Genomic DNA, 57,671 nt, shown 5'->3' on the forward strand with positions numbered 1-57,671 from the left:
TTCACCCTAAGCTTGGTGGATATTTACAGCCTGATGCTTTAGATATTTTAGCAGGTGGAAATGTACACCCTTATGCCTATGCGAGCAATAACCCAGTTAATGTGATTGATCCAACTGGACTGTATGATTTAATAGCAGATGGGATTAAAGGATGTGCTAAATATTCCAACTTAGATAAATGGGTTAATTGTTTTTACTCATATGTCTGCCTATTCGCTATATGGGGATGCGCTAAGGATCTTACACCATTTGTTTTCAAAGCGTTTCATAATAGTCGACCGTTACATAGCCTTCAACTACAAACAGGGCTAGATTTATCGGATTATATTAAACGTTTAGCCACCCATTTTGCCAATGGTTTTATGGATGATACGACATTTGGCTTAACAGGGTTTGGATATGAAAACGGGCGGACAAATGCGGCTGCTTACTATACGGGTACCGCGGCATCTTTAGGATTAGGATTGTTATATGGTGGTACCTATGTAAAAGGCGGAATGCTACTGGCAAAAGTCGTGGCACCCAAGCTTATTGCGGAGAGTGTTAAGGCAAGTGTTGCAACTGGGAAAATAACTCAAGCTAGCCATGAAGCAGGTAAAATACGTGAGTTTGTGACTACTGTTGCAGAGGGTGCAGTTGCAAAGGGCACACCAGACATTACGAAAGCCTATAAACGTCCGCCTGGTGCAACTACTGTCGAGCAACGGGCATCCATCCAAGGAAAACCTTGCGTTGATTGCGGAGCTGTCACTCCCAAGCAGGTCGCCGATCACAAAAATCCATTGGTTAAGGAGTATTACGAAACCGGAACTATAGATACGACGTGGATGCGCAGTGTTGATGCTGTGCAACCACAGTGCCCAACATGCTCGGCGAGGCAAGGCGCGGATATGAGCCGCTATTCTCAACAGATGAAGAAGGAGTTGGGTCTTGACTGATGCAATCGAAAGCTCGCAGAAAGAGGTTTGCGAAAAGTTCGGTACCACCTATTACCCTTCGCCATTGGATATGAAGGTGGGGATTGCTCTCAATGTCCTGGAAGGGGTAACGCCAATAAATGGGTTGCGCCATCCGCCCGAGGGCGATACCACAGGCTGGTATATCTGGGCAGGAGAAGAACTATCTGCTGATCCCGATTTCTTTAAACCGCTACATGTGGAGCATTTGTCGGATTGGTGCCCACAGGCGCAGAAATATCTAGGTCTGCCGCCTGGGTGGCGATTTTTGATCGCAGGCGATTATGAAGATGTCTGGTATGACGAGACATTGCTGGAAGTTTGAACAATGGCCGCAATGATGCGAACGATTTTGTTCCTTGTGTTGGCCATTGTTGCTGGTCAGCTTTGGCTGCCGACAACTGCAGAAGCTGCATACCGGTATGCCAACGAAGACTGCGTTTCTGAATGTAGTGGCACCGACAGTCTCGTTCGATATTTGTGGCATGGCTATGCCAACCAGCAGGCAACGGTTCAAGCTACCACGGCAGGGAGCCAGTTTTTTGTTGACTTTATTGACGGTTTCTTTGTTCCAAAGAAGGCAGCGCCAAATGCAGAACAGGCGGCGAATCTCAAGCGTTTCCAGAAAAAAATACCATCTAACTCAAAAGACAGCGTTGAACTTCGCGAACTGCCCAATGGTGGTGTAGCGGCTCAGGCTACTTCGCCTGGAAAAGTCCCAGGCTCAAAAGCTGTTTACGAAAAGCAAATAGATGTCAACGGTCAAACGATTCAGGTTACCAAAACCACATATGACCCACAAGGAAATATTGTTCACGTTAAGGACAAGCTTAACGGCAGGACATATCCGTAGGAGGTTGTGGCATGGATCGATTCGATGTACTAAAAGATTTAATTACACTCAATAAGCCTGTAAGTATTCTAGCTGAAAGCTTGTCAAAGTTTGATTGGGACTATGAGGGTCAACCTCTGATTGTTATGGTCTCCCAAATTCGGGAGGTATTGAAGCGTTTCCTTGCTGGGGATTACTCGGCTCAAGAACTCGAAGACTGGGCAAATTTAATTGAATGTCGTCAAGACTTGGAGTTTGAAGAGAAGAAGCATAATGAAATTGCAAATGTAATTTATTGCCTTGCAAATCCAGTATTGGAGGGAGAGATTACCGCTGATTCTTGTAAAGTCCTTATAGCTACTCTGGATTGCGCAGATGATTAAAGCCATTTTCAGGGCTTTGTTTTTTAAGTCGGTAGTGTTTTCTTTTGTCATAAATAAATATATGTAAGATATTCAATCAAAAATGGCAAAAGAAAACACTACCGTTCTAAGTGTATAATAGAGTGTATATTAAAAGTAAATATAAATCACATATTGCCTTTAATAAAGAAATTTTGTCGATATAAGTCGAATCCTGCACGACCCACCATGATTTAATTTTTTTATTTTTAACCTTTTCATGGGTTTCTTTTTTTATAAAGATAGTGTATGTCAGAGGCAAACAAAATGGCTAAAAATAACGTGATAGTTAATATAAGCTGTTCCAGTGGATTGCCTGGTAAATATCCCATTATAATGACAAAGAGCATAGCAGAGCCCATGTTTATAAAACTCATCATAGAAGATGCCGAGGCTTTATCTTCAATTGCAGCAGATGCATAAAGAGTTGCTGCCGGAAATAATAGTCCACAAAAAAAGTACAATAAAGCAAAGGTAGTAAAAAACATTGTGTATAGAGAAAAAAATAATTATGGCTATCACATTAATGGGCAATCCGTTATAATTTGCGGTCGTATTTTAAACGAATCATCATACTATAAGGTTTTATCGATGTCTTTAAAAATAAAAGAGCGCAGACGTGCGCGTTTTCATGCTATTCAAGCTCTTTATCAACAATCGCTTGCTGATACTTTAATTAACGAGTTGAAGCTACAGTTTTATACAGACAATGTCGATCGTCATGCTGTGGAGTGGGATTTTTTCTACCGTTTGCTAGATGGCGTGGATAAAAATAAACAAGTAATTGATAGTAAGATCAATGAGTATGCTGTAAACAATTTATCATCTATTAACCCAATTGATTTAGCGGTGTTACGTTTGGGAGTATATGAGCTTTTAGATTGCTTAGATGTACCATATCAAGTGGTATTAAACGAATATGTTGATCAAGCAAAAGAATTAGGAACAGAAGAAGGACATCGCTTTGTCAATGGATTGTTAGATAAACTTGCCAGAAAGCTAAGGAAAGAGGCTGTCAAGTAACTAAAAATTATAAAATGCATAAAGAATTAAGTTGCTGTTAAGCTTGCAATCCCGTCATAAGTAATTAGAATCCCAGCAGTAAAGCTTAAGCAAGAATTTGGAGTAAACATGCTGATGGATATCTCACAGGTGTTTGTTGACTTATCACGTAGTCAATTTGCTTTTACAGCAATCTTTCACTTTGTATTTGTACCATTGACGTTAGGTTTATCATGGATTTTGTTTATTATGGAAGCTGCTTATGTCAAAACTGGAAGACCTGTCTATCGTGATATGGTTAAGTTTTGGGGTAAGCTTTTTGCCATCAATTTTGCGATGGGTGTGGTGACAGGCATCACCATGGAGTTTGAGTTTGGTTTAAACTGGGCATATTTTTCGCGCTTTATCGGTGAGAGCTTTGGTACGGTTTTAGCAATTGAAGGTTTAACGGCCTTTATGACTGAAGCAACCTTATTTGGCTTATTCTTTTTTACTTGGGATAAAGTGAGTAATAAGACACATTTGCTTATTACCTTTTTCTTAGCTTTGGGAACCAACTTATCTATTGTCAATATTTTGGTTGCAAATAGCTGGATGCAACACCCAGTGGCAACTTTTTTAAATCCAACAACCATGCAAATGCAACTAACAAGCTTTGGTGAGTTATATATGCAAGAGTTGGCACAAATTCGAATTGGACATGTTGCCTTTGCAGGATATTTGATTTCAGCTGCCTTTGTTGTGGGTATCAGTGCGTGGTATTTATTGCGTAAAAGAAACACTGGTTTTGCAATGCGCTCACTTGCAGTTGGATTGGGCTTTGGCTTATGTTCATCTGTTTTTATTTTCTTTTTGGGTGATGCTAATGGTTTAGCTGTGGATAAGTATGAGCCAGCTAAAATGGCAGCGATTGAGGGGCAATGGGAAACTCAAAAAGCGCCTGCCGCGTGGTCAGTGATTGCCTTTCCTTCACAAGAGAATGAGATTAATTATTTTGATATCAAAATACCGTGGATGCTGAGTCTGATTACAGGCCATAATTTAAAAGCCACAGTGGATGGTTTAAAACCTATTATGCAGCAAAATGAAAAACGTATTTATGATGGTTTAGTGGCATTGAAAGCATTAGAGAGGGTTAGAAATGGTAATGCAACTGCGAAAGATTTTGAAGTATTTGATCCTAAAAACGAGGTAACCAAAAAATATCGTGATAATATTGGCTACGCCTTTATTTTGCAAGCACATGCAAAAGATCCATACAATTCAAGCTCAGCAGAATTAAATAAAGCAGTAAAAGACACTATTCCTCAAGTGTGGCCTGTTTTTTATGCTTTCCGGATTATGCTTGCTTGCTGGTGTGTGGTCTTCTTTGTGATGACTTTTGGAGCAGTACACGTACTAAGGCGCTCTTTGTTGCGTTACCGATGGTTTTTGTGGCTATCATTATTCTCTATTCCATTGCCTTATATTGCTTCAGAAGCTGGTTGGATTGTCGCGGAAATGGGGCGTCAACCCTGGGTAATAAATGGTATATTACCAACGAGTTTGGGTGTTTCTACGTTAGTGTCGTGGAACATTGTCGTGAGTCTTGCTTTTTTTGCCTTGCTATACTTTGGGTTATTTATCATTGAGTTAATTATTATGTTTAAGGTTGCAAGAAAAGGACCTAAATCTTTGGGAAACGGTCGCTATGATAGTACAAAGGGGGTATCTGATGTTGTTTGATTATACTACTTTGCAACTGATTTGGTGGGCGATTATCGTCTTTATTTTGATTTTATATGCAACGACAGCGGGTTGTGATTTTGGTGTCACCATTATGATGCCTTTTATGACTAGGCATAAAAATTTTAAAGATAATGATATTGAGCGTAGATTGGCACTTAACACGATTGCTCCTACATGGGATGGTAATCAAACGTGGATTATTATTGCAGGAGGAGCGCTTTTTGGAATTTGGCCTGCTGTTTATGGTACGGTTTTTTCAGGGCTATACCCAGCTTTACTGCTTGTGCTATTTACTTTATTTTTGCGCCCGCCAGGATTTGATTACCGTAGTAAATTAGAGGGTGATGGTTGGCGTAAATTTTGGGATTGGGGATTGTTCATTAGTAGTTTCATTCCTTTGATTATTTTTGGATTGGTGTTGGGTTCGCTTTTTTATGGCTTGCCGTTTTATCATGATGATTTTATGATGCGTTCAGTCTATATCGGCAACGCCTTTGCTAGTGTATTGTCGCCCTTTGCTGTATTAGTTGCATTGTTAGTCCTAAGCATGTCGCTGACACATGGTTGTTTGCATCTGAATCGCCGTCTGGATGGTGAGTTGGGGTGTTATTTTCGTCGACTTGCAAATATCTTTATCTTATCTAGTTTGATATTGATGACACTTGGTTTTTTCATGTTGCTATGGGTGCTACCTGGCATGATTGTTATTCAGATGCCACAAACACTTACCTATAATACCCAAGTCAGTCTTATAACAGGTGGTTGGATGAATAATTACACATTACACACATGGATGTGGCTTGTTCCTGTTATTTGTTATGTGATGTTGATACTGGCATGGTTATTGAAAGGTAAAAATGCTGCATTGGCGTATTGGTGTTCAGCATTGTCTATTGCTGCGGTGATGTATGCAGGTGCATTTGCACTTTTCCCTTTTGTTGTGCCGTCTAGTTGGGTTGGAAATGCTGGATTGGGTAGTCAAAGCCTAACGATTTGGAATGTTTCATCATCACCATATAGTTTGATGGGTATGTTCTATATTACTGTGGTAAGTATGATTTTGATCATTAGCTATAAATTTTGGGGCTTTCGTGTGGCATGGCGTAATAAAGCTAAGTTAGATAAAGATACTCTTAAGAATAATGAGCATACATTCTATTAATTAATTTAGAGGAAAATAAAATGTGGTATATCATAATTATTATTATGCTGGCAATTTCTATGTATGTTGGTTATCGTTTTACTTTATATGTAGATGAAAAGATAATTCGTAATAAATATTTAGAAATCAGTGACGATCCCGATCACCCCGCTAATGCAGGCGATCGCTTGTTTGATGAAAAGCATAACAAAGAAGGTCGATGAACACCTGATTTTTAGAATAGATTATGCTTTGATAATCCCTTGAGTTTTTTCTTGGTGTTCTTGAATTTCTTTTGCTTGTACTGACAAAGTAGCAGTGGGTCTTGCTAATAATCTCTGTAAACCTATGGGTTCACCTGTTAGCTCACAATAGCCATAATCACCGTTTTCTATGTGACGAAGTGATTCATTAACTTTACGTAGGAGTTTACTTTGGCGGTCTACTGTGCGTAAGTAAAGCTGCTGTATTTCTTGAGACGTTGCAACGTCATTTAAATCGGTATTGCGTTCAGACTCCGCCAGGCTTTTTTTAGCATCGTCTATTGCTGCAGTTAACTCTTGTTTTTGCTGAAGTAATAATTCCTTAAAAAAAGCTAGCTGTTCTTCGTTCATATACGCATCTTCAGGCATGTTTAGTAGTTCTTTTTCTGTCATCATCGTTAGCCTCCATTAACGAGTTAATTATTTTGTTAGGGCGTTTTTATATCATAAAAGAAAGCTATTAACTAATAAATTTGCTGCATATCATAAAAAAAGTAAAAGTTTATCATTTGGTCAATGTAAAATATCTATAATTTATGGTACAATTTTACGCAGGAAATGGCGTACTTCCTAAGCTATTTTGAGAAAAAAGCTTAAACTATCCTTTAAGATTGATGACGCCTAATTTATTAGGTAAGAATTAAACTTAAAAGGAGAAAATATGTTAACTTTATTATTTGTTGGTATCGGTGGTGGCTTAGGCTCAGTATGTCGTTTTGGTGTATCAGAACTAGGGGCTAAGCTTTTGGGAAAGTCTTTTCCTTTTGGCATTTTTATCGTTAATGTGGTTGGTTGTTTTGCTATTGGAATAGTTGCTGCATTTTTATTAGAAGAGCGCTTTTGGGTAAACGTTTCAACACATCATGCGCGTGCACTTCTTATTACCGGATTTATAGGCGGGTTTACCACTTTTTCTAGTTTTAGTTTAGATGCACTGATGTTGTTTCAAAAAGGTGAATGGACAAAGGCGATGACTTATATTGTATTGAGCGTTATTATCTCAATGGTTGCGGTTACTATTGGTTTTTATTTAGTTAAACGTTGTTTGACTGTCTGATTTCTATAAATTCTTATGTCTCTAACTCTATAAAATGATGAGCATTTGCAATGCAAATTAATATTTCATTTTCTTTAGTAAAGGCCAAAGGCATTTTTAGATAGTGAATATGACCTTTTATTAATTTGCAGCGACATGTCCCACAGATGCCATTGCGACATTGAAAGTTGGGTGAAATTTGATTTTGTTCAAGTATTTCTAAAATACTTTTATCCTTGCTTGTTGTTTCAATGACATGCTTATTATATTTAATCACAGTCATCGTTTATAACTCAAAATCACTAAAAGCATTTTCAGCGACATTGCTGTCGATTTGACCAACTAGATATGAACTAATTTCAGTTTCTTGAGGTGCTACTTGGACATTATCAGAGTTAAGATAGGTATTAATCCAAGGAATAGGGTTGCTTTTGGGTGTTTGGATGTCACTTGTGTTTAAGCCTACGGCTTGCATACGCTCTTTAGCTAAATAGTCTATATACTGGCAAAGAATTTGTTCATTTAAACCTAAAATTGAGCCTTTAGAGAATAGGTATTTTGCCCATGCTTTTTCTTGTTCGACAGCTTTTTTAAAAATGTTTTGTGCTTCTAGTTGTGAATTATGGGCAATTTGAGTGAACTCAGGATCACCGTCTTTGCCTTCTAGAATAATATTAATCATATGCTGAGTGCTTGTTAAATGAAGTGCTTCATCGCGTGCAATAAGCTTCATAATCTTACCGCAGCCTTCTAATTTCTTTTGTTCTGAAAATGCAAAGGTACAAGCAAAACTAACATAAAAGCGAATAGCCTCAAGGGCATTAACTGCATGGAGGGCTAAATACAGTGCCTTTTTGACTGAGCGGGAAGTAACCTCTATGATGTTTCCTTCTACTTCATAAGTACCTTCCCCTCTAGATTGCAATAATTGTGTTTTAAGGATTAGATCATCATAATAACAAGTAATGTCTCCTGCACGTTCTCTGATTTCCTTAGTTCCAATAATTTCATTAAATATTGGACTTGGATTATCTAAAAGTGAACGTACTATATGAGTATAGGATCGGCTATGTATAGTTTCCGAAAAACTCCATGTTTCCACCCAGGTTTCAAGTTCAGGTAAGGATACTAACGGTAAAAAGGCAAGGTTTGGACTTCTGCCTTGTACGGAATCCAATAGGGTTTGATACTGTAAATTAGATAGAAAAATATGACATTCATTGTCATTGAATTTTTGGAAATCGATTCGATCACGGCTTAAATCAATTTCTTCTGGACGCCAAAAGAAAGACAACTGCTTTTCGATGAGGCGTTCAAAAATAGGGTGTTTCTGTTGATCAAAACGAGATACATTGACCGCTTTGCCGAAAAAGATCGGTTCATTTAATGGGTTATTAGATTGTGTTTGAAATGTAGAGTATATATATGGATTAATCATTGTCAATTACCTTAAATTTTACATGCCCCGGATTCACATTCATCAATTGTCTGTACTGTTTTTTGTTCAGCATGATCACGAGTGTTATGATAATAAAGTGTTTTCAAGCCATATCTATAGGCCGTTAAAAGGTCGCCAAGTAAAGTTTGCATGGGGACCTTTTGATCAGGGTAGTGCATAGGGTCATAGTTGGTGTTTGCAGAAATTGATTGATCAATAAATTTCTGAATAATAGCGCAAATTTTTAAATAGCCTGAATTGTTTGGAATTTGCCATAAAAGTTCATAATTGTATCTATATCGCTTAATGTCAGGAACGACTTGTTTCAATACACCATCTTTACTTTGTTTAATTGAAACTAGTCCGCGCGGTGGCTCAATACCATTGGTAGCGTTTGAAATTTGAGAAGAAGTTTCAGATGGCATGATAGCACTTAAAGTTGAGTTGCGAAGACCGTATTTTTTAATATTCTTTCTCAATGTTTCCCAGTCTAGTTGTAAAGGATAAGAAGAAAACTGGTCAATGGTTTTTTTGTAATGATCAATAGGTAAGAGTCCTTGAGCATAAGTTGTCTCATGGAACCATTCGCAAGGTGATTTTTCTTTAGCGAGGTTATTCGATGCTTTAAGTAAATAATACTGAATCGCTTCAAAAGCCTTATGTGCAATCTCATTAGCGCTGCCATCACTATAACGCACGTTATTTTTTGCTAAGAAATAAGCAAAGTTAATGACCCCCACGCCTAAACTACGTCTAGCCTTAGCGGGAATTTCAGCACTAGTCAGAGGATAGTTTTGGTAATCCAACAAATTATCAAGTGCTTTTACAATAAGCTCCGCTAAATACTCAAGCTCATCTAAAGATGTTAAAGCCCCAAGGTTAAAGGCAGAAAGTGTACAAAGGGCAATTTCACCCTTATCATCAGAAATATTGACCAAGGGTTTAGTAGGCAGTGTGATTTCCATACACAAATTAGATTGCTTAATAGGTGCAAGTTTACTATTAAATGCGGAATGTGTATTGCTATGGTCAACATTCTGAATATAAATGCGACCAGTTTGCGCACGTTCTTGCATTAAGATGGAAAAAAGCTCAGTAGCTTTAATTGTCTTTTTGCGAATGCTTGGATCATCTTCATAAGCGCCATATAATCTTTCAAACTCATCTTGATCAGCAAAAAAAGCTTCGTATAAGCCAGGCACATCTGCGGGACTAAACAGCGTGATATTTTGCTGATTGATTAAGCGTTGATACATCAGTCTATTGATCTGTACACCATAATCTAGATGGCGAATACGATTATCTTCAACACCACGATTATTTTTAAGCACAAGTAAAGATTCTGCTTCTAAGTGCCAAATAGGATAAAAAAGCGTTGCAGCACCTCCCCTTACACCACCTTGCGAACAAGATTTAACGGCTGTTTGAAAATATTTATAAAAAGGAATACAACCCGTGTGGAGGGCTTCCCCTTTTCGGATTTCACTTCCCAAAGCTCGAATCTTTCCAGCATTAATACCAATACCCGCACGTTGAGAAACGTATTTTACAGTCGCCGAAGCAGAAGCATTGATCGAATCTAGGCTGTCATCCGTGTCAATTAATACACATGAGCTAAATTGTCTAGTTGGTGTCCTAACGCCCGCCATGATTGGTGTTGGTAGTGAAAGTTTAAATTGGCTAATTGCATCATAAAAATCAAGCACGTAACGCATGCGAGTGGTTTTGTCATGCTTTGAGAATAAACAGGCACTTACGAGAATGTAAAGCATTTGGGGTGTTTCGTAGATTTCACCACTAACTCGATTTTGTACCAAGTATTTGCCTTGCATTTGATTCACCGCAGCATAGGTGAAATTCATATCACGCCAGTGGTCAATATGCTTATTCATTTGATCAAATTCAGCTTTACTATAATCCTCAAGCAAATGAGAATCATATTTTTTTGCCTTAACTAATTTTTTAACATGATCATAAATATGAGGTGGCTCAAATTCGCCATAAGCAAGTTTGCGTAAATGAAAAATAGCAAGACGTGCTGCCATATATTGGTAATCAGGAGTATTTTCAGAAATTAAATCAGCAGCACTTTTAACAATGATTGCTTGAATATCCGATGTTTTCATCCCTTCATAAAGTTGAATATGGGAATTAATTTCAACTTGAGAAACCGACACATCTTCCAAGCCTTCGGCAGCCCAAGTTAATACACGATGAATCTTATCTAGATCAACCGCTTCAAGTTTACCATTTCTTTTAGTAACGTTAACGTTCATTGCTTTGTTTCCTTATCATGGTAGTGTGTTTAATGTAATACATAACATCAAATTATCAATCTGGGTAAAAACAAAAGACCACATAGAAGGAATATAAAACGCAGACTCAACTTTAGAAGTTGAATCATTGTAACTAAATAAATATTAACCTCTGTGTCTGCTTCATCCCACGAAAGCTGTTTTACACAATTGATACCCGTAACAAGAAAATCACATTGGGTATCTATCAACTAATGGCAGGTATTCGGGCTTTATGGACACGTTGTTGTATTGACAACACCTACTCAACACAGCTTCCCAGTTTACACCAGTGCTTTTTTATTTATGCAAATCTAAATAAACGTGTTTTTCGTTTCCAATTACCGCTGCGGGTCAGCTCTGGATTTTCACCAGATTCCCTCTTGGTAACGATATAAAAATAAGTTGACTCAATCTCTTTGCCTCTTCTTTTGTAGTAAAGATCTCACCGTTTTTCAGTGAGCGTGAAGGGAAGTAAAGGAGCAATTTATTTTTTTGTTACTTGAGTTGAAATGCAAAAGCATCACAAACCAATTAGCATAAGTGAGAATTATTTTAACTGAAAATAAGAAAAAATACGATCTATTTTTCCACTTGATAGGTCAAGCAGTAAGTAAGATTTTGTGGGGACGGTTAATTTTAGAACTGTGCTTAATGAGTTCATTTAAACTTGCGAGCTTTTTATTTTCCTTGTGCTTTGTTGATTGCATCTTGGATGGTTGCTTGAGGTGCAAAGCCTGGAATAACCGTTGTATTATTAGTTGTTGCTCCTGTTAATGGGATCACGATAATAGCAGGTGTGCCTTGAATGCCAAGTTTATCAAAACCAAGCTTCATGTCTGCTGCGATGTTATCGGTAACTTTTTTCTCTTTAATTAGACTTTCGGCTTTGGCGACATCAATGCCTAATTTTTGGGCAACATCATTAATATCTTTAATGCTTAGCTTGCCTTCATCAATCCCTTTTGCAAATACAGCATTGTGATATTTTAGGTACCCTTCAGAGCCATTTAAGATATAGGCAGCAATACCCATTTCAGCTGCATATTGGGAAGCTTCCCAACGCTGACCGAAAATTGGGAATTCTTTGAAAATGTATTTCACATTTGGATTGGCATCCATGACTTTTTCCATTATTGGCGCTATTTTGTGACAATATACACATTGATAGTCAAAGAATTGAATGACTGCCACTTTGGCATCTTTGGGACCAACTGTTGGTGTTTGTTCATTAGAGAGGAGGGCTTTGGCGTTTTCAATGACAGATTTAACTTGTTTTGCTTCTTGTGTTAGCATTAAACTTTTTTGGAAAGTCTGCATAATGTCTTGCATTTGCTCTGGGTTAAATTTACCAGCTTGACCTGATATACCTGCTTTGAATCCTGTTAATATTGCAGTATTGTCAAGGCTTGCGCCTTGCGCTTTTAATTGAGCTGTGACATTTTCAGCAACGCTATAGCCAAGTGTATAGCTTACGTTTTGGAGAAGTTCTTGCTTATTATTGGTGCTGATAGATGGTTTAGCGATTGCTTCTTTAGGTTCGGCTACAACTTGTGTTTCTACACTTTTAGTCACTTCTTTAGAAGCTTTGTTGTTACCATTTGATTCTGATTTGGAACAGCCAGCTAATGCAGTTGCAAGTAAGGCTGAGCCAAAAGCTCCAATTAAAATTTTTTTAGATATATTCATTTTTGATGAAACTCCATATTTTATTTGTTTAACTGTATCGGCAAAGACTATAACAGAGTCATTGCTAAAATGAAAAAGATTCATGCTGATTATTTGGCGTTACACATATTGCTCTATGGATCAGTTTTTGTCATATATATCTTGAAATCAAGGTGACATAATTATCTAGTGGAGAAGTTGATTATCTCAAATTTAATTTTAAGGTTTAAATAAAAAATTTAAATAAACTTAGCTAACACCCATCTATAAATAAAGTATCAAAGGAAAAATAAAACCATTATTCTTAATTGTTATTGTTTGTTGTATCAGCTGCTTCTTTTGTGCTATCAACAGAAGGTTGGACACTTGTTGCTGCGTGTTCAGCATTGTTAGTAGTTGCTTTAAAGTTAGCTTCAGATTCTGTCTTGGTTTTAGCAGCTTCTGCTTCAGCTGCTTCTTCATCTGCCTTCATTTTAGCTTCCATTTCTTTTTGGAAAGCCTGCATAGATTGCTCCATTTGCTCTTGAGTGAGTTTCGGCTTATTACCTTTAATACCCGCAGTGAAACCTTGTTCTAAGTTGTCAATATCAAGTGTTACATTTTGTTGGTGTAATTGCTCAGTCATGTTTTTACCAATTGAATAGCCAATAGTATAACTTGCATCGGCCACATTATCCTGACTTACTGTGTTTGTAACAACAGTAGGTTTAGCAACAGCTGTTTCTTTTATCACATCAGCATCAGCAAATGCGCTAGATATAAGTACACTACTTACTAATAATGATAAGGTGATTTTGGCTAATTTTTTCATAATAACTCCAGTTGATTGATTACCTAATTTAAACAAAACCACTTTAGCTTAAACATGGGTTAGCAAAAGAACAAGCCTTTTACAGTGAAAAGAAGTAAAAACGTCAAAAAACAATGACATTTTATATCCAATCGTTAAACTAAGCGATACCTTAAAAATTTCCTTAATATTTAATAAATGATCAAAAATAATAAAAAAAGTGTCCCTGAGGGGGTGTTCCGTACAGTTATCAGTAGTATGTCGCACGAAGGGCGTGGCATTGCTAAAATCAATGGAAAAACCACTTTTATCCCCTTCGTATTAACAGGAGAGGAGATCGAATTTGAATATAGCAAGTGCAAGTTAAGCTATGATGAAGGCAAACTTGTGCGTGTGCTTAATGCCAGTAGTGAACGCGTAACTCCACCTTGCCAATATTTTGAAATATGTGGTGGATGTACCTTTCAACATATTTCTCCTGATGCGCAAATTCGCTTTAAAGAACAAACGTTGTTAAGTCACTTTAAGCATTTTGGTGCTGGCTTAGTCCCTAAAGAAATATTATTGCCGTTAAGATCGGCTTCATCAGAGGCTTACCGTACAAAAGCAAGACTAGGTGTGCGTTATGTACATAAAAAAAACAAAGTGTTAGTTGGTTTTCGAGAGCGTGATGGACGTTTTTTAGCAGACATTGATTCATGTCAAGTACTTCATCAAGACATTGGGCATAATTTAACAATACTGCAAAATTTCATCCAAGACTTGTCAATTTATCGCGAAATCCCACAGATTGAAGTGGCGGTAGATGAAAAAGTAACAGCACTTATTATTCGACATTTAGCACCCTTTAGTGATGAGGATCTAACTAAAATAACTGTATTTGCTCAAGTACATCATTTCTGGATTTATTTACAGGCTAAGGGACCAGATACGGTCACTCGATTCTATCCCATGGTAGATCAAGAGCCCATTGAAATGTCATATCGGCTTAATGACTATGATTTGAATATTTATTTTGCTCCAAATGATTTTACTCAGGTGAATCAGGATATTAATAATAAAATGCTAAAACAGGCATTAGAGTTACTTGATGTAAATAAGGATGATGTAGTGCTGGATCTATTTTGCGGCTTAGGAAATTTTAGTTTGCCATTGGCAACAAAAGCCAAATATGTGGTTGGTATTGAAGGCGATTTAGAAATGACGCAGCGTGCTAAAATCAATGCCAATAAAAATGGTTTAGAAAATATAGCATTTTATCCTGGCAATTTATTTGAAGATATTTCTAAACATCCATGGATTTTGGAGAACCGCTTTAACAAACTGTCATTAGATCCACCACGAGCAGGTGCTGAAATGGTTTGCAGGCAAATTGATAAAATTAATCCTAAGCGAATCGTATATGTGTCATGTGATCCGGCAACACTGGCACGTGATGCAGGTATTTTAGTAAATGAGAAACGTTATAAGCTATTATCTGCCGGTGTCATGGATATGTTTCCACATACAACTCATGTGGAATCAATAGCAGTGTTTGGAAAATAATATAATTTTAAGAGAAGGGAATTACCGTGAACGTCAGTGAGTTAGTCAAGACACTTGTGAATGACGACACAAGTGAAGACCAGCAATATGAAATCATTAAACAGATTGATAAAGAAGTTTATCAAGAACAAACCTTGTTCTCATTAGTACAAGCGTTTTTAGAGTATAGTATTGCGATTGAGAATCCTTTTTTAGATACACTTGATATTGTTGGTACCGGAGGGGATGGTTGCAGGACGTTAAATTATTCGACTTTAAGTGCATTTGTTGTGCATAAGCTTGGCGCTAAACTGGCTAAACATGGTAATCGTTCAACTACTTCAAAATGTGGAAGTTTTGATTTATTACATAAATTAAATATAAAATTACCACAAACAGCGGATGAAGCATTTAGACTTTTACAACAAACAGGCATAGTATTTTTATTTGCTCCATTTTTTCACCCAATTTTTGCTAAGGTCTCTAACGTACGTAAACGTTTTGCAGAGCAAGGAAAGCGCACCTTTTTTAATGTGCTTGGACCATTATTAAATCCAATGCGTGTTAAACGCATTGTTGTTGGTGTTTATGACGAACGCTTGTTGAAACCGTATTTGTATGCTTTAAAGAATCAGGGTGTCACTCATGCTTATATTGTATATGGTGACGGGATGGATGAGTTCTCCGTTTGTGGGGTGAATAAAGTCATTCAAATCCATAATGATACTATTACAGAGTTTAGCCTTCATCCAGAGCAAGTGGGCTTTATGCGTAGTAAGCTGGAATATCTAGAGGTAGGAAATTTGTATCAAAACTTGGAAGAGTCCAAAGCACTATTTAATAATGAAATTTTAGGTGTGAAGCAAGATACTTTAGTTATAAATGCAGCTGCAGCTAGGCATGTGGCTTGTGGCTTTGAAGGCATGCTTATTGATCATGTGAAAGTGATCAAAGATGCTTTGCAAAAAGGGGTTTTTGCAAAGCTAATTTAGAGGGTGCTATTTATCTATAAACTATAATACATTTGAAATTCAACTGGATGTGGTGTCATATTGAGTTTTTGCACTTCTTCCATTTTAAGATCGATGTAAGCATCAATCATGTCATTTGAAAAGACGCCACCTGCAGTTAAAAATTCGCGATCATGATCTAAAGCGTGAAGCGCTTCCTCAAGAGAGTTTGCTACAGTAGGGATATCAACAAGTTCTTCTGGTGGTAGATCATAAAGATTTTTATCCATAGCATCACCTGGATGAATTTTATTCTTAATACCATCTATGCCAGCCATAACCATTGCAGAGAAAGCAAGATATGGGTTGGCGGTTGGATCGCTAAAGCGCACTTCAATACGTCTGGCTTTTTCGCTGCTGACAAACGGAATTCTGATAGATGCTGAGCGATTTCGTGCTGAGTAGGCAAGTAATACAGGTGCTTCAAACCCAGGAACTAGGCGCTTATAGCTATTAGTAGCAGGGTTGCAAAACGCATTAAGTGCTTTGGCATGTTTAATAATGCCACCGATGTAATAAAGTGCCTCTTCTGATAGACCTGCATAACAGTTACCAGCAAAAAGGTTTTTGCCATTTTTAGATAAAGATTGGTGGACGTGCATGCCAGAGCCGTTATCACCTGGAATAGGTTTTGGCATGAACGTTGCACTCTTACCATAAGCATTTGCAACGTTGTGAACAACGTATTTAAAGGTTTGAATCTGGTCAGCTTTGTCAGTTAGAGTTGAGAATTTTGTGCCGATTTCACACTGACCAGCTGTTGCGACTTCATGGTGATGTACCTCTACTTCTTGCCCTAGCTCTTCCAAAATAAGGCACATTTCAGAGCGAATATCCTGTAATGAGTCAACTGGTGGTACGGGGAAATAGCCACCTTTGACACCTGGTGTGTGACCATTATTGTGACCATTCTTGGGCTGATTTGTATTCCAGGCTGCTTCGCTACTAATGATTTTGTATTCAGCACCTTCCATATCTGCTTTATAAGTGACATTATCAAAAATAAAAAATTCAGGCTCAGGTCCTAATAAAACGATGTCCGCAAGACCAGTTGATTTAAGATAGGTTTCACATTTTTTGGCAATTGAGCGGGGATCGCGATCATAAGCTTGCATGGTTGCGGGGTCTAGAATATCACATCGAATGATGAGAGTTGGCGCTTCAAAAAATGGATCCACTAACATTTTAGCCGCATCGGGCATTAAAATCATGTCTGATTCATTAATCCCTTTCCAACCTTCAATAGATGAACCATCAAACATCTTGCCATCGTTGAAAAAATCTTCATCAATGGCGCGAACAGGTATCGTTACATGCTGTTCTTTCCCTTTAGTATCAGTAAAACGTAAATCAACAAATTCGATTTCATTTTCATCGACTATTGATTTAAAAGTTGCAAAGTCGGACATGCTTTTGACTCCTTGAGAATTAGGGTTAGAGGTTATTCATCGAAAACGAATTCTATCAGATTTTTTATAAAATTTAGCAAGATTTTCAAGGAAAAGTTGCAATCTTTACGGTATGCTAAAGCTCAAGGTAATACTAGATTTGGAAATGATCGTGATAGATCAAGAGGGTTTCAGAGCAAATGTGGCGGTCATCATTGTTAATGATCAAAACAAGGTATTCTGGGGTCGCAGAGTAAATCAAAGTTCGTGGCAATTTCCGCAAGGCGGTTTAAATTCAGGGGAAACACCAATTGAAGGAATGTATCGTGAGTTAAAAGAAGAGGTGGGTTTAATGCCGTATGATGTCGAGGTGATTGCAGCAACACAGACATGGTTGCGCTATCGATTGCCAAGATTTTTAATAAGAAGAAACTGCCCTTTATGTATCGGGCAAAAACAAAAATGGTTTTTGCTTAGATTAAAGTCACCAGATAGTGCGGTTAATCTCAACGCAAACAATAAACCAGAATTTGATGATTGGCGGTGGGTGAATTACTGGTATCCTGTGGATAAAGTTGTCGCTTTTAAGCGTAAAGTGTACCAAAAAGCATTGGAGCACTTTTCCCCTCTCGTTGAAAATCAATCTAGTGAGTAATGTATATGTTCTGGCAACCTTTGGTCAAAATCATAGAGCTTAAACATGAACTTGATGTTGTGTTGTCAATCTTTGTTAAAGAAGCATCTAAGCTTTTAGCAGTTGATGCGTGTAGTGTCTTTGTACTGGAAGACAGTGATCACGTCTATACGCTTTGTGCTTCAACACTTGTGCCAACGATAAGGTCAGGTATGATATATATCAATGTTAAGGATGACTTGATTGGTAGGGTCGCCTTGCGTGAAGAAGCACTTGTCGTGACAGATATGTCAAAAGAAAAAAGATATAGCGTTTTGCAAACTTTATCTCGTAATAAATACCATTCATTGTTGGCTGCACCAGTCATTTATAAGGGTGAAGTGATTGCTATTATTGTTTTTCAAATACGCGATAAAAATAAAATTACGGAATCGTTGCAAACAGATGTGGCAACGCTTTGTGCAAATTTATCATTGCCGCTCAATCGTGCCATTCATGTTGAGGATGTATCTGATCAAATTGAAGAACAACCCCTAAGTCCACTCTTTTTTGATGGTATTAGTGCAAATGAAGGAGTGCAAAAAGGAGTCGCTTTTGCACGTTATAACATTACTGATATCGAAGAGATTCCGGATAAAGAAACACAATCGGAGGATGAAGAAGCTCTGTTTATTTCAGCTGTAAAAGAGGTAAAGGAGCATCTACAAGAAATGTTGCAAAGAATTACATTGTTAGCAGGAAATGACGAGGCTGTACTCTTTGAAGCTTATTTGCAAATGATCGATAGCAGTCGCTTTTATGACGGTATTCTAACTTATATTCGCCAAGGAGTCTGGCTGCAAAGTGCAATAAAAAAAGTCGTTTTAGAGCAAGCAACTCTTTTTGAGCAAATGGATGAGCCTTATTTTGCTGAGCGAGCAAGTGACATACGTGACTTGGGTAAACGTATTTTGCTGGCACTAGAAGATAGAACACTAAAAAAAAGTCATTATCCCGTTGACACTGTGTTGATAGCGAGTGAGATTACAGCATCAATGATTGCTGAAGTGCCAAAAGGTAGATTAAAGGCAATCGTTGCCGAGCATGGTTCTTCCTATTCTCATGCTGCTATTTTGGCAAAAGCATTATCTATTCCTTTTGTTACAGGGATTAAAGCCTTACCGATAAACTTTATCGATGGCAAAGATGTCATCGTAGATGCTTATGTTGGGCGTGTATATGTACAGCCAGCTCGAGGCTTAAAAGCTGCATATGAGCGATTAATTAAACATGAATCGCAAAAGGCAGTAGAGCTACAAGCACTTAAGGACTTACCCAGTACAACACTTGATGGGTATGTGGTCGAGTTAAAGGCTAACGTTGGCTTGATTGCGGACTTAGATCGTGCACTTAGCCAAGGTGCGGCAACGATTGGACTATATCGCTCTGAAATTCCATTTATGATTAGAGAGCGCTTCCCAGGGGAAGATGAGCAGCGGATTATTTACCAGCAAATCCTATCGACGTTCCCAGATAAACCTGTGGTGCTACGCTTATTAGATGTGGGAGCAGATAAAACCTTGCCATATTTTTATGAACAAGAGCAAAATCCAGCATTGGGTTGGCGTGGTATCCGAATGATGTTGGATCAATCTAACTTATTTTTAATGCAAGTCAAAGCGATGCTTAAAGCAAGCAGCAAATATAATAACTTGCAGATATTACTACCAATGATTACGACTATTGAGGAAGTAAAAGAATCTAAAAAACTTATTCGTCAAGCTTACAAAGAAGTTATCGAAGAAGGTTTTGATATTAAGTTGCCAGAGATTGGAATGATGATTGAAGTGCCTGCTACCATTATGGAAATTGAGCGCTTGTTGCCATTGGTTGATTTTGTTTCAGTTGGTTCTAATGATTTAACTCAATATATTCTTGCAATTGATCGAACCAATGAAAAGGTATCTACGCTTTATGATCAGCTACATCCAGCGATGATAAAAGTGCTTTATTATCTCGTTAGAATGGCCAAAAAGCACAATAAACAAATTTCATTATGTGGTGAGTTAGGAGGTAATCCATTAGCAACGGCGCTCTTAATCGGGATGGGGTTTGATAACTTAAGTATGAATGCAGCCGTGATATTAAAAGTGAAACATGTATTGCGAAACGTTGCCAAAAAACAATGTAAAAATGTACTCAAGCAAGTATTAAAACTCGCTACTACGGAAGAGGTCCACACTTACTTAGAAAATTTTCTAGTTGAAAATGATTTAGGTGGATTAATCCGTGCCGGAATTAATCATTAATATCTTTTTAAAACAAATTCTTGTGTTATATCTGAATATCATTTAGCTTTGTTGAGCATATATCGTATTGGTTTCATGAAGATGAAAAAACATATAGTTTTTGGTTTAATAACGTTGAGTTTAGCAATTAGTGTTATTTATTTTTTATTTTTAGGGTCAGGGAAGAAAACGGGAAGTTTTAATGTGGGACCAACGGTCATTGAAGTTGCAACAGTAACTAAGCAAAATATTCCTTTAACTGTTAAAGCAACAGGACAGCTGATTGCACCAAATACTGTCACACTAAAGGCACAAATTGCGGGGGTGGTTGAAAAAATCTACTTTACTAGTGGTCAATATGTTAAAGCTGGAGAGTTGTTGATGACACTAGATGATACCCAGCAAATGGCAGATGTAAATTCAACTTTAGCTGATTATACAAAAGCAGAAGCACAATACAACCGAACATCCACTTTATTTAAAGACAACAACGCTGTATCACAAAGCGAGCTGGATAGTGCTAAAGCTGATTATATGCAAACAAAGGCTAAATACGATGCAGCACTCTATCGACTATCAAATACTAAGATTGTCGCACCTTTTACGGGGTTTTTAACTTTGACTACTTTAGCTAAGGGAAGTTATGTTTCAGCAGGAGACACTTTGGTTACCTTAGTTGATAAGGAAAATCTTGAGTTGCAATATGCTTTACCAGAGTCCTATGCTAAAAGCATTGCATTGGGACAAGTAGTTGCTTTTAGAGTGGATGCTTTTCCAGGTCAAATATTCCATGCTAAGGCTGATTACATTTCACCGAATGTATCAGATGACAATTTGACTTTTACCATGCGTGCAGCTTTTGATAATAGTAATAATGTACTAACCCCTGGTATGAGTGTATATGTATCACAAGTTTTAAAAGCTGATAATTTAGTTTTGGCTGTACCAGAAAGTGCATTAAGTGCACAAAGTGGGGGATTTATTGTTTATGTGGTGGAGGATGGAAAAGCAAAGGCGTTACCTGTAGAAATAGGACAAATCAATAAAGGGTACGTTGGGGTTTTGTCAGGACTAAAGCAGGGGCAGCAGGTGATTGTTTCAGCAGAGGGAAGCATCTCTGATGGTATCGCAGTAAAGGTGGAATAATAAGATGAAACTACCTGAAATTTGTATCAAGCGCCCAGTTTTATCTTTTGTATTAAATGCAATTTTAGTGCTGTGTGGCTTACTAAGTTTTGGTTATGTTAAGCTGCAGTTTGAGCCTACGATATTTAAACCTGCGCTTATGATTGTAACTAATTATTCAGGAGCCAGCGCTGATGTGGTACAAAAAGATGTGACACAACAACTGGTTGCAGCAATCTCAGGGACTGAAAACCTAAGCTATATCGAGGCCATTTCTAGACAAGGGCAAAGCCAAATTAAACTTAACTTTGGTAATATTGATCAAGAGAAGTTTATTACTGCACAATCTGAAGTGATGCGCGATATTGCGGGGGTAAATTTACCACAAAATGTGAAAACACCACAAATTAAGCAGCGTGGTAGTGGCAGTCAAGTAATGTTGATTGGCTTTCAAGATGCTGACCGCTCGACGGAAAGTTTAACTTCATATATTAATGACTCAATAATTAAGCAGTTATCACAGATCCAGGGTGTGGGTGATGTCCAAGTTTATTCTGACAGTTCGGCATTGAGAATTGAGCTTGACCCTAAGGCTATGGCACTTCTTAAAGTATCTGCAATTGACGTTGTTAATAAGCTTGAACAATTAAATCGCAACATCTCAGCAGGACAGCTGATTACCGCCAACAATACTTATACGATTAATGTTGATAGTGCCTTTAATAGTATTGATAAATTTGAGAATTTAATTATTGCTAAACGTAATGGGAAACTTATTTATTTAAAGCAAATTGCAAAGGTTTATCTGGGCAGTTTATCGTTGGCAAACGCTTCTATTAGCATTATTGATGGTAAACCTGGGGTGGTGGTGAATGTTTCTCAAACCAGCGATGCCAATCCAATTGAAGTCGCAAATGCAGTAACGAAAGCTGTACAACAAATACAAGGTTCGTTACCACCTGGGATGAAAGCAGAAATATTATTCAATATTGCGACTTCACTTAAGGCTTCTCTGTATGAGGTGATTAAAACTATTGTTGAAGCCATTATTTTAGTGTCTTTTATTTCTTTGTTATTTTTAGGGCGTTTTCGTGCAGCTTTAGTTCCGATTGTGACGTTACCTGTATGCTTAATTGGTGTGTTTGTTATCATCTGGCCGCTTGGTTTTAGCATTAATATGATGACGTTGTTAGCGTTGGTATTGGCTGTTGGGCTTGTGGTTGATGATGCTATTGTAGTCTTAGAAAACTGCTATCGTTACATGCAAAAAGGATATGACGCTTTTAATGCAGCAATTTTAGGTAGTAAAGAAATTGGTTTTGCTATTATTGGTATGACAATTACATTAGTTGCAGTTTATATTCCGATTGCATTCATGAATGATAAATCAGCGGTTTTCTTTCGTGAATTTGCCTTTACGCTTGCAGCTAGTGTTTTAATTTCAGGTTTTGTGGCATTGACTTTGTCACCAACGATGTGTGCGTATACTTTAGGAAAAGCCAAGGAAAGTCGCTATGAACAAAAAGTAGCTCGTTTGTTTGCTTATACAGAAAAAATGTATAAAAAGTCACTAGAATTGATATTGCAAGTGCGATTATGGCTGATAGTTATTTTTATTATCCTTATTATTGCAGGGGTTGGGTTGTTTCGATCAATACCAACGGCATTACAGCCACAGGACACGGTTGGTGTGGTGGGAGTCAACATTACTGGGCAAAGTAATGCAAGTTCTGACTTTATCATGCAGAAGTTAGATGAAATTCAGGATAGGTTGTCAAACAAAGTATTTAAGCATTCGTTTGGCTTTGTTGACACTGAAAGTGGTCAAACTTCTGGGTTTTCTATGAACATTTTAAATCAAGACCAAGTAACAAATGCCTATAAAATTGCTAAAGAATTAAACTCAATTATCAAAGAAACAAAAGGTGTTCAAGGCAGTAGTTGGGTGTTTCCATTATCAGGGAAAAGCCAATTTGGTGCAGGGGATATCCAAATGTATTTACTGAGCATGGATGATTATCAAACACTATACAAAAAGGCAGAAAGCTTAGTGTCAGTGTTGAAAAAACTCCCAAGCATTTCTTACGTTAGTATCGCCAGTTCTGCAGACAGTGGTCAGTTTACTATGGATATCAATTACACAAATGCTATGCTTTTAGACGTTGATCCAGCAAATATTCAGACGATATTGAACATTATGTTTGGGGGTTGGCAGTTATCAAGAGATTATGAAACTGGAGGTGAGAGTTTTCCAATTTTTGTCCAGTTGGCTAAAAAAGACTTAAAAAGTTTTAGTGTATTAAATCACTTGTATATTAAAACTGATACTGACGCATGGGTACAACTAGGACGTTTAGTGAATATTAAACCAGTCGTTAAAATCCCTTATTTAACAACCTATAATCAACTTCACGCAATGGAGGTAGATGTCGATTTAGCACCCAATGCTTCAATGGGGCAAGTAATTGAGGAAATTAGATCTATAACTCAACAACTTCTACCTGGCACAAGCTTAGCTTTTAAAGGGGATGCTAAAGATATGTTAGAGGGTAATAACAGCATGATTATTATTTTCATAGCTGGGTTGTTGTTTGTTTATCTCGTGTTGGCAGCACTTTTTGAGAGTTTTATTGATCCATTTATTATTCTATTAACTGTACCATTGTGTGTGATTGGCGCACTTGTTGGTCTGAAATTAATAGGAGGAACACTCAATATTTATACCGATATTGGACTAATTACCTTGATTGGACTTGTGTCAAAACATGGGGTGTTAATCGTTCAGTTTTCTAATGAATTGCTAACAAAGGGAGTAAGTTTACAAGAAGCAGTAATAAGAGGAGCAGCAACGCGTTTGCGGCCAATATTGATGACTTCGGCAACCATGATTTTGGGTGCTATTCCACTTTTACTTAGTACAGGTGTTGGTGAGTATGCGCGTCAGCAAATCGGAATGGTAATTGTAGCTGGTTTGTTGCTTGGTTCTATTTTTTCATTGTTTATTGTGCCAGTTGCTTATCAACTATTAAAGTCTTTCAGGTATGGTAATAAGAAGTCGATAATAACTTAATTTTCGCAAGTAGTTGAATATTTCTAAAAAATAAGGCATGATTCACACGCTTATTTAATTTGAGTTAATTTATAGACTCGAAGCTTTTAAAAAAACAAAGAGAAAAAATCAAATAATGGCAAAAGAAGATTGTATTGAATTAGAAGGCACGGTTGTTGAAATGCTGCCAAACACAATGTTTCGTGTTGAGCTTGAGAACGGTCACATTGTTACAGCTCACATTTCGGGTAAGATGCGCAAAAATTACATTCGTATTTTAACAGGTGACAAAGTTACCGTTGAAATGACACCTTATGATTTAACCAAAGGTCGTATTAAGTTTCGTAATAAATAAGTCTTTCTGTATATTCTGCATATTCTGCAAATTATCTGAAAAATTAAGTAAAATTGTGTTATCTGAATAAATCTAATTTCTGTATGATGTCTTAAGGTTTTAAGAAAATAAAGACTCTATGTTATGTCATATCAAATCAATCCATCGATATTATCTGCAAATTTGGCACACTTGGGCGATGATGTAAGAGCTGTGTTAAAAGCAGGAGCAAACAATATCCACTTTGATGTGATGGATAACCATTATGTGCCAAATTTAACTTTTGGAGCAATGATTTTGAAGGCATTGCGGGAGGATGGCATTAGTGTCGGTATGGATGTCCATTTAATGGTGGAGCCAGTTGATGATTTAATTGAAAGCTTTGCCCAAGCAGGCGCAACAAGTATTGTATTCCATCCAGAGGCCTCAAGACATGTTGATAGAAGTCTCAGTTTAATTCAATCTTTTGGCATTGAGGCTGGTTTAGCATTAAATCCGGCAACATCAATTACAATTTGTGATTACCTTATTGATAAGCTTGATCGACTACTTATTATGACAGTCAACCCTGGGTTTGGTGGTCAAATCTTTATTCCTGCTATGTATCATAAGATCAAACAGGTTTCACAGTGGATTAAAACAAACAACGATAATATTTTACTTGAAGTGGATGGAGGTGTTAGGATCGATAATATTGCTGAAATTGCTGCTTGTGGAGCAGATGCCTTTGTTGCTGGGTCGGCAATTTTTGACACAAAAAACTACAAACAAGTTATTGATCAAATGCGTAAAATGCTCTTGGAAGTTAAAAAATAATAATAAAATCATTTGCTATAAAGTGAAAAATGTTGTTAAAATCTCGCTGTAATTAAGACCACTCTAAACTTAATTACGAGGTTTTCTATGTTACGTATTACTGAAGAAGCCATTACTTTCGATGATGTGCTACTTTCCCCAGGTTATTCCAACGTTTTACCGCATCAAGTGTCACTTGAAACCAATTTAACGCGCACAATAAAGCTTAAAATGCCTTTGGTGTCAGCTGCAATGGATACGGTTACTGAATCACGCTTAGCAATTGCAATTGCACAAGAAGGTGGCGTGGGAATTATTCACAAAAATATGTCAATCAAGGCTCAAGCAGCAGAAGTGCGTAAGGTGAAAAAATTTGAAAATGGAATGGTGATAGATCCAATTACTGCAACACCTGATACTTCTATTCAAGATTTATTGCATATTACTGAGCAATATCATTTTTCTGGGGTGCCGGTTGTTGAAGGTAAAAATTTGGTAGGACTTGTGACTTCGCGCGATATTCGCTTTGCTAAGGACTTAAATCAACCAATTTCAAGTATCATGACACCAAAATCACGTTTAGTCACAGTCAAAGAAGGTGCTCAAGAAGAAGAAATTCAAGGTTTATTACACCAATATCGTATTGAAAAGATTTTAGTGGTGAATGATAACTACGAGCTTGTTGGCTTAATTACTGTAAAAGATATCCAAAAATCTATTGATAAACCAAATGCTTGTAAAGATGCTTTGGGGCGCTTAGTTGTTGGTGCGGCGGTAGGAACTTCAGGGGATACCGAAGCACGTGTTAAAGCATTGGTAGAAGCAGGTGTGGATGTGATTGTTGTTGACACGGCGCATGGTCATTCTCAAGGTGTGTTAGATCGAGTTAAATGGGTGAAAAGACATTTTCCAAATGTACAGGTTGTCGGGGGGAATATTGCAACAGCCCAGGCTGCGCAAGCTTTAGTTAAAGCTGGTGCTGATGCAGTAAAAGTAGGTATTGGACCAGGTTCCATTTGTACAACTCGTGTTGTGGCTGGAGTTGGAATTCCACAGTTGAGCGCCATTTCAAACGTAGCTGAAGTTATGACGCCATTAGGCGTACCCGTTATTGCTGATGGTGGTATCCGTTACTCAGGAGATATTTGTAAAGCGATTGTTGCTGGTGCTTCCGTTGTAATGGTTGGAGGGTTGTTTGCAGGGACGGAGGAATCTCCAGGTGAAGTTGAGTTATTTCAAGGTCGTTCATATAAATCTTATCGTGGTATGGGGTCATTAGGTGCAATGGCAAAAGGTTCATCCGATCGATATTTTCAAGATAGTATTGATGCCAAAAAGTTAGTACCTGAAGGAATTGAGGGGCGTGTTCCATATAAAGGAACTTTAGCTGCTGTCATACATCAGCTAATTGGAGGTCTGCGTGCTGGAATGGGTTATACAGGCTGCTCGAATATACAAGAAATGAGAACAAAGCCAACTTTTGTCAAGATAACGGGTGCAGGCTTTAACGAAAGTCATGTTCATAATGTGATGATTACTAAGGAACCACCTAACTATCAATTGAAGTAATCTAGCTTTTCTTTAAGTTTATACCCATCATAAAAATGAAAATAAATACCAAAATTAAGATTTAAGCGATTGTCTCAACCGTGAAATTACTCTATTGTATGCTGGTATTTTTGAAGTCTAATATGCGGAGTAAGTCAATGAGTGATAGATTGCAAATTAATGTTGGTTTAGCTGAAATGCTAAAAGGTGGCGTTATTATGGATGTGGTCACTGCAGAGCAAGCTAAAATTGCAGAAGATGCAGGTGCAGTAGCGGTTATGGCATTAGAACGTGTGCCAGCAGATATTCGTAAGGATGGTGGCGTGGCTCGTATGTCAGATCCTAAGCTTATCAAAGAAATCATGGCAGCAGTGACAATTCCTGTGATGGCAAAAGTGCGCATTGGTCACTTTGTTGAGGCGCAAATTTTGCAAGCATTAGGAGTTGACTTTATTGATGAAAGTGAAGTGTTAACGCCAGCAGACGATGAAAATCACATTAATAAACACGATTTTAAAGTACCGTTTGTATGTGGCTGCAGTAACTTAGCTGAAGCATTACGTCGTATAGGTGAAGGTGCTGCTTTAATTCGTACTAAAGGCGAAGCAGGGACTGGAGATGTCATTCAAGCTGTCAAGCAGATGCGTGCAATTAATAGACAAATTCGTGAAGTACAAATGGCAGATAGCACTGAGCTTATGGCAATTGCTAAAAAATTGGCTGCACCTTATGAACTTGTTCAATATGTGCATAAGAATGGTAAACTGCCTGTACCAAACTTCTCAGCTGGTGGTATCGCAACACCAGCTGATGCAGCAATCATGATGCAGCTTGGTGCAGAAACTGTATTTGTTGGCTCAGGAATTTTTAAATCAAGTAACCCTAAAAAACGTGCTGAGGCGATTGTCAGCGCAGTCACACACTTTAATGACCCAGATGTTTTAGCAGCAGTTTCAGAAGATTTGGGTGGCGCAATGACAGGAATTAATTGTGATCACTTACTACCTCATGAAATGTTCTCATCAAGAGGATGATTTAATATGAACGTTGGTGTTTTAGCACTTCAAGGTGCTTATCATGCTCATCAAAAGAGAATACAAGAGTTAGGTATTCATTGTATTCTGGTGAAAACAGAAGCCGCTTTATCGCGAGTTGATGCACTTATTTTACCAGGTGGTGAAAGTACCACTATGACCTATTTATTGCAAAAGCATGATCTTTGGGCTCCATTGGCAAAGAGAGTACGTGAGATTCCTGTTTTTGCTACATGTGCTGGCGTAATTTTATTGCAAAGGTTTGGTGCCTTAAATATTGATATAATACGCAATGGCTATGGTCGTCAACTTGAAAGTGGGATTTTTCCATTACATGTTGCATTTAATGGTCAAAGAGAGAAAATAGATGGTTTTTTTATTCGTGCACCTGTTATTAGCGCAGTGCATGATAAAGATATTGAGGTGTTGTCCTATTACCAAGAAAAGCCAGCTTTGATTAAAAAGCATAAGATTCTCGCTGCGACTTTTCACCCTGAATTATGTCAAAGCTCTCCTATTCATAAATATTTTATTCGGCTAGCCAGAACTTAAGTGCATATTATTTAAAGTTTATAAGCTTATTCATCTCAATAAAACGAATAAAACACTTTTATTATTTTTTCTTAAAACTATGAGTCTATGTTAAAATCCAGTCACATTACCATATATTGTAATAGCTGAGATATAAAAGTGATTACTGAAGTCGAGTTTCACTCACGTGTTACCAAGGTTTGGCCAAAACTTAAAGCAATGCAGATTGAAAGTGAAGAGCAAAAAGCATTTTATCGCGATAAAATTAAGCGTTTACTTAAAGAGAAAAATATTTGTTTAATAGCACACTACTATGTGGACTCTGATATTCAAGCACTAGCGGAAGAAACAGGTGGAATGCTTGGCGATTCACTTGCTATGGCGCGCTTTGGTAAAGATCATCCATCACAAACGCTTGTTGTGGCAGGTGTGCGTTTTATGGGGGAAAGCGCCAAGATTCTTTCTCCTCACAAAAAGGTTATTATGCCGACACTAGAGGCTGAATGTTCTTTAGATGTAAGCTGTCAAGAGAATGAGTTTAAGGAATTTATTGCTTTGCATCCAGACCGTACCGTTGTCGTATATGTCAATACCTCTGCGCGTATCAAAGCATTGGCAGATTGGACGGTTACCTCATCTAATGCACTTCAAATTTGTGAGTACTTAGATCAGCAAGGTGAAAAGATACTTTGGGCACCAGATAAGTACTTAGGACGCTGGATTGAGGAACAAACTGGAGCAGATATGGTACATTATAATGGTGCTTGTATCGTGCATGAGGAATTTAAAGCGCGTGCACTATTGGACTTAAAAGCGCAATATCCAGAAGCAGCAATTTTGGTTCATCCTGAGTCACCTAAAGAAATTGTAGCACTAGCTAATGTGGTAGGGTCAACTTCTCAATTGCTGGAAGCCTCTAAAAAATTACCCAATCCTGTTTTTATCGTGGCAACAGAAGCAGGCATTTTCTATAAAATGAAACAATCTTCACCCAATAAAATTTTTATTGAAGCACCAACAATCGGTAAGGGTGCGACATGTAAGGCTTGTGCACATTGCCCTTGGATGGGAATGAATAGTTTGAAAAACTTGGCAGAAGTCCTAGAACGTGAAGATAATGAGATTATCTTGCCGAAAGATATTTGTGAATGTGCTATGGTTCCGTTAACGAGAATGGTTGAGTTCAATAATAAGTAAGCTACTGCTATGAATAATAACATACTAAACGTACAGGTAAGTGATTATCCTGCCTTGTTTGAAATTTGGAGTTGTGCAGTAAAAGCGACACATGATTTTTTGGAAGATAAAGATTTTAATTTTTTTAGCTCAAAGATCATTTCAGACTACTTTCCACAAGTAAAAATGTATAAGTATATATTAGATAAAAATATAGTTGGTTTCATGGGCGTTAGTGATAATCAACTTGAGATGTTATTTATTGATCCAAAATATTTTGGACAAGGGATTGGTAGAACATTAATTGAATTTTGCATAAATGAGCTAGCCATTTACAAAGTAGATGTGAATGAAAAAAATAATGGGGCTGTTGAGTTCTATTTAAAGATGGGGTTTAGAGTTGTATCACGTCAAGAAGTGGACGGTTTGGGTAAACCATATCCAATATTGAATATGAAACTAAAGGAAACTTAAAATGAGTAATTTTTTACACCTAAAAACCGAACAAATTACGGCAGTGCCACAAATATTAGTCACTAAGATGGTAACGCAAGCTTTAGCAGAAGATATTGATCAAGGTGATATTAATGCTCTATTGATTGATGAAAAGGAAATCTCTAAAGCCCGTGTTATTACACGTGAACCGATGATAATGTGTGGTTATGATTGGGTAAATGAAGTCTTTAAGCAAATTGATCCAAAGCTTCAATTACATTGGTATTACCATGATGGTGATAAAATTTTAGCAAATAAAACCCTATTTGAAGTTGAGGGTTTGGCACGTGGCATTTTATCAGCTGAACGAAATGCACTTAATTTTTTGCAAATGCTGTCAGCTGTTGCTACGAAAACGAGGGAATATATTAAAGCAATAGAAGGAACAAATTGCAAAATTTTAGATACACGTAAAACCATTCCTGGATTTCGTTTAGCTCAGAAATATGCAGTGACTTGTGGTGGTGGAGTAAACCACCGAATTGGGCTGTTTGATGCTTTTTTAATTAAAGAAAATCACATTGCTGCTTGTAATCATTCAATTATCAAAGCTGTTGAAAAGGCACATGAAATTGCGCCTCATAAATTAGTTGAAGTGGAAGTTGAAAATTTCGATGAATTAAATGAAGCATTAAGTGCTAAAGCAGATGTTATTATGTTGGATAACTTTAGTATTGAAGATATGAAAAAAGCGGTAAGTATTGCTAAAGGGCAAGCACAGCTAGAAGCTTCAGGTAACATATCACTTGATACGATTTATGCAGTAGCACAAACAGGAGTGGATTTTATCTCAATAGGAGCATTAACTAAACATATTCAAGCGATTGATTTATCGATGCGTTTTTTCTAATCTACATATCCAGCAATATTTTTGACTGTAAGACTTTTAGAAACTTGACTTTTATCTTTGAATGTTCCTAAAAACTTATCACCAAGGTAGCTTGTAATCCCCCAGCAATAGTTTTCGTTATGAAAATGGTGACGCATATGCGCACGTTTTAGCCTTTGTCCAACTTTTGTTTTAGGCTGGTAAGCTGGGGTGTGATGCGCTAGGTGCATCCATTCATAAAATAGATAATATAAAATACCAAAGGTGAACGGCACAAGTGCAACACTAAAGTTCCATGAAAGCAAAGCAAATAACACATAGGTTTGGACAAGGTGGAGGATAATAGCAGGCCACGGTGCAAATAACAGCTCAATGTTTTGAGGATATTTGTGATGCGCATGATGTAGGCGAATTTGAAAATTACGAAACCAGCCTGGCTTTTTACTGAGTTGTGCATGTAGCAGGTACTTATGTGCATACCATTCGTAGAAAGGTGCAATGATTATTGGTAAAAATAGCCACCAAAAATGTATGCTAAGAATATCTGTCTCGATAATAATTGCTAAAAAAGTCAAAAAGAAGAACCATAGGATCTGTATCGTACGGTGGGAGAAATAGACTTTTAAAATTGATTTCATAGTTTAAATCGATTGTTTTTATTTGGTAAGCGATTTTAACAGTTGAATCGTTTGAGTGCTATATGTGTAACAAAAGCTTACAAGATAGAGAATCAGTTTTTATTGATTTCTATTGAACCGCTTTGATAGACTAATCGTCATAAACATTACTTATATTTCACGGGTAATATAAAAATGTTCACATTAGTAGATACGCTTTTTATAATCTTTTCAGCGCTAGTAAATCCGTTGATTTTGATCTTTTTATTACTATTAATATCGTTGCTTTTAAGACGAAAGATATATTCCAAATTGCTGGTGATAATTTCATTAATTACGTTTTATATATCATCTAATGGAGTCATGTCGTCTTATATTTTATCAGGACTTGAAAAGTATAAAGCTGTCGATGCTCATGAAGTTGCTTCTTATAGAGCACTTATTTTACTTGGTGGTGGCTTAGAGCGACAATCATCTATAGTAACGCCAACGATTTTAGGGTATAGCAGAATATTGGAAGCGGCACGTATATATCAAATTGCAAAAAATCAAGGTATAAATTACAAAGTAATTATCACTGGGGGAGATGTACGTAAATATGGTATTTCAGAAGCTCAATTGTATGGTCAGATATTAGAAACATTGGGCGTCAATAAAGATGATTTAATCTTCGAAAAAGAGAGTCTAAATACATACCAAAATGCCAAGTATACAAAAGAAATTGTAGACAAACTTCCTTATAAAGAATATTTACTGGTAACAAGTGCAATACATATGAAGCGTGCTACTATTTATTTTAAAAACTTTGATATACCAATTATTCCTGCTATTTCAGACAATCCGCAAGCTATCGTGTCCTTTATTCCTAATACTTATAATCTAACGCTACTTAATTTGGCAATACATGAAAACATGAGCATAATCAGATTGAAGCTATATAATTTTTTAGGGATAAACTCAAAAGAGAATGTATTTTCTAGAGCAGGGCAATAATATATATAGTTGTCCTAATCCATCAAATGGATATAATAATATAAGTCAACCTCCAGCAGGAAGCCCACCTGTAATGCTTAGTGCACTTTGAAGAAGCGTGGGGTGTTAATCTTTAGTGCGAGATGCACGTTTGCGATCGGATTCTGTAAGGAATTTTTTACGTAGTCGAATTGATTTAGGTGTGATTTCAACTAACTCATCATCTTCAATAAATTCCAGTGCATATTCTAATGTAAGTTTAATTGGCGGTGTTAAGATGATACTTTCATCTTTGCCTGCTGCACGAATGTTAGTCAGTTGCTTGCCTTTACAGGGGTTAACCGTTAAATCATTATCACGTGAATGAATGCCAATGATCATGCCTTCATAAACTTCAATAGCATGTCCTATAAAAAGCTTGCCCCGTTCTTGTAAATTGAATAATGCAAAGGCAAGTGCTTTACCTCCACAGTTAGATATAAGTGTACCATTTTGGCGCGATTCAATTATCCCTTTTTTCATGGGACCATAGTGATCAAATATTTTATTGATAATACCAGTACCAGAAGTGATGGTTAAAAACTCAGTGTAAAAACCAATTAGACCTCGTGAAGGAATAATAAACTCAAGCTTAACACGTCCTTTGCCATCAGGTTCCATGTTTCTAAGCTCACCCTGACGTAACCCCATTTTTTCCATGACGGCACCTTGATATTGTTCATCAACATCGATAATGGCATATTCATAAGGTTCACACATTTCACCATCGATTGCTTTGAAAATTACATGAGGACGTGAAACAGCGATTTCAAAGCCTTCACGACGCATATTCTCAAGTAAAATAGATAGGTGTAATTCTCCACGACCAGAGACTTTGAATTTATCAGGATCATCTAATTGCTCAACCCGTAATGCAACATTATGCAATAATTCCTTATCCAAGCGATCTTTAATTTGGCGTGAAGTCACAAATTTTCCTTCTCTCCCAGCAAACGGAGAATTGTTTACTTGGAAAGTCATCGAAATAGTTGGTTCATCAACAGACAAAGGGGGTAAAGCTTCTATTTTTTCTGGCAAACAGATTGTATCAGAAATGTTAAGCCCTTCAATTCCAGTAACACAAACAATATCCCCCGCAGATGCCTCAGGTACCTCTATACGCTCAAGCCCCATATGCCCTAAGATTTGCAGAATACGCCCTTGTCTAGTTTTCCCTTCTTTATCAATAATCGTAACCGTAGTGTTGGTTTTAATTTTACCGCGCTTAATACGCCCAATACCAATTGTGCCCACAAAGCTTGAATAATCAAGCGATGAGATTTGCATCTGGAAAGGACCATCAGTATCTATTTGAGGAGGGCTGACATGATCAACGATGGCTTGAAATAAAGCCTCCATGTTTTCAGTAATGACGTTTTGATCTAAAGTCGCAAAGCCATGTAAAGCTGAGGTGTAAATAACAGGGAAATCAAGCTGTTCATCTGTTGCCCCCAAACGATCAAATAGATCAAATACTTGATCCATGACCCAATCAGCGCGTGCACCAGGGCGATCAATTTTGTTGATCACAACAATTGGTTTTAAGCCACGCGAAAAGGCTTTTTCGGTAACAAAGCGTGTTTGGGGCATAGGACCATCAACTGCATCAACTAAAAGCAGTACTGAGTCAACCATTGACATGACGCGCTCAACTTCTCCACCAAAGTCAGCGTGTCCAGGTGTATCGACTATGTTGATACGATAATCTTTCCACTTAATTGCCGTATTTTTAGATAAAATGGTGATGCCTCGTTCTTTTTCTAAGTCATTAGAATCCATGATGCGCTCAACTTCCTGATTGCGCACTTGTAGTGTTCCTGATTGTTGCAATAGTTTATCAACAAGTGTGGTTTTACCATGGTCAACGTGAGCGATAATGGCAATATTACGTAATTTTTCGATCATTATAAGATATCAATTTATGATTGGCTTAAATTGACTAGTGATTGTACGATGCGCCCCAAAATACGCAATCTTTTTTTGTTAAAATTGCAAATCTTAAAGCGAAATTATGCTATGATGTTTTCGCATTTTCATCAGGTAATTGAGAAACTACAAATATGACATTTCGTAATTATTCATTTTTGGATCAATGCTTAAGTGAGTTACAGCATTTTATAAAGTCAGTGGTATTACCTGCCAAAAACCCATCAATTGAAACGCCTGCCCAGAACATTAGTGAACATGATTTGAATGAAAATGAAAAACAACATGTGGCAGGACTTATGCGTGTGGATCACACGGGTGAAATTTGTGCTCAGGCCTTATATCGCGGTCAGGCCTTTGTTGCTAGAAACCTTGATACAAAGGCACATTTACATCATGCGGCAGAAGAAGAATACAACCATTTATCGTGGTGTGAAACACGTTTAGAGGAACTAGAGGCAAGAAAAAGTCTGTTAAACCCATTTTGGTATATAGGCTCGTTTACAATTGGTGCGACCGCGGGATTTGTGAGCGACAAGGTCAGCTATGGTTTTGTGATTGAAACAGAAAAACAGGTAATGTCCCACTTGGAAAAGCATTTATTGGAGTTACCGATGCAAGATAAAAAATCCAAAGCAATCCTAATAAAAATGTACGAAGATGAAAAAGAACATGCAGATCAAGCAAAACTCGCTGGAGGTCTTGAGTTACCCATGTGGGCAAAGCTTATTATGAAAGTGCAGTCGAGGGTGATGACGACTTTGGCTTATCGAATTTAGGTCTCGTTTTGTCGTAGTTTTTACCCTGTTATTACATAATTTTGGACGCTTTCGATGGGAATCTCTATTTTACAATGCGCACAATTCAATTTAGCCTGGTAAATTCATGTTGATCCAGTTAGACTGGCTACCATCTGTAATTCGTTTTTTATCCAATTAGTAAGTATGTTAAAACAAAAGCTACAAGCATTTGAACATTCGCTATTAGACCTACCTGCATGTGTTTTTTTAGAAGAGATGCAAATATTTAAGGAAGATGGTGTAAATAAACTTGTATTAAAGGTAGGATTTCCGCTAACGCATACTCAAGCAGGTCAGGTCATTGCTCAATTAAGCGACTACTTATATAACAATAACGTTATAGAGTCATTTGAGTTTGAAATTAGACCAAATATCATTACTCATAAGGTACAGCAGGGATTAAAGCCAATCAAAGGTATTAAAAATATTATCGCGATTGCCTCAGGCAAAGGTGGCGTTGGGAAGTCAACCACAACGGCTAACTTGGCGATTTCACTCATGAACATGGGGGCTAGCGTTGGGATTCTGGATGCGGATATTTATGGACCTAGTCAGCCGCTTATTATGGGAAATTACAGCAACCCCATAACGAATGATAAAAAGAAAATTGAGCCGCTTGTATGCCATGGGGTCAAAATGATTTCGGTGGGTAATTTAATCGATCAAGACTCCGCCATTATTTGGCGCGGTCCCATGGTTTCTGGTGCGCTTATGCAATTGCTCAATGACACCAACTGGGGTGAGTTAGATTATCTTTTTATCGATTTACCGCCTGGCACGGGTGATATTCAGTTAACGATGAGCAAAAAAATCCCATTGACTGCGGTAGTTATTGTCACAACCCCACAGGATTTATCACTTATTGATGCCAAAAGAGCAGTGGCAATGTTTAATAAACTTGATATCCACGTTGCGGGAATTGTTGAAAATATGAGTATTCATATTTGCCAGAATTGTGGGACTCAGTCGCCTATCTTTGGGCAGCTTGCCGCAGATAAACTCGCTCAGCAATTTAATATTTCAGTATTGGGTGAGCTACCTTTAGATATTGGCATAAGAGAAGATGTCGATAGTGGTAAGCCTAGCGCAATCAATAGAGATTCAAGGATTGCTAAAGCGTATAGTGACATCGCATTAAAATTGGCAGTTGATATTGCCCAATTGCCAAAGGCAATGATGATCAATATGCCTGGGGTCAAAGTTGAATTTAGCGATGGAAAAGCAGAGTGACTAAAAAATATATTTACGATCTTCTTTCAGCGTTGGGTTTTACTGCTGGTTTTGATAAGAAAACCTGTTATGTAAAAACCTATCAGAGATCGAATTATCAAATCACTGTTGATCTTGAAAACGGGCAAATAGATTACGGTGAGGCGATTAGAAGAGGAGATGATACAACCTCAAACTTAACTATGTCCGAAAACTTAGTCGTGCTAGAGTGTGTTGACCGACTGCTTGAAAAGGGATATCAACCAAAGGATTTGATTTTAGAAAAACGCTGGAAGCTTGGGCGAACGGCAAGAAGTGGTAAGGCGGATATTACAGTAGAAGACAAAAATGGCAAAACACTGTTGATTATCGAGTGTAAAACCTGGGGTAATGAATACAATAAAGAATGTAAGCATATGCAAACGCATGGTGGACAGTTATTTTCCTATTTTCAACAGGATAAAAACGCGCGTTTCCTTTGTCTTTATACATCGTGTTTAGACGCTGGAGCAATTGCATATCAAAGTGCACTTTTAAATGTTGAGGATGCTACCAGTGAGAAAATAGCACAACAAACAAAAGCTGAAGTGATTACCTATGGTGAGGCTAAAAACGTTCATGAAATGTTGAGTGTCTGGAAATACAAGAGCAAAGATAAAATGACTTTTCTATACTCTGGTTTGTTCGAGGATGGCATTGAGTCTTACAACCCAGGTTACAGACCGATTAAGATTGCAGATTTAAAAGATTTTAGGCAAGAAGATAAAGGCAAGGTATTTAATCAATTTGAAGAAATCTTAAGGCATAACAATATTTCCGATCGATCTAATGCTTTTAATCGCATGATTTCACTGATACTTGCTAAAATTGTCGATGAAGCAAAAACGGATGATGCTATTGCTGATTTTCAGGTAAAAGAAGGTATTGATGATGCCGAAGCCCTTTTAGAGCGCTTGCAATCACTCTATGCCAAGGCCATGAAAAATTACCTTAATGAAGAAGTGATCGACTATAAGTTAGAGGACATTAAGGTGCAGATTGCTCATTTTCCAAGACAAACGGCGAAGGATACGCTTTATCGCATCTATAAGGAGCTGAAATTTTATCAGAACAATGAATTTGCCTTTAAGGAAGTTTATAACAAAAAGCTGTTTGAAGAAAACGTAAAGGTCTTAGAGGAAGTCGTAAAGCTCCTGCAAAAGTATCGATTTAAATATGATCAAAAAGCACAATTTTTAGGGGATTTTTTTGAATTGATGCTTGAAAGTGGTTACAAACAATCCGAAGGACAGTTTTTTACGCCAACCCCTATTGCGAAATTTATTGTTTCTTCCATTCCGCTTAAAGTAATAGTGCATGAAAAGCTGCAAAATGGGGAGAAACTCTTCTTACCCAAGGTCATTGATTTTGCCTGTGGTAGTGGTCATTTTTTAACAGAAGCTATTGAAGAAATTGCAACACTCATTCAAAGTGTTGACGAAGATGACATTAAGCTATTGCATGAAAATGATAAAATCGCATTTGCGCTAAAGGAGCTTCAGCATTATAAGCAAGATATGCGCTGGGCAGGTGAATATATTTTTGGTATTGAAAAAGATTACCGTTTGGCAAGAACCGCACAGGTTGCTTGTTTTATGCACGGAGATGGAGATGCCAATATCATTTTTGGTGACGGGCTTGAGCAGCATTTAGGTAGGCTTAATAAGCAAAATCGCAGTGGCGATAACACGTTTGATGTATTAATTGCCAATCCACCTTATACCATTAAGGATTTTAAAAAACACTTAAAGCTAAATGCGCATGATTTTGAGCTGTGGGAGCATGTAAGCCTTGATTCAGATGACATAGAAGTGTTCTTTATTGAGCGTATGAAACAGCTGCTTCGCCCTGGTGGAATGGCAGGTATTATTTTACCTAGCTCTATTTTAAGTAACACTGGCGCTTATATCAAAGCGCGAGAACTCCTTCTGCAACACTTTGAAATAAAGGCAATCGTTGAATTTGGCGGCAAGACATTTGGTGCCACCAGCACAAATACCGTAACGTTGTTTTTGAAAAAGCGCAGTGAAGATTTTATGAAAAACTGCCGCTATATTGCCGAGGATTTTATTTTAGAAAACAGAAAGCGCGAGGGTGACTTCATTAATTCGGCAGCACTTTTTGAAAGCTATGTAGCTCACTTGAACTTAAAGATGCTGGACTATCAAAGTTTCATCACTCGCTCACCCAATGAGAGTGTCAGCAGGAGCGAATTTTACAAAAATTACCAGACCTGGTTTAATGAGCTGACTGAAGTTAAAAACCTAAAAAAGAAGTCAACCTTTTTAAATTTATCCGGAGAAAAACAAGCACAACGACTTCATACTCTGTTTTTTGATTTTGTCTTAGAAATAGAAAGCGAAAAATTTTTCTATTTTTTACTTACTCATCGGCAGCTGGTATTAAATGATGATGACTCCCCTTACGAAGTTGAGGAAATCAAAACGATAGATACCGAAGGTAATGAGCTGATCAAAAGGGTAAAACACTATAAGAAGAAAGCGATACCTCAGAAAACGCTGCTTATAAAAACGGGGACTAGCAGCAAAGAACAGGAGCAATTTCTAGGTTACAAGTTCAGTGAGCGCAGAGGCTATAAAGGTATTTCTTTTATGGGTGACACCTTACTGTTTGATGCTATCAATCAGTTAAATCCGAAAAAAGTAAACAGCTACATCTATAAAAATTTTCTAGATGAAAGTCTATCAATAGATAAGAGTCTTACTGAGACGATTTCTTTGGTTAGGCTTCGCGATTGTATTAATTTTGAGAAAGTGGAGTTTGATAAACGAATTTCTTCTTTTAATGCAAATCCCATTATTCTTCAGATAAAATATCCGCAAATACCCTTACATTCACTTTTAACTAAATTAGAAAGCGGAAATAGACCTGTGGGTGGGGTAGATAGATTCTCAGAGGGTATTCCAAGTTTTGGGGGTGAGCATATTGGAACTGACGGAAAATTAAAACTAGACGAGGTAAAATTTGTACCTCAAGAATTTTATGAAAATTCAAATAAAGGTAAGATAACAAATAATGATATTTTAATTTGTAAAGATGGGGCGCTTACAGGAAAAGTTGCTTTAGTACCTAATGATTTTAACTATCAACATGCAATGGTTAATGAACACGTGTTTGTATTACAAAGTGATGAGAATAAGTTACTGCAAAATTACTTATTTCATTTCCTATATAGTAGCAATGGTCAGAACTTATTAAAATCAAACATTACAGGTCAAGCTCAAGGAGGATTAAACAAAAAAAATGTATTGTCGATTAAAATCCCAGTCCCTCCACTGACCATTCAGCAAAAAATTATTGCTGAGATAGAAGTGATTGATGCTAGAGTAGAAAATACATACAAGCTCATTGAGAAGAACAATGAGCTAATAGCTATACTGATTGACAAAGATACTGAAATGCGGAAAATTTCTGAGCTTACCCACTTATGCACTGACAAAGTTGATCCGATAAATAAGCCTAATAAAATTTTCAATTATTTAGGCTTGGAGCACCTTGAAAGTAACACAGGAAGAATTACGAATTGGGAACCAAGCGTAGGCAGCTCAATTAAAAGCACAAAAAACGCTTTTAAAGCAGGTCAAGTGCTTTATGGCAAGCTTAGACCATATCTAAATAAAGTAGTCATCCCACATTTTGATGGTGTGTGCTCCACCGATATTATAGTCCTTGATTGTGAGTACCCTATATTACTTCAACGAGTTTTATTGTCAGCCGAGTTCGTGCGTGAGGTTTCAAAGAAGATGAGCGGGGTCAATTTGCCCAGAGTAAAGGTAAAAGATTTTCTTGATATAAAAGTTAGTTATCCGAGAAATCCTGATAATATTAGCAGAGAGCTTGAAAAGCTGGAAATAGAAATCAAGGAACAACAAGAGTCCATTGCAAACGCTGAACAAGAAAAAAAATCAGTTTTAACAAAATACCTTGAAGCATAAGCGAGGAGAAAAAATGAGTATAAAATCCGATAAATGGATACGCACAATGGCAAAAGAACATGAGATGATTTCACCATTTGAGTCCGGACAAGTACGCCATAATGAGCAGGGGAGAATAGTCTCTTTTGGAACTTCAAGTTATGGCTATGATGTGCGATGCGCCAATGAGTTTAAGATTTTCACCAATATCAACTCCACGATTGTTGACCCTAAGGATTTTGATCACAATAACTTTGTCGATTTTGTGGGTGATGTCTGCATCATCCCGCCTAATTCGTTTGCTCTGGCGCGCACGGTGGAATATTTTAAGATTCCACGCGATACTTTAGTCGTGTGTTTAGGCAAATCAACCTATGCACGTTGTGGCATTATTGTGAATGTGACTCCGCTTGAGCCTGAGTGGGAAGGGCATGTAACCCTTGAGTTTTCAAATACCACGCCCTTACCTGCTAAAATTTACGCTAATGAGGGTGTAGCACAAATGTTGTTTTATCAGTCAGATGAAGTTTGTGAAACCTCATACAAGGATCGAGGAGGAAAATATCAAGGACAAACAGGGGTGACGTTGCCAAAAACATAGTAATACTCCTATGGCAGAGAACACTCTACGTGTAGTCATTTCAAGTGAAAGTAAAGTTGCTCTAAACTCATTATTAATGGATTGGTTTAGAACATATTGTATGATAGGGGCTTCCAGAAAACTGGTTAAATAAAGTAATATAAAGATGCTGATAGCAAGAATATAAGAGTGTTGCGTGTAACCTAATACTAGAAAAGAAAGTAAAAACAATATACGCAGCCAAAAGATAACCTGCCAGTTTGTATGTTTGTTTTGACTGACTTTTGTGAAATATAATACGATAATTAATGTTTTCTGAGTGGTTAAAGTGAGGCAAAAAAACATGTGGAATTTGTTTGCATGAGAAAGATAATAAATCGCATATAAATGTTATGTCTTCAAAAGTATGAATATATTCATTCGAAGAGTATGTTAATTCTTCTGTTGAAGTTGTAGAAATAAGAGAAATATGCACTCAGAAATCCCTACTTTATTGATAGCGTAGTCATGCATTGCTTGACTACTATCAATGCAAGCGATGGCTTTAGGATCATTTTTAATTGTATACAGAGCCAGACTATGCCTTGCAGGTCCTGCACAAAGCTCTAACATATGAATTTTATCTATTTGTAAGTAGTTTTTTAGATTCAGGATTTAACCACGAAAGTCCCAATCTTGGGGAATAGTATCGTATATTTCCGGCATGCTTTCATAAAAGTTATTAATACTATTCATTTCTCACCCATAATAATGTTAACGTTGATACAAAAGACAATACCCCGATAAAAATCAGCGTATTGCCAACACCAAAATATTTATAAATTAACGTGATATTAAACCCACCAAAACTAGCTAATACTCTTTCACCAGCTGCTAAAGATAATAAACCAAAAATACGATTACTATCTTTGAATAGGGTATTGTTTAGCTCACCTAACGGTCCATATTCAAGATCACCAAAAACGAACATACTCAATGTCATAATAGCAAATACAACTATATTAGACACAAAAAAACCCATCATAATAAAGCTAATTGAAAATAACCATCGCAATACAACCACTTGCCACATCAGGTTATTTGATATTAGCTCAATGTAGCGATACAACCAAATAACGCACAATCCGCTTAGCAAGTAGATCAAGCCATAAATGCTGGAATTAACAAGCAATGAGTAATGCATTGTGTCACCAAGTATATTCTGAAATACAGGCATCCAAATAACCGCATAACCGTTATAGATAAAACCTAATATTGCAAAAAAAATCAAAACCATTAAAAACTTTCTATCACGAAAAAAATATATATGCCTAAAAAATGAAAAATTAGCATCATGGGACTTTAATGATTTACCATCAATGACCAAAAATATAGTGACGGTGTAAAATAATAAAAGCACAAATATTAATTTGAACGTATAAGCGTATCGATAAAGTTGAGTCATGAATGCACTAAAAACAATCCCTAAAAATGTTGCAAAATTTGACAGAGATTGTGTTTTGCTAAAAACCTTAGTTTTGCTGATAGAATATTGTAATTTATGAATACTATTAACATACCATCCTTGCAGCACACCTGAAAACGTTGCCATCCCTAGACCCCAAAAAACAAATGCCACATACATCAATGATAGAGTGTCACTTAATGCAAACAACAATGCAGAGAAAGCTTCTATTATTAAGCCAAAGACAAATATTAGTTTACGGTTAGACATATCAGCTAGTATGCTCAATGGAAGTATGCCTAATATGGTTGTTATTGACATAATGGAATAACCAACACCAATACTTACAATAGAAAAACCAATATCTAATAAAAACAGGGTTAAAATCGGAAACTTCATCGTGATGATAAATCTATAAAATGAAAAGAACAGGTAATAACTTACCGTTAATTGAGACTCACTTAAGAGAATTTTCACTCAGTTACATCCATGTTTATATTATTTACATAGGCATGGTATTCACTTAATGGTGGAATAACCTCATCGAATCCATGGTCTCCAATATAGACTTTATTGCCATCATGCGTCAATATTGTTTCATTTTTTGTACATGTTTCACTAAGCCGTTTAGGCAAGAATCTTTGATTAAAGAGATCTATCATCTCAAATAATAATATTTGATTTTTCTTAATGCTTTCCTTGGACATTTTTAATGAGCCTTTCTCAAATTCGCCAACATAATAATTTGCTAAATACAAACTAAACTTATCAAGGTTAGCAAACCAGGCTTCAATTCCTTTTTGAATAGGCTTAATTTCATGCAAATAGGCAAAATTTAATTCCGTACTTTTCTTTTCATTCTCATATGATAATGATCGTAAGACTTCAATTAATGGCTCAAATTCAGTGTTGAATACATATTTATTGGTGTTTTGGGAACGAAAATACATTGTCCATTTCGTATAAGTCATGTCACTAAATAAATACTTTTCTAAGCCTTTATTATCCCAACTATGCTCTATATTTAATAAAATAGTCTGTACTCTAAGGCAGCTGGCATTTTCATGAGTCATAAAGTCATTTAAAGTCTTTATATTATGCTTCAAGGACAATATAGTAGTATTTCTATTAAATGGGATCATGCTTAAAAATATATTAATATCCCTGTCTAATAGGTTGATTACACTAGCTTTGATCGTTTCACTTTTTAAATGTTTGTTAAGCTGATCTAAATCACTTTGATAAAATGACTCCGCCCCCATATAGACATTATATAATCCAGCCTTCTTTAACAAATCATAATCATTAAATAACTCTAGAGTATCCGCTCGACAATATATCATAAAATTAATGTCTGGAAACTTTATGGATATGAGTCTCAACAGTTCTTTACGTTCCTTGTGAAATTTTTTGTTTGCTCCTAAAAATTCCAAATCGAAAAAGAAGAATTTCCTAATACCCTCCTTGTAATATGTATCAATATCACTAATGATTAAACTATTGCTCCTTGTGCTCCATCTAGATGGGAATGTTGTAAAATTATTAACAAAACAGAAATCACACTTATAAACACAGCCTCTAGTAGTTTCTATTGCAGCAGTAAAAAGTTTTTCCTTTTCCTTAGAAACTATTGATCCCATATAGTACGGTGTTTGTTTGCAATGTATAGAGTGAATATAAGGACTTTTTACCGTTAATCCTACTGATTTGGCTAATTCCATTTCACTATGAATAACGAAATTGATGTCAGTATTTATATATTTCCTGAGTTTTTTACTTGCTGTTGCTATTTGCCCATAAATATTAACACTTGCTTTTGGATAATGCTTTTTTACATTTTCTGCCAACCGAACAGCATAATGAGGTACTGAACCTCTTTCCCGTGAAACTATAATATAAATTTTATCTTCACCAAGAAGGTAGTCTGCGCTAGATAAGTCTGGATTCAAGACGAAATCTTTAACTATACATTCATGGTTACCCTCCACATGGTTATCCACGAAACCTAAAAATGAAGTTATAATAGGGTCTTCTTGAGTGGATACAGAGTTATAATGATCCGCTTGAGGCGGTCTAACAAAAACAAGAAACAAACCATTCTCCCAAAACTCAAAATAAAACGCATAAAAACACACTTTCCGGAATAATTAGTCCTCGGCATCTTTTTTATCGTATAGATTTTTAAAAATTTAACTCATAAGTATCTCTGAAGTTACGCGAATATGATTATTACCCTTCGGCATTCTGAAAAGTAACAAAACTTCTACGCAAATCACTATTTACTTTACTTGACGCAAGTTGACCAGAAAAAAAATCATTCATAATTTCTTTTGCATCCATAAAAAACGCTCCTATATTGAGTTGGTTGATATAAATTTGATTAAACTTAATGTAAATAAGTTACAAAAAATCTCATCTCGCTAAGAGTAAAAAAAACGGTTATGTGTCAATATAAAACATTTAAAAAAGTTAAATTTTGTATATTTTTTATTTTCTTATGAATTTTTAGAAATGATATTATTGGTAATATATCAAAACAAAAGATTGGAAAAATAGTTTGTAAGAGCTCCTACCTAATGTGTCTTGCTTTTTTGAGGGCATTTATTCCTAACTGAATACGCTAAATCAAGATGAAGTTTGTGAAACCTCATACAAGGATCGAGGAGGAAAATATCAAGGGCAGACAGGGGTGACTCTACCAAGAGCATAAAAAATCAAATATTAGTGTATAGGTGTATGTATAAATTTAGTGACTATAAATTACCTAATCAGGTTGAGTTTGCACCATATTTTTTATTAAATGATAAACGTTTTTACATTTAATAAGATGGATTAAAGGTATGCGATTGATACTTTTGGCGTTTTTAGGTTTGGCATTAACAACATTTTCCTTTAGTTATGGAATGGATAAGGCAGAAATTGCCGAGTATTATAAAGCTAAAGATTTACTATCGAAAAAAAATTATAAAGCCTATTATCAAGTCAAAGCAAAACTAACAAAAACGCCATTATATACTTATTTGCAATATCAAGAAATTTTATCTGATCCAGAGCATTTTAAAGATCAGACAATAGAAGACTTTTTAAAAGTGAATCAAGGCAGCTTCTGGGCAGCAGAATTAAGAAAAGATCTGGCTAACTATTATATCAGTAAACAAAGTTGGTCACGTTTTCTGCAATATTATGAAGGGAACTTGGGTGTAAATGGTCAGTGTTATGCTATTCAGGCTAAGTATGCAACTGGAGAGCAAGAAGCAGCTTTGGCAGATTTTACCAAACTTTGGTTGTCACGCGTACGTTTGCCTAAAGCATGTAATGATTTCGAAACTATCTGGCAGAATAAGATTATGCCAAGTGAAAGAGAGATTCGCTTAAAAACTTATGCACTTGCTACTACAGGTTATGTTGACCAAGCCTTAAAATGGATAAATAAAACTAACAATAAAACTCTCCAAGGTTTTTATGGTTTATGGTTAAAAGCATCGCAAAACCCTAAAAAATTTATGATTGATTGGGTAGAAGAGTACCATCAGATTAATGGCTTTTCATCTGCAATTGTGAGTGTAATGGACAACTTGTCTGCTAAAGATGTGTATTATGCTGCATCATTTTGGCAAGACTTTAAGCAGAAAAGTTTATTAGATGATAAAACGATTAATCTCATTAATGCTGAAATCGCAATTGATTTTGCGAGAAGTCATCATAAAGAAGCATTGACATGGCTTAAGCTAGTTGAAAGCGAATATGCATCAAGTTTGCTGTGGCAGTGGCGTTTACGTACGGCTTTATATTGGCAGGATTATAAGCTCTATTTAAAATGGTATGATGAACTATCTACTGACTTGAAAAGTGCTGATGAATGGCGTTATTGGCAGGCAAAAAGCTTGGCAGCATTAAAGCAAATGGATAAAGCTAAGCCTATATTTACTGAGCTTGCAAAACAATTAAGCTACTATGGATTTTTATCAGCAGATGTATTGAAACTTCCCTATGTACTTACTAATGAGAATGCAATTGTTGCCCTTGATGTAATTAAAAATATGAAAAACAATCTTACTGTACAGCAAGTTTTTGATTTATATCAGATAGGAGAGTATGGTTTATCTTATTCACTATGGCGCTGGAGCATGAATAGTTTTACACGTGAAGAGTTATTGGCAATTGCTAAACTTGCCCATGATGACAAGATTTACCAAATTTCGGTTAGTGCTTATGGCAATTCTGGTGCCGTGAATGATTTAGTAGGGTTATATCCATTGGCTTTTTGGTCAGATGTAAAAAAGGCAGCAAAGGACTTTGAGATACAGCCAGATGTTATTATCGCGATGATGCGTCAAGAGTCAGCCTTTCGCGTGCATGGCATATCATCAGCAAGTGCCACAGGTTTAATGCAGTTGTTACCTTCTACAGCCGAATTTTTAGCAAAGAAATATCGTTTAGATTATAAAGACGGTGACTTATATCAACCCAATAAAGTAATTATTCTGGGTGCGGCTAATTTAAATTTTATGGATAAGCTTTTTAATGGCAAACTGGTGCTGGGGATGGCTGCGTATAATGCTGGACAAGGAAATGTTGCAAATTGGCTACCAGAACACACAATGAATGCGGATCAGTGGATTGAGATCATGCCGTTTGGTGAGACGCGGCAATATGTGAAAAATATCCTTCGAAATCTCGTGGTTTATAACCAGGTTATTCTAGGCAATAAAACCTTTCATTTAAGCCAGCTGATGTTACCGATATCGAAAAAAGATAAGTCATAAAAGATAAGTCATTCATGAAGCAAAGTTGACGAAATAAAAATGGCGCTAATCACTTTTGACTTCACTTAGTTCATAGTAAACTACTCGATGATTTAAAATAGTATTTTCCAAAGTGAGCTACCATGATTACAACAAATGAAATTAGGCGATCTTTTATTGAGTTCTTTAAGGCTAAAGGACATGAACCAATTGCAAGTTCATCATTAGTGCCAACCAATGATGAAACACTTTTATTTACTAATGCTGGGATGGTGCAATTTAAAGATGTATTTTTAGGCGTAGATAAAAGAGGGTATAGCCGAGCCGTAACAGCTCAGAAATGTCTTCGGGCTGGTGGTAAGCATAACGACTTAGAAAATGTAGGCTATACAGCGCGTCACCATACTTTCTTTGAAATGCTAGGGAACTTTAGTTTTGGTGATTATTTTAAGCGTGATGCTATTTTTTTTGCTTGGGAGTATTTAACAGTAGTTTTAAAATTACCTCAAAATAGGTTATGGGTAACTGTTTTTGAAGAGGATAAAGAAGCTGAGGAGATTTGGTTAAAAGAAGTTGGTATTGACTCACAGCGTTTATCACGCATAGGAGCAAAAGATAATTTTTGGTCTATGGGTGATACAGGACCTTGTGGACCGTGTACAGAAATTTTTTATGATCATGGTGAGGAAGTTGTAGGTGGTCCTCCTGGCACCCTTGAAGAAGATGGTGATCGTTATATTGAGATCTGGAACTTGGTTTTTATGCAATATAACCGACTTTTGGATGGCACCTTAGAGAAATTACCTAATCCATCGGTGGATACTGGTATGGGGTTAGAAAGAATTGCTGCTGTTTTACAGCATGTGCATAGCAATTACGAAATTGATTTGTTCCAAAAACTTATTGATGCAGCAGCGAGAATAACAAATAGTGACGATTTCAATAATCCTTCATTAAAGGTATTGGCTGATCATATTCGTGCTTGTGCTTTTTTGATTGCAGATGGTGTATTACCGTCAAATGAAGGTCGTGGTTATGTATTAAGACGCATTATTAGGCGTGCTATTCGTCATGGTCATAAGGTTGGGGCAGTAGAGACGTTTTTTTATAAACTCGTTTCTACCTTAGTAGAAGTGATGGCAGATGCTTATCCCGACTTAAAGTTAAAGCAAGCATCGATTAAAGAAGCACTTAAAAAAGAAGAACAACAGTTTGAAAAAACACTTAGTAATGGTATGAAAATATTAGAAGAAAGTATCAGCAACCTTACTGACTCTATCATACCCGGAGATATCGCTTTTAGGCTTTATGACACCTATGGTTTCCCACTTGATTTAACAGCAGATATTGCACGCGAGCGCAATTTAAGCGTTGATGAACAAGGTTTCTTAACTTGTATGGAAGCACAAAAAGAGCGTGCTAAATCTGCCAGTAAGTTTGATGTGGATTATAACCAGATGATCAAAAGTCAAGTGAAAACCAGGTTTGTTGGTTATTCTGTCATTGTTTCAGATGCCACTATTAATGAAATTTATCACGATACGAAAAAAGTTATGTGCTTATCAGAAGGACAAAATGGTGTAATTATATTGGACCAAACACCATTTTATGCAGAATCAGGGGGGCAAGTTGCTGATAAAGGTGTTATTAATGCTTTAGGTAGTGTGTTTCAAGTAGAAGATGTACAGAAGTCAGGTGAGGCGTACTTGCATATTGGACGTGTTATTAAAGGTAACTTTAATGTGGAAGATGAGGTTACAGCACAAATTGATAAGACTCGTATCACAATTGCAGCACATCATACGGCAACACATTTATTGCATGCGGCGTTAAGAGAGGTAATTGGTACTCACGTTGAGCAAAAAGGCTCATTGGTTGAGGCAAGTAAGTTTAGGTTTGACTTTTCAAATCCATCAGCAGTGACAGTGAAGCAATTAAGGGATGTTGAGCATTTAGTTAATGCTGTTATTCGTCAGAATATTGTGGTAGAAACAATCGAAACGACGCCTGCCATAGCACAAAATATGGGTGCGATGGCTTTATTTGGTGAAAAATATGGTGACATTGTCCGTGTACTTCGAGTGGGTAATTTTTCTATTGAACTTTGTGGTGGCACGCACGTTACACAAACAGGGGATATTGGTTTATTTAAAATTGTCGCTGAATCAGGGATTGCAGCTGGGGTGCGTCGTATTGAGGGCGTTACGGGTCAATTTGCCGAGCAATATGTAGAAGCGCAGGAGGAAGTATTGGCTACGATTCACGAGCTTTTAAAATCAAGCGATGATAATGTATTAGATAAGCTTCTAAAGTTACAACAACAACTCAAAATACACGATAAAACAATCAAAACTTTAAAACAGCAGCTTGCTGGAGGTAGTGATATAGAAGTTAGAGAACAACAGATTGCGGATGTGACTTTAATATCCGCACTATTGCCAAACGTTGATATGGGTATACTTAGAGAAAAAGTTGATCAATATAAAGCACAAAAATCTAAAGTTGTGGTAGTTCTATCAACTGAAAGTGAGGGCAAGGCACAAATTGCTGTAGGTGTTAGTAAGTCAATTACTGATAAAATCAAAGCAAGTGAGTTGATAAATTTCATAGCTAACCAAGTGGATGGAAAAGGTGGCGGGCGTCCTGATATGGCGCAAGCAGGTGGTAATAATCCACAAAATTTACCATCTGCCATGACATCAGTACACGGATGGGTAAAAGAACGGCTATAATATTGACCATATTTAATTAATCATGATAAAAATTAATATGAACTAGGAAAAAAGGTATGACCTTTAACATAAAAGTACTTTTAGGAATGTTTGTTGGATTGCTAAGTATATCAGCATTGCAGGCTCAAACTACAAATGCTGAGAATCTATCTGAAATATATCAACAAGCATTAAATAACTCACCACAGTATAAAGCGAATCTATACACCATGGAGTCAACAAGAGCACAGCAAAGTGTGAGTCTTGGTAAATTGTTACCCAATTTAGGATTAGCAACGGGAGCGACATTAATCAGAAAAGATCAAACAACTCAAAGTGGAAGTTATCGTAATTATAATGTAGGTATTACATTGACTCAAATGCTATTTGATTATAGTTCTTATCAGAAATATCAAGCAGCGAAACAAATCTCATATAGTGTAGAAGAAACGTATAATGCACAGAAACAGCAATTTATCTTGGATGTAGCAACAGCATATTTTAATGTTTTAAATGCAAAAGAGCAGGTTCATTTTTTGCAGGCTAAGCTTAAAGCTGTCGAAAGTGCACTTGAACAAGCCAAATTAAAACTCAAAGTTGGGATATCTACTAGTGTTGATGTCAAAGTAGCAGAATCTAATTATTATAATGTGCTCGCATCTTTGAAAGCTGCTGACAATAATGTACAAACGACCTATTTTGCTTTATATCAATACACAGGAGGTGAAAATAAGAATTTGGCAGACTTGCAAGAAAAATTGCATTTTAGTAATCCTCAACCTAATGATATAAATAAATGGATACAAAAGGCACAAACTAATAATCCTATTTTGAAAGCTCAGGTATATACTCAAAATGCAGCACAAGAAACACTAGCTGCATCAAATGGTAATTTCTTACCGAACGTAAGCTTAGTTGCTAACTATTCTATCAATGATAACTCAGGTAGCAATTTTGCCACAGGTGCAGCAGGAGTACCAATAGGGAATTATAAAAATGGGTACATTGGTGTGACCTTAACTTGGAATATTTTAAATGGTGGTAGTGATTATGCGACAAAAAAACAGGCAGCATTTAACTATCAGGCAGCAGAGTTTACGACCTTAAATCAAAAACGTACGATTAAACAAAACATAGAAACAGACTTTTATACTGTGGTTTCAACCGCAAGGCAAATTCAAGCATTAGAGCAGTCAGTTCTTGCCGCAGAAGCAGCTTATAAACAATATCAAGCAAGATTTAAAGTTGGTAGCTCAACCATTACTGAGGTATTGGATCAGCTACAAAAGTTTTATGAAAGTGCATCTTTACTTGCAAGCGCTAAATATAAATATATTACTGAGGTGTTGCAGTTAAAATTGGATGCAGGCACCTTGTCTGAAAAAGACGTTCAAATTTTTAATTCATGGCTTAAATCATAATTTGCTTCAATAGCGCTGCTAAAATTTTTCCAATCTAGTAACATATCCGTGATTTTAAAATAATTAAAAATGAGGCTTTTGATATGGCATTTTCTTGCTTTTATAAAACACATCGTCCACAGGCAATTGAGTTAATTGTTATTCCAATTGAAAAGTATCACAAATGGGTAGAGCAGCATGCGGATAAGTCTATTCAAAATATATTGGCTGGACAAGGTTTTATTCCAGGCTCAGGCAAAACAGCTACTTTTTTTGATATACATGGCAAATTAAAACAAGCAATTATCACAATTAATCCAAATGATATGTGGGCATTGGGAAACTTAGCTAAAGATTTACCACATCACGATTATGAACTTATTGATCCATATTCAGTATTAGAATCAGAACTACCTTATTTAGCTTTTGGTCTAGGTTGTTATCAATTTTTAAATTATAAAACACAAAAGAAAACCCATTCGATTAAATTATATTTGCCAAAGAAATATGCTGAAGTGGAGAAAGCTTTAAGAGCAATTTATCTTGTGCGCGATATGATTAATATTCCTGCCCAAGACATGGGACCAGAAGAGATATCACATCAAGCACAAAAGCTTGCACAAACTTTTTCGGCTGAATTTTCCCAAATTATTGGTGATGAGCTTTACGAAAAAGGTTACCGTGGTATTCACACAGTTGGGCGCGCTAGTGTTCGTGCGCCACGCTTAGTTCGTTTAGATTGGGGTAAAAAAGAACATCCACATATTGTGCTTGTTGGTAAAGGTGTTGCCTTTGATACAGGAGGATTGGATATTAAGCAAGCAAGTGGTATGCTTTTGATGCACAAGGACATGGGAGGCGCGGCTCAAGTCTTGGGTCTTGCGCGGTTAATTATGGATACGCCCTTGCCAATAAGATTAACGGTATTTATTCCGGCGGTGGAAAATGCTATCAGTGGCAATGCCTATCGTCCAAGTGATATCATCACAATGTACAATGATAGTACGGTTGAAATTAGTAATACGGATGCAGAAGGGAGAGTAATTTTAGCTGATGCGTTAACAGAAGCATCAAGGATGAAACCAGATTTAATCATGGATTTTGCAACTTTAACAGGGGCTGCACGAGTTGCTGTTGGCACTGAAATAGCAGCATTCTTTAGTAATAACGATGAGATTTCTCAATTGTTAGAGCATGCGGCACAAAAAATACAAGATCCAGTTTGGCGTATGCCATTGTTTAAACCTTACAAAAAGTTACTGGATAGTCATGTGGCAGATATTAAAAACTGTGCTTCTGCACCTTATGCTGGCAGTATTAGTGCGGCTTTATTTTTAGAGTCTTTTATTGAGTATAATACGCCGTGGTTACATTTTGATTTAATGGCGTGGAATATTTCAAGTATGCCAGGACGACCACAAGGTGGTGAGGCAATGGGTATCAGAGCCGCTTATGAAATGCTGAAAATACGTTATGGAAAATAAATCTGATCTGTTCTTCTTGATCTATAATATAAGTACAAATAATAAACTTCTTGAGGGGTAACGCTTATGCTAGTTCCAAAAACTTCTACTGAGGCATTTTATCAATTGATCGTTGATGGACAAAATATGACGGGTATTACCTTGGATCATGATCTGGAAGCATTTATGGTCTATGCTTTGCTTCGCAATATCGATAATATTGAATTAAAAGAAATTGTATTTGCTCATGCGTTATTAAGTGACTTAAATGAAAATAATATGCGTAAATTAGAAGAGATTTTAGATTGTTCATTAATTTATGCAGGTTGGTATCCTAAACGCGCGGAAAAGTTTGGTTTATCCAGTTGCTATTACAGTGATATTGGTAAGTTTGCAAGTAGTGAACTTGCTCGTTATTACGAAAAGCTGCGTTCATCTTGTCAGTCCACTTATGCTAAAATTGCTTGGCAATTTGATAAGCTTGTCATGGTGTTGCAGTCATTGCTTATTAGTAAAAATATTGAATATATTCGGACTCACTCTTGTTTTTGACAGTAGAAGAAATACCACTTAAATTGCTCCATACACAATCTTTGACATTCACTCTTGTAAAAGATCTAAGTTAAAATGGCGTCTCAAAATGAAAATTTGTGTTCTACATAATTTTTATTCTTAGGGACAACAATAACCTCCATTCCTGCGGCCTTCCCAGAAAGAGCTCCTGTAACTGAGTCTTCAAAAACTGTACAAATATCTACAATAGCCCTTACACAGTTTAGATATGGCAATGGATGTGGCTTACCAAAAGGATCTAGCTCAGCTGAGTGCACAATGTTTATCATCTCTCTAATCCCTGCTCTATTAGTAACTATCTCAACAACTAGCCATTTCTGAAATACTCCTAGCGGCATTTTGCAATTTTTTCTTCGTGTACAGAGAAAAATAACTAATGGCTCTTTGAATGGTTTGTATTATATTTAGTCAGACTTCATCACAGTGCATCACGTTCCTGAGCATAAGGCTATATACGCTGGTAAATGCCATCTTTCCTAATTAGCCTTTTGCTATCTACTAACTTTCGGCGTAAACGGGCAAAATCATCGGTGAAACATGCGCAATAGCTGGATATCTCATGTTCATTATATGTTTTTTGCGGTTGCAGATAAGAAACAATTAAATCAAGGTATTTTGCTTCTTCTAGCTTGGTGTCGCTGAATTCGTTAAACATTCTGTCGTTTGCACTTGTGTGTACAAGCGTTTCCCATAACTGCGGATTTTCAAAATAACCGCCATCTTGCAACCTAATCATCTGGGCATCCATGAGTTTTGCTAACAGGCGGAGTACTTTTTCTTTGTCTAATTTCACTGTACGTTGAATCTCGCTCAGCTCGCTTATCCCTAGTGCTACCGCACAATAAACAGAACGGATACTTTGATTTTTTAACAGCATTAGTTTGCGTGTGAGTTCATTTCGTTGTTCAAGTGTTTCGGACAATAGGCTTGTTGCTCGGAACCTTACTGGTGCCAAGCCAATAGTACTCATCTCCTCTTGAAATAGTTCCCGTCTGTTTTCTTCCCACTGATGGTGTTTTCTTATTATCCCTAGACCAGTTTGCCTATATTTATGCATTTCAGGAATGCTCAAAATATCCACGTGCTTTATATTGCTTTTATTGATAAATTCCCATAATGGTGTGCGTATCATGGCCAATTTCTGGTGCTGTGTTGTTTGTTCTTGTACAGGCACAGTGAAATATGGGTCATGGAAGACCATGAAGCCTCCTGCTGCTAAACGCGACCATAGTTTTCCGATGAATCTTATATCATCAACGAGGCTTCCCGCATCTAACCAAATAAAGTCAAATAGATTGTCGTCAAAAAACTGGAGGGAAAGATTGTGGAAATCACAGTTTATCGTCTTTACTGACAAGGCTGCATATTTTGCTGTGTTGAGTGTATTCCATGCTTGAGCAGCGGAGCATCCAGGTGCTGAGAAATTATCAATAGAAATAAATTTCGGTTCATATACAGAAGTTGCTGCATGAGGGATCAGTAACTCGCTCCTTTCTGCCCATTCTGTATTATGGGCAAGCTCTTTATCAGCAAGATATTCTGCCTTGGCTGCTACTATGGCATCGGCAATTGCTACGGTTGAATCACCTGCTCCCACTTCAAGGATAGATAGCGGTCTTGCCATTTTGATCATCACAGCGATAATCTCCAAAGCGTTTTCTGTCCCCATGCCTGGTCTTATTAGTTCCATCGTTTTTTCTCTCATTATTCTATTTTGCTATCCTTCTTAAAATGCCATGTGCGCAAAGGTTCGCACATACCGTATATTGAGCATCTTGGGGGTATACATGAAGGTGGTGGTATTTCATTAGCAAGCCCGTTAGCTCATAATCAATAAAAAAAGCTACGCCAGATAACTTATTCCGAATAATGTAGCGATTATTAGCATCAATCAACTCACTGCCGTGTTCCAACTTGTATATGCAATCATTGTTTGGACCGTGCAGATCGTCTATGTCGTTTATTTCAAAAAGCTTGTAACGAAGCAAACAAATTGCCAGAGATGTATCCTTAAAATCAGATAATGCCTGGTAAGTTCGGAGGGCTTCTATATTGTTTTCTGACAGTCCATCTAATTCAGCAAAAAAACCAGCTTGGCTATTAATGACAAGAGAAGTTGACTGGACATCCCGTCTTAGAATAGAGCGTGCACCATGATAGAGTTTAGCATTACGGTGAAGCCTTGGCTTTAAAACTCCATGATATGCTTCAAGCCATGGGTTTTGATCTAATAACTCAGGCTTACGTGCCTTTACTATTTTGTAAATCGATTTTGGCATGTCGTTGAGAGAATTTATGCAGAACTCAGCAACAAGTGCAGGGTAGGCGCCTGTGTGTTTGCAGAATAATGGTTCTAATTGAGATAGATTGCAATTCATTGGTAGGGTAGCTCCTCTTTTTTATATAAGACCAGATTACCTGCAGCACCAATCAGTCCAGCACTGATAGCAATAATGCCAGCAATAATAAGCAGCAGTCTTGCTGATGCCACAGGAACTTGTCCTGCGATGATAAAGCCAGTTAGCACGGATGCCTGGATAATGAAGATATGAGTTGGCATAAGCTGTTGGCGCGCTTCAGCAGGGACAATCTGCATGACAAAGGTAGACATCAGAACGTTTTGAAGCCCATTGGCCATTCCCAGGATAAGAAGAACGACATATAACCAGGGAATGGACTGATAAGCGCCCGATAAGCATACCGAAAAACCGACTGTAGTGGCAGCCATGCAGGCTGCAAACCCCATGCCGTGCTTTTTTGCCCATGACGTCAACACAATAGGACCTATCATCAAGCCAATACTAATGGCAGAAACGATAAGTCCATAGGTAGCCTGGCTGTAATGAAGATTGATAAGCAACAAGTACATAAATGCAACATTGAAAGTTGAGGTGGTACAGATCGTAACGATCAATGGCAGTAAAGTGATTTTCATTCCTGGCAACTGAAAAAAGCGTAAAACTTGTGGCCAAATAATTTTCTTCCCTGCTTGATTGCCACTATGAGGCTTAATATTGACCGTTTTCGCCAATCTGCCAACTGATAGTAGAGAGCAGGGGATGGCAACGATAAAAAGAATACTAACTAATCCCAAACTCCAAGTTGCCCCGAAAAAAGCGGTTAATATGCCCGCTAGAAATGGGGCACTGATATAGCCAGCATTTCTGATAGATTGCACGAATTTATTAATATCAGCTAGGCGATCATGTTTAAAATAACTAGGGATAACGATAGACAGGACTGACCAGAAAATGCCACTGACCATTCCCATAAGAAAAGCAGCAGCATAAAACACATAGCTTATAGGGAAATTTGCACTGATAATTAAGGCAAGTATGCTTATGCAGAATATGGCAATCAATATCTGCATCACTTCAAAATTTCGCAAAAGTAGCATGGCTACTGGTGCGGCACACAGGCTCCCGATTAAAGTCGCAGACATCAAAAAGGAAAGGTTTTCCATCGACTGTTGATTCACCTGTGCAAAAGAAAAGGTAAATGCTGCGATCTCATCGCCGAAACTTGCAACAAAAACGGTAATAAGACCAGTCAGGAAAACTATGCTCAGATTAATTACAGGTTTCAATGGCCCCACTCCTGTATAAAAAATTAATGAGGTCATAAATTTTGCTTTGTTTGTGTTGATTAAACTTCCTCACATTAATGTTCTACAATCGATTTATAAGCTTGAAAGCCTCCAAACGACCAAAGTCATCCCTGTCAGATGGCAATCACCTTGTAACAACTGCGCACTTGTCGTAATAGTGTTTGGGCTTTCGCAGGAAATTTTCTCGAATTAAGGATAGAAAGTACAGCCCCAGAATTCAGGTGTTTTTCACAAAATCTCCAATTTTTTTGTTTTCTTACGGATACGAATCAGATTAGCATTTTTATGTCCTCTGTCCTCTGTCCTCTGTCCTCTGTCCTCTG

The 57,671-nt window shown here is 37.0% G+C and carries 51 protein-coding genes, 1 pseudogene and 1 riboswitch (1 of these 53 running past the window's edge); of the genes and pseudogenes, 35 read left to right on the forward strand and 17 right to left on the reverse strand.

What is annotated here, in order from left to right; translation table 11 throughout:
* The 9 genes from DNJ77_RS01295 to DNJ77_RS01335 form a co-directional block, all read left to right on the forward strand.
* A partial coding sequence (locus tag DNJ77_RS01295) for an RHS repeat-associated core domain-containing protein (protein WP_275667741.1) occupies positions 1 to 938 on the forward strand: 938 nt, incomplete at its 5' end.
* The gene (locus tag DNJ77_RS01300; RefSeq protein ID WP_116963197.1) at positions 931 to 1,281 is read left to right on the forward strand and encodes an immunity protein Imm33 domain-containing protein; all 351 of its coding nucleotides are present in this window, start codon (positions 931 to 933) and stop codon (positions 1,279 to 1,281) included. The genes DNJ77_RS01295 and DNJ77_RS01300, both read left to right, overlap by 8 nt.
* Positions 1,282 to 1,284: 3 nt before the next feature.
* A complete protein-coding gene (locus tag DNJ77_RS10030; protein ID WP_204723351.1) occupies positions 1,285 to 1,809 on the forward strand; it encodes a hypothetical protein in 525 nt (174 codons plus the stop codon).
* Positions 1,810 to 1,820: 11 nt separating this feature from the next.
* The gene (locus tag DNJ77_RS01310; RefSeq protein ID WP_116963198.1) at positions 1,821 to 2,171 is read left to right on the forward strand and encodes a hypothetical protein; all 351 of its coding nucleotides are present in this window, start codon (positions 1,821 to 1,823) and stop codon (positions 2,169 to 2,171) included.
* 267 nt (positions 2,172 to 2,438) lie between these two features.
* On the forward strand, positions 2,439 to 2,612 hold the full coding sequence (locus DNJ77_RS09895) for a hypothetical protein (protein ID WP_157966535.1): 174 nt from the start codon (positions 2,439 to 2,441) through the stop codon (positions 2,610 to 2,612).
* A 168-nt stretch (positions 2,613 to 2,780) separates the two neighbouring features.
* Complete coding sequence (nusB, locus tag DNJ77_RS01320) at positions 2,781 to 3,212, forward strand: transcription antitermination factor NusB (protein ID WP_157966536.1); 432 nt, start codon at positions 2,781 to 2,783, stop codon at positions 3,210 to 3,212.
* 114 nt (positions 3,213 to 3,326) lie between these two features.
* Entirely contained in the window at positions 3,327 to 4,916 is a 1,590-nt protein-coding gene (locus DNJ77_RS01325; RefSeq protein ID WP_116963407.1) for a cytochrome ubiquinol oxidase subunit I, read from the forward strand.
* Complete coding sequence (gene cydB / locus DNJ77_RS01330) at positions 4,906 to 6,081, forward strand: cytochrome d ubiquinol oxidase subunit II (protein ID WP_157966537.1); 1,176 nt, start codon at positions 4,906 to 4,908, stop codon at positions 6,079 to 6,081. The genes DNJ77_RS01325 and cydB overlap by 11 nt, the downstream gene beginning before the upstream one ends.
* 20 nt (positions 6,082 to 6,101) lie before the next feature.
* Positions 6,102 to 6,284 carry a hypothetical protein gene (locus DNJ77_RS01335; RefSeq protein WP_116963201.1) on the forward strand — a complete coding sequence of 61 codons (183 nt, stop codon included), beginning with the start codon at positions 6,102 to 6,104 and terminating at the stop codon, positions 6,282 to 6,284.
* A gap of 21 nt (positions 6,285 to 6,305) precedes the next feature.
* Here the strand turns inward: DNJ77_RS01335 and dksA are convergent, their stop codons facing one another.
* Entirely contained in the window at positions 6,306 to 6,719 is a 414-nt protein-coding gene (gene dksA, locus DNJ77_RS01340) for an RNA polymerase-binding protein DksA (protein ID WP_204723352.1), read from the reverse strand.
* Between the two features lie 265 nt (positions 6,720 to 6,984).
* Between dksA and crcB the strand changes: the two genes are divergently transcribed.
* Entirely contained in the window at positions 6,985 to 7,380 is a 396-nt protein-coding gene (gene crcB, locus DNJ77_RS01345) for a fluoride efflux transporter CrcB (protein ID WP_116963202.1), read from the forward strand.
* Positions 7,381 to 7,393: 13 nt separating this feature from the next.
* Here crcB and yfaE read toward each other — a convergent pair whose 3' ends face one another.
* The 5 genes from yfaE to DNJ77_RS01370 all read right to left on the reverse strand — a co-directional run bounded on the left by yfaE (position 7,394) and on the right by DNJ77_RS01370 (position 13,570).
* Positions 7,394 to 7,642, reverse strand: a complete 249-nt coding sequence (gene yfaE / locus DNJ77_RS01350; RefSeq protein WP_116963203.1) for a class I ribonucleotide reductase maintenance protein YfaE — start codon at positions 7,640 to 7,642, stop codon at positions 7,394 to 7,396.
* A gap of 3 nt (positions 7,643 to 7,645) precedes the next feature.
* Positions 7,646 to 8,797 (reverse strand): class Ia ribonucleoside-diphosphate reductase subunit beta, encoded by a 1,152-nt coding sequence (gene nrdB, locus DNJ77_RS01355; protein WP_116963204.1) that lies wholly within the window; start codon positions 8,795 to 8,797, stop codon positions 7,646 to 7,648.
* Positions 8,798 to 8,808: 11 nt separating this feature from the next.
* Positions 8,809 to 11,073 carry a class 1a ribonucleoside-diphosphate reductase subunit alpha gene (gene nrdA, locus DNJ77_RS01360; protein ID WP_116963205.1) on the reverse strand — a complete coding sequence of 755 codons (2,265 nt, stop codon included), beginning with the start codon at positions 11,071 to 11,073 and terminating at the stop codon, positions 8,809 to 8,811.
* Between the two features lie 218 nt (positions 11,074 to 11,291).
* Positions 11,292 to 11,509: riboswitch (cobalamin riboswitch) on the reverse strand.
* 263 nt (positions 11,510 to 11,772) lie between these two features.
* On the reverse strand, positions 11,773 to 12,780 hold the full coding sequence (locus DNJ77_RS01365; protein ID WP_157966538.1) for a DsbA family protein: 1,008 nt from the start codon (positions 12,778 to 12,780) through the stop codon (positions 11,773 to 11,775).
* 283 nt (positions 12,781 to 13,063) lie between these two features.
* Positions 13,064 to 13,570 carry an FKBP-type peptidyl-prolyl cis-trans isomerase N-terminal domain-containing protein gene (locus tag DNJ77_RS01370; RefSeq protein WP_157966539.1) on the reverse strand — a complete coding sequence of 169 codons (507 nt, stop codon included), beginning with the start codon at positions 13,568 to 13,570 and terminating at the stop codon, positions 13,064 to 13,066.
* A gap of 177 nt (positions 13,571 to 13,747) precedes the next feature.
* Between DNJ77_RS01370 and rlmD the strand changes: the two genes are divergently transcribed.
* On the forward strand, positions 13,748 to 15,094 hold the full coding sequence (gene rlmD, locus DNJ77_RS01375; protein ID WP_116963208.1) for a 23S rRNA (uracil(1939)-C(5))-methyltransferase RlmD: 1,347 nt from the start codon (positions 13,748 to 13,750) through the stop codon (positions 15,092 to 15,094).
* Between the two features lie 26 nt (positions 15,095 to 15,120).
* Complete coding sequence (gene trpD, locus DNJ77_RS01380; protein WP_157966540.1) at positions 15,121 to 16,065, forward strand: anthranilate phosphoribosyltransferase; 945 nt, start codon at positions 15,121 to 15,123, stop codon at positions 16,063 to 16,065.
* A gap of 14 nt (positions 16,066 to 16,079) precedes the next feature.
* Here trpD and glnA read toward each other — a convergent pair whose 3' ends face one another.
* Positions 16,080 to 17,492, reverse strand: coding sequence for a glutamate--ammonia ligase (gene glnA / locus DNJ77_RS01385; RefSeq protein WP_116963210.1), 1,413 nt, complete (start codon positions 17,490 to 17,492; stop codon positions 16,080 to 16,082).
* A 151-nt stretch (positions 17,493 to 17,643) separates the two neighbouring features.
* On the opposite strand from glnA, the gene DNJ77_RS01390 reads away from it, so the two are divergent.
* The 12 genes from DNJ77_RS01390 to nadC all read left to right on the forward strand — a co-directional run bounded on the left by DNJ77_RS01390 (position 17,644) and on the right by nadC (position 31,309).
* Positions 17,644 to 18,126 carry an RNA pyrophosphohydrolase gene (locus DNJ77_RS01390; protein ID WP_192877922.1) on the forward strand — a complete coding sequence of 161 codons (483 nt, stop codon included), beginning with the start codon at positions 17,644 to 17,646 and terminating at the stop codon, positions 18,124 to 18,126.
* Between the two features lie 5 nt (positions 18,127 to 18,131).
* A complete protein-coding gene (gene ptsP / locus DNJ77_RS01395; protein ID WP_157966541.1) occupies positions 18,132 to 20,393 on the forward strand; it encodes a phosphoenolpyruvate--protein phosphotransferase in 2,262 nt (753 codons plus the stop codon).
* 81 nt (positions 20,394 to 20,474) lie between these two features.
* Entirely contained in the window at positions 20,475 to 21,518 is a 1,044-nt protein-coding gene (locus DNJ77_RS01400; protein ID WP_157966542.1) for an efflux RND transporter periplasmic adaptor subunit, read from the forward strand.
* Positions 21,519 to 21,522: 4 nt separating this feature from the next.
* Positions 21,523 to 24,567: an efflux RND transporter permease subunit gene (locus DNJ77_RS01405; RefSeq protein ID WP_116963213.1), complete on the forward strand. Its 3,045-nt coding sequence runs from the start codon at positions 21,523 to 21,525 to the stop codon at positions 24,565 to 24,567.
* A gap of 115 nt (positions 24,568 to 24,682) precedes the next feature.
* Positions 24,683 to 24,901 (forward strand): translation initiation factor IF-1, encoded by a 219-nt coding sequence (infA, locus tag DNJ77_RS01410; protein ID WP_116963214.1) that lies wholly within the window; start codon positions 24,683 to 24,685, stop codon positions 24,899 to 24,901.
* 123 nt (positions 24,902 to 25,024) lie between these two features.
* The gene (rpe, locus tag DNJ77_RS01415) at positions 25,025 to 25,696 is read left to right on the forward strand and encodes a ribulose-phosphate 3-epimerase (protein WP_116963215.1); all 672 of its coding nucleotides are present in this window, start codon (positions 25,025 to 25,027) and stop codon (positions 25,694 to 25,696) included.
* Positions 25,697 to 25,783: 87 nt separating this feature from the next.
* A complete protein-coding gene (gene guaB / locus DNJ77_RS01420; protein WP_116963216.1) occupies positions 25,784 to 27,244 on the forward strand; it encodes an IMP dehydrogenase in 1,461 nt (486 codons plus the stop codon).
* A 137-nt stretch (positions 27,245 to 27,381) separates the two neighbouring features.
* Positions 27,382 to 28,257, forward strand: coding sequence for a pyridoxal 5'-phosphate synthase lyase subunit PdxS (gene pdxS / locus DNJ77_RS01425; protein ID WP_116963217.1), 876 nt, complete (start codon positions 27,382 to 27,384; stop codon positions 28,255 to 28,257).
* A gap of 6 nt (positions 28,258 to 28,263) precedes the next feature.
* On the forward strand, positions 28,264 to 28,809 hold the full coding sequence (gene pdxT / locus DNJ77_RS01430; protein WP_116963218.1) for a pyridoxal 5'-phosphate synthase glutaminase subunit PdxT: 546 nt from the start codon (positions 28,264 to 28,266) through the stop codon (positions 28,807 to 28,809).
* A gap of 138 nt (positions 28,810 to 28,947) precedes the next feature.
* The gene (nadA, locus tag DNJ77_RS01435) at positions 28,948 to 29,985 is read left to right on the forward strand and encodes a quinolinate synthase NadA (RefSeq protein WP_116963219.1); all 1,038 of its coding nucleotides are present in this window, start codon (positions 28,948 to 28,950) and stop codon (positions 29,983 to 29,985) included.
* A 9-nt stretch (positions 29,986 to 29,994) separates the two neighbouring features.
* Entirely contained in the window at positions 29,995 to 30,438 is a 444-nt protein-coding gene (locus DNJ77_RS01440; protein WP_116963220.1) for a GNAT family N-acetyltransferase, read from the forward strand.
* Position 30,439: 1 nt separating this feature from the next.
* Positions 30,440 to 31,309: a carboxylating nicotinate-nucleotide diphosphorylase gene (gene nadC / locus DNJ77_RS01445; protein ID WP_116963221.1), complete on the forward strand. Its 870-nt coding sequence runs from the start codon at positions 30,440 to 30,442 to the stop codon at positions 31,307 to 31,309.
* On the opposite strand, the gene DNJ77_RS01450 is transcribed toward nadC, so the two are convergent.
* Complete coding sequence (locus tag DNJ77_RS01450; RefSeq protein WP_116963222.1) at positions 31,306 to 31,926, reverse strand: sterol desaturase family protein; 621 nt, start codon at positions 31,924 to 31,926, stop codon at positions 31,306 to 31,308. The genes nadC and DNJ77_RS01450 overlap by 4 nt on opposite strands.
* 342 nt (positions 31,927 to 32,268) lie before the next feature.
* Here DNJ77_RS01450 and DNJ77_RS01455 point away from each other — a divergent pair, with 342 nt between their 5' ends.
* Complete coding sequence (locus DNJ77_RS01455; protein WP_157966543.1) at positions 32,269 to 32,898, forward strand: YdcF family protein; 630 nt, start codon at positions 32,269 to 32,271, stop codon at positions 32,896 to 32,898.
* A gap of 105 nt (positions 32,899 to 33,003) precedes the next feature.
* Here the strand turns inward: DNJ77_RS01455 and typA are convergent, their stop codons facing one another.
* Complete coding sequence (gene typA, locus DNJ77_RS01460) at positions 33,004 to 34,821, reverse strand: translational GTPase TypA (RefSeq protein ID WP_116963224.1); 1,818 nt, start codon at positions 34,819 to 34,821, stop codon at positions 33,004 to 33,006.
* A 155-nt stretch (positions 34,822 to 34,976) separates the two neighbouring features.
* On the opposite strand from typA, the gene coq7 reads away from it, so the two are divergent.
* The 4 genes from coq7 to dcd (DNJ77_RS01480) all read left to right on the forward strand — a co-directional run bounded on the left by coq7 (position 34,977) and on the right by dcd (DNJ77_RS01480) (position 41,426).
* Positions 34,977 to 35,621, forward strand: a complete 645-nt coding sequence (gene coq7, locus DNJ77_RS01465; protein ID WP_116963225.1) for a 2-polyprenyl-3-methyl-6-methoxy-1,4-benzoquinone monooxygenase — start codon at positions 34,977 to 34,979, stop codon at positions 35,619 to 35,621.
* A gap of 165 nt (positions 35,622 to 35,786) precedes the next feature.
* A complete protein-coding gene (apbC, locus tag DNJ77_RS01470) occupies positions 35,787 to 36,872 on the forward strand; it encodes an iron-sulfur cluster carrier protein ApbC (RefSeq protein WP_116963226.1) in 1,086 nt (361 codons plus the stop codon).
* The gene (locus DNJ77_RS01475; protein ID WP_116963227.1) at positions 36,869 to 40,846 is read left to right on the forward strand and encodes an N-6 DNA methylase; all 3,978 of its coding nucleotides are present in this window, start codon (positions 36,869 to 36,871) and stop codon (positions 40,844 to 40,846) included. The genes apbC and DNJ77_RS01475 overlap by 4 nt, the downstream gene beginning before the upstream one ends.
* 13 nt (positions 40,847 to 40,859) lie before the next feature.
* Positions 40,860 to 41,426: a dCTP deaminase gene (dcd, locus tag DNJ77_RS01480; RefSeq protein WP_116963228.1), complete on the forward strand. Its 567-nt coding sequence runs from the start codon at positions 40,860 to 40,862 to the stop codon at positions 41,424 to 41,426.
* 411 nt (positions 41,427 to 41,837) lie between these two features.
* Here dcd (DNJ77_RS01480) and DNJ77_RS01485 read toward each other — a convergent pair whose 3' ends face one another.
* The 3 genes from DNJ77_RS01485 to DNJ77_RS01495 all read right to left on the reverse strand — a co-directional run bounded on the left by DNJ77_RS01485 (position 41,838) and on the right by DNJ77_RS01495 (position 44,942).
* Positions 41,838 to 42,017: a hypothetical protein gene (locus DNJ77_RS01485; protein ID WP_116963229.1), complete on the reverse strand. Its 180-nt coding sequence runs from the start codon at positions 42,015 to 42,017 to the stop codon at positions 41,838 to 41,840.
* A gap of 115 nt (positions 42,018 to 42,132) precedes the next feature.
* Positions 42,133 to 43,326: an MFS transporter gene (locus tag DNJ77_RS01490; protein WP_157966544.1), complete on the reverse strand. Its 1,194-nt coding sequence runs from the start codon at positions 43,324 to 43,326 to the stop codon at positions 42,133 to 42,135.
* Positions 43,323 to 44,942: a radical SAM protein gene (locus DNJ77_RS01495; RefSeq protein WP_157966545.1), complete on the reverse strand. Its 1,620-nt coding sequence runs from the start codon at positions 44,940 to 44,942 to the stop codon at positions 43,323 to 43,325. The genes DNJ77_RS01490 and DNJ77_RS01495 overlap by 4 nt, the downstream gene beginning before the upstream one ends.
* 527 nt (positions 44,943 to 45,469) lie before the next feature.
* Here DNJ77_RS01495 and dcd (DNJ77_RS01500) point away from each other — a divergent pair.
* From dcd (DNJ77_RS01500) to DNJ77_RS01525, 6 genes and pseudogenes are all read left to right on the forward strand, one after another.
* A pseudogene (gene dcd / locus DNJ77_RS01500) lies at positions 45,470 to 45,559 on the forward strand (dCTP deaminase); the annotation flags it as partial.
* Between the two features lie 130 nt (positions 45,560 to 45,689).
* Entirely contained in the window at positions 45,690 to 47,615 is a 1,926-nt protein-coding gene (locus DNJ77_RS01505) for a lytic transglycosylase domain-containing protein (RefSeq protein WP_116963232.1), read from the forward strand.
* Positions 47,616 to 47,737: 122 nt separating this feature from the next.
* A complete protein-coding gene (gene alaS / locus DNJ77_RS01510; protein ID WP_116963233.1) occupies positions 47,738 to 50,326 on the forward strand; it encodes an alanine--tRNA ligase in 2,589 nt (862 codons plus the stop codon).
* Positions 50,327 to 50,382: 56 nt separating this feature from the next.
* Positions 50,383 to 51,726 carry a TolC family outer membrane protein gene (locus tag DNJ77_RS01515; RefSeq protein WP_116963234.1) on the forward strand — a complete coding sequence of 448 codons (1,344 nt, stop codon included), beginning with the start codon at positions 50,383 to 50,385 and terminating at the stop codon, positions 51,724 to 51,726.
* A gap of 83 nt (positions 51,727 to 51,809) precedes the next feature.
* Positions 51,810 to 53,189 carry a leucyl aminopeptidase family protein gene (locus DNJ77_RS01520; protein ID WP_116963235.1) on the forward strand — a complete coding sequence of 460 codons (1,380 nt, stop codon included), beginning with the start codon at positions 51,810 to 51,812 and terminating at the stop codon, positions 53,187 to 53,189.
* Positions 53,190 to 53,255: 66 nt separating this feature from the next.
* Complete coding sequence (locus tag DNJ77_RS01525) at positions 53,256 to 53,720, forward strand: hypothetical protein (RefSeq protein ID WP_116963236.1); 465 nt, start codon at positions 53,256 to 53,258, stop codon at positions 53,718 to 53,720.
* Between the two features lie 83 nt (positions 53,721 to 53,803).
* On the opposite strand, the gene DNJ77_RS01530 is transcribed toward DNJ77_RS01525, so the two are convergent.
* The 5 genes from DNJ77_RS01530 to DNJ77_RS10200 form a co-directional block, all read right to left on the reverse strand.
* Positions 53,804 to 54,079 carry an HAD family hydrolase gene (locus DNJ77_RS01530; RefSeq protein WP_116963237.1) on the reverse strand — a complete coding sequence of 92 codons (276 nt, stop codon included), beginning with the start codon at positions 54,077 to 54,079 and terminating at the stop codon, positions 53,804 to 53,806.
* Positions 54,080 to 54,189: 110 nt separating this feature from the next.
* A complete protein-coding gene (locus DNJ77_RS01535) occupies positions 54,190 to 55,446 on the reverse strand; it encodes a DUF2087 domain-containing protein (RefSeq protein WP_116963238.1) in 1,257 nt (418 codons plus the stop codon).
* Positions 55,447 to 55,450: 4 nt separating this feature from the next.
* On the reverse strand, positions 55,451 to 56,119 hold the full coding sequence (locus tag DNJ77_RS01540) for a hypothetical protein (protein WP_116963239.1): 669 nt from the start codon (positions 56,117 to 56,119) through the stop codon (positions 55,451 to 55,453).
* Positions 56,116 to 57,363, reverse strand: coding sequence for an MFS transporter (locus DNJ77_RS01545; protein WP_116963240.1), 1,248 nt, complete (start codon positions 57,361 to 57,363; stop codon positions 56,116 to 56,118). The genes DNJ77_RS01540 and DNJ77_RS01545 overlap by 4 nt, the downstream gene beginning before the upstream one ends.
* A 254-nt stretch (positions 57,364 to 57,617) precedes the next feature.
* A protein-coding gene (locus DNJ77_RS10200) for a response regulator transcription factor (protein ID WP_116963241.1) crosses the window boundary here: on the reverse strand, positions 57,618 to 57,671 show its 3' end. 201 nt of this gene lie beyond the right edge of the window; 54 of the gene's 255 nt are visible here — the last part of the coding sequence; its start codon lies off the right edge, out of view; the stop codon is at positions 57,618 to 57,620.

Source organism: Fastidiosibacter lacustris (assembly GCF_003428155.1).
GTDB lineage: Bacteria > Pseudomonadota > Gammaproteobacteria > Francisellales > Francisellaceae > Caedibacter > Caedibacter lacustris.

What these genes read in the sequence shown, in the direction of transcription:
- DNJ77_RS01545 (WP_116963240.1), bottom strand. Translation starts at nt 57,363, where the DNA reads ATGACCTCATTAATTTTTTATACAGGAGTGGGGCCATTGAAACCTGTA.
- dksA (WP_204723352.1), bottom strand. Translation starts at nt 6,719, where the DNA reads ATGATGACAGAAAAAGAACTACTAAACATGCCTGAAGATGCGTATATG.
- DNJ77_RS01370 (WP_157966539.1), bottom strand. Translation starts at nt 13,570, where the DNA reads ATGAAAAAATTAGCCAAAATCACCTTATCATTATTAGTAAGTAGTGTA.
- glnA (WP_116963210.1), bottom strand. Translation starts at nt 17,492, where the DNA reads ATGTCCGACTTTGCAACTTTTAAATCAATAGTCGATGAAAATGAAATC.
- infA (WP_116963214.1), top strand. Translation starts at nt 24,683, where the DNA reads ATGGCAAAAGAAGATTGTATTGAATTAGAAGGCACGGTTGTTGAAATG.
- DNJ77_RS01535 (WP_116963238.1), bottom strand. Translation starts at nt 55,446, where the DNA reads ATGAGAGAAAAAACGATGGAACTAATAAGACCAGGCATGGGGACAGAA.
- DNJ77_RS01440 (WP_116963220.1), top strand. Translation starts at nt 29,995, where the DNA reads ATGAATAATAACATACTAAACGTACAGGTAAGTGATTATCCTGCCTTG.
- DNJ77_RS01405 (WP_116963213.1), top strand. Translation starts at nt 21,523, where the DNA reads ATGAAACTACCTGAAATTTGTATCAAGCGCCCAGTTTTATCTTTTGTA.
- DNJ77_RS01525 (WP_116963236.1), top strand. Translation starts at nt 53,256, where the DNA reads ATGCTAGTTCCAAAAACTTCTACTGAGGCATTTTATCAATTGATCGTT.
- DNJ77_RS01485 (WP_116963229.1), bottom strand. Translation starts at nt 42,017, where the DNA reads ATGTTAGAGCTTTGTGCAGGACCTGCAAGGCATAGTCTGGCTCTGTAT.
- crcB (WP_116963202.1), top strand. Translation starts at nt 6,985, where the DNA reads ATGTTAACTTTATTATTTGTTGGTATCGGTGGTGGCTTAGGCTCAGTA.
- typA (WP_116963224.1), bottom strand. Translation starts at nt 34,821, where the DNA reads ATGATCGAAAAATTACGTAATATTGCCATTATCGCTCACGTTGACCAT.
- DNJ77_RS01400 (WP_157966542.1), top strand. Translation starts at nt 20,475, where the DNA reads ATGAAAAAACATATAGTTTTTGGTTTAATAACGTTGAGTTTAGCAATT.
- DNJ77_RS01335 (WP_116963201.1), top strand. Translation starts at nt 6,102, where the DNA reads ATGTGGTATATCATAATTATTATTATGCTGGCAATTTCTATGTATGTT.
- DNJ77_RS01505 (WP_116963232.1), top strand. Translation starts at nt 45,690, where the DNA reads ATGCGATTGATACTTTTGGCGTTTTTAGGTTTGGCATTAACAACATTT.
- DNJ77_RS01530 (WP_116963237.1), bottom strand. Translation starts at nt 54,079, where the DNA reads ATGCCGCTAGGAGTATTTCAGAAATGGCTAGTTGTTGAGATAGTTACT.
- DNJ77_RS01365 (WP_157966538.1), bottom strand. Translation starts at nt 12,780, where the DNA reads ATGAATATATCTAAAAAAATTTTAATTGGAGCTTTTGGCTCAGCCTTA.
- coq7 (WP_116963225.1), top strand. Translation starts at nt 34,977, where the DNA reads ATGACATTTCGTAATTATTCATTTTTGGATCAATGCTTAAGTGAGTTA.
- DNJ77_RS09895 (WP_157966535.1), top strand. Translation starts at nt 2,439, where the DNA reads ATGTCAGAGGCAAACAAAATGGCTAAAAATAACGTGATAGTTAATATA.
- DNJ77_RS01310 (WP_116963198.1), top strand. Translation starts at nt 1,821, where the DNA reads ATGGATCGATTCGATGTACTAAAAGATTTAATTACACTCAATAAGCCT.
- DNJ77_RS01325 (WP_116963407.1), top strand. Translation starts at nt 3,327, where the DNA reads ATGGATATCTCACAGGTGTTTGTTGACTTATCACGTAGTCAATTTGCT.
- pdxT (WP_116963218.1), top strand. Translation starts at nt 28,264, where the DNA reads ATGAACGTTGGTGTTTTAGCACTTCAAGGTGCTTATCATGCTCATCAA.
- cydB (WP_157966537.1), top strand. Translation starts at nt 4,906, where the DNA reads ATGTTGTTTGATTATACTACTTTGCAACTGATTTGGTGGGCGATTATC.
- nrdB (WP_116963204.1), bottom strand. Translation starts at nt 8,797, where the DNA reads ATGATTAATCCATATATATACTCTACATTTCAAACACAATCTAATAAC.
- alaS (WP_116963233.1), top strand. Translation starts at nt 47,738, where the DNA reads ATGATTACAACAAATGAAATTAGGCGATCTTTTATTGAGTTCTTTAAG.
- nadC (WP_116963221.1), top strand. Translation starts at nt 30,440, where the DNA reads ATGAGTAATTTTTTACACCTAAAAACCGAACAAATTACGGCAGTGCCA.
- ptsP (WP_157966541.1), top strand. Translation starts at nt 18,132, where the DNA reads ATGTTCTGGCAACCTTTGGTCAAAATCATAGAGCTTAAACATGAACTT.
- DNJ77_RS01540 (WP_116963239.1), bottom strand. Translation starts at nt 56,119, where the DNA reads ATGAATTGCAATCTATCTCAATTAGAACCATTATTCTGCAAACACACA.
- pdxS (WP_116963217.1), top strand. Translation starts at nt 27,382, where the DNA reads ATGAGTGATAGATTGCAAATTAATGTTGGTTTAGCTGAAATGCTAAAA.
- nrdA (WP_116963205.1), bottom strand. Translation starts at nt 11,073, where the DNA reads ATGAACGTTAACGTTACTAAAAGAAATGGTAAACTTGAAGCGGTTGAT.
- rlmD (WP_116963208.1), top strand. Translation starts at nt 13,748, where the DNA reads ATGATCAAAAATAATAAAAAAAGTGTCCCTGAGGGGGTGTTCCGTACA.
- dcd (WP_116963228.1), top strand. Translation starts at nt 40,860, where the DNA reads ATGAGTATAAAATCCGATAAATGGATACGCACAATGGCAAAAGAACAT.
- yfaE (WP_116963203.1), bottom strand. Translation starts at nt 7,642, where the DNA reads ATGACTGTGATTAAATATAATAAGCATGTCATTGAAACAACAAGCAAG.
- DNJ77_RS01520 (WP_116963235.1), top strand. Translation starts at nt 51,810, where the DNA reads ATGGCATTTTCTTGCTTTTATAAAACACATCGTCCACAGGCAATTGAG.
- DNJ77_RS01450 (WP_116963222.1), bottom strand. Translation starts at nt 31,926, where the DNA reads ATGAAATCAATTTTAAAAGTCTATTTCTCCCACCGTACGATACAGATC.
- apbC (WP_116963226.1), top strand. Translation starts at nt 35,787, where the DNA reads ATGTTAAAACAAAAGCTACAAGCATTTGAACATTCGCTATTAGACCTA.
- rpe (WP_116963215.1), top strand. Translation starts at nt 25,025, where the DNA reads ATGTCATATCAAATCAATCCATCGATATTATCTGCAAATTTGGCACAC.
- guaB (WP_116963216.1), top strand. Translation starts at nt 25,784, where the DNA reads ATGTTACGTATTACTGAAGAAGCCATTACTTTCGATGATGTGCTACTT.
- DNJ77_RS01515 (WP_116963234.1), top strand. Translation starts at nt 50,383, where the DNA reads ATGACCTTTAACATAAAAGTACTTTTAGGAATGTTTGTTGGATTGCTA.
- nusB (WP_157966536.1), top strand. Translation starts at nt 2,781, where the DNA reads ATGTCTTTAAAAATAAAAGAGCGCAGACGTGCGCGTTTTCATGCTATT.
- DNJ77_RS10030 (WP_204723351.1), top strand. Translation starts at nt 1,285, where the DNA reads ATGGCCGCAATGATGCGAACGATTTTGTTCCTTGTGTTGGCCATTGTT.
- DNJ77_RS01455 (WP_157966543.1), top strand. Translation starts at nt 32,269, where the DNA reads ATGTCGTCTTATATTTTATCAGGACTTGAAAAGTATAAAGCTGTCGAT.